Source organism: Streptomyces sp. NPDC059003 (assembly GCF_042740445.1).
In the GTDB taxonomy this organism is placed as follows: domain Bacteria; phylum Actinomycetota; class Actinomycetes; order Streptomycetales; family Streptomycetaceae; genus Streptomyces.
The window spans coordinates 1-53,846 of sequence record NZ_JBHYJH010000051.1; the positions used below are offsets into that span (position 1 = coordinate 1).

At 72.9% G+C, this 53,846-nt stretch carries 44 protein-coding genes; 18 read left to right on the top strand and 26 right to left on the bottom strand.

Features of this window, described 5'->3' with window-relative positions; translation table 11 throughout:
- The first annotated feature begins 254 nt into the window (after positions 1-254).
- Positions 255-1,634 carry a glycine--tRNA ligase gene (locus tag ACFWZ5_RS19470; protein ID WP_384798203.1) on the top strand — a complete coding sequence of 460 codons (1,380 nt, stop codon included), beginning with the start codon at positions 255-257 and terminating at the stop codon, positions 1,632-1,634.
- A gap of 71 nt (positions 1,635-1,705) precedes the next feature.
- Positions 1,706-1,918 (top strand): hypothetical protein, encoded by a 213-nt coding sequence (locus tag ACFWZ5_RS19475; protein ID WP_384798200.1) that lies wholly within the window; start codon positions 1,706-1,708, stop codon positions 1,916-1,918.
- A gap of 29 nt (positions 1,919-1,947) precedes the next feature.
- Here the strand turns inward: ACFWZ5_RS19475 and ACFWZ5_RS19480 are convergent, their stop codons facing one another.
- From ACFWZ5_RS19480 to ACFWZ5_RS19500, 5 genes are all read right to left on the bottom strand, one after another.
- Positions 1,948-3,507 carry a GMC family oxidoreductase gene (locus ACFWZ5_RS19480; RefSeq protein ID WP_384798197.1) on the bottom strand — a complete coding sequence of 520 codons (1,560 nt, stop codon included), beginning with the start codon at positions 3,505-3,507 and terminating at the stop codon, positions 1,948-1,950.
- Between the two features lie 124 nt (positions 3,508-3,631).
- Entirely contained in the window at positions 3,632-4,225 is a 594-nt protein-coding gene (locus ACFWZ5_RS19485; RefSeq protein WP_384798195.1) for a TetR family transcriptional regulator, read from the bottom strand.
- A gap of 112 nt (positions 4,226-4,337) precedes the next feature.
- Positions 4,338-5,354 (bottom strand): aldo/keto reductase, encoded by a 1,017-nt coding sequence (locus ACFWZ5_RS19490; RefSeq protein ID WP_384798192.1) that lies wholly within the window; start codon positions 5,352-5,354, stop codon positions 4,338-4,340.
- 125 nt (positions 5,355-5,479) lie between these two features.
- Complete coding sequence (locus ACFWZ5_RS19495; RefSeq protein ID WP_384798189.1) at positions 5,480-6,925, bottom strand: MFS transporter; 1,446 nt, start codon at positions 6,923-6,925, stop codon at positions 5,480-5,482.
- Between the two features lie 51 nt (positions 6,926-6,976).
- Positions 6,977-8,473: an MFS transporter gene (locus tag ACFWZ5_RS19500; protein ID WP_384798186.1), complete on the bottom strand. Its 1,497-nt coding sequence runs from the start codon at positions 8,471-8,473 to the stop codon at positions 6,977-6,979.
- 101 nt (positions 8,474-8,574) lie between these two features.
- Between ACFWZ5_RS19500 and ACFWZ5_RS19505 the strand changes: the two genes are divergently transcribed.
- Positions 8,575-9,690, top strand: a complete 1,116-nt coding sequence (locus tag ACFWZ5_RS19505) for a helix-turn-helix transcriptional regulator (protein WP_384798183.1) — start codon at positions 8,575-8,577, stop codon at positions 9,688-9,690.
- 50 nt (positions 9,691-9,740) lie between these two features.
- On the top strand, positions 9,741-10,895 hold the full coding sequence (gene dusB, locus ACFWZ5_RS19510; RefSeq protein WP_384798180.1) for a tRNA dihydrouridine synthase DusB: 1,155 nt from the start codon (positions 9,741-9,743) through the stop codon (positions 10,893-10,895).
- Positions 10,896-10,918: 23 nt separating this feature from the next.
- Here dusB and ACFWZ5_RS19515 read toward each other — a convergent pair whose 3' ends face one another.
- The 3 genes from ACFWZ5_RS19515 to ACFWZ5_RS19525 form a co-directional block, all read right to left on the bottom strand.
- Entirely contained in the window at positions 10,919-12,589 is a 1,671-nt protein-coding gene (locus ACFWZ5_RS19515) for a serine/threonine-protein kinase (RefSeq protein WP_384798177.1), read from the bottom strand.
- Positions 12,590-12,720: 131 nt separating this feature from the next.
- On the bottom strand, positions 12,721-14,685 hold the full coding sequence (locus ACFWZ5_RS19520) for a glycogen debranching N-terminal domain-containing protein (RefSeq protein ID WP_384798174.1): 1,965 nt from the start codon (positions 14,683-14,685) through the stop codon (positions 12,721-12,723).
- The gene (locus tag ACFWZ5_RS19525; RefSeq protein ID WP_384798171.1) at positions 14,678-16,195 is read right to left on the bottom strand and encodes a hypothetical protein; all 1,518 of its coding nucleotides are present in this window, start codon (positions 16,193-16,195) and stop codon (positions 14,678-14,680) included. Before ACFWZ5_RS19525 ends, ACFWZ5_RS19520 begins: the two co-directional genes overlap by 8 nt.
- A gap of 245 nt (positions 16,196-16,440) precedes the next feature.
- Between ACFWZ5_RS19525 and ACFWZ5_RS19530 the strand changes: the two genes are divergently transcribed.
- Together ACFWZ5_RS19530 and ppdK are read left to right on the top strand one after the other, a co-directional pair.
- On the top strand, positions 16,441-17,709 hold the full coding sequence (locus ACFWZ5_RS19530) for an ROK family protein (RefSeq protein ID WP_384798168.1): 1,269 nt from the start codon (positions 16,441-16,443) through the stop codon (positions 17,707-17,709).
- Between the two features lie 348 nt (positions 17,710-18,057).
- Positions 18,058-20,811 (top strand): pyruvate, phosphate dikinase, encoded by a 2,754-nt coding sequence (gene ppdK, locus ACFWZ5_RS19535; RefSeq protein WP_384798165.1) that lies wholly within the window; start codon positions 18,058-18,060, stop codon positions 20,809-20,811.
- Between the two features lie 135 nt (positions 20,812-20,946).
- Here ppdK and ACFWZ5_RS19540 read toward each other — a convergent pair whose 3' ends face one another.
- A complete protein-coding gene (locus tag ACFWZ5_RS19540; RefSeq protein WP_384798162.1) occupies positions 20,947-21,525 on the bottom strand; it encodes a hypothetical protein in 579 nt (192 codons plus the stop codon).
- Positions 21,526-22,042: 517 nt separating this feature from the next.
- Between ACFWZ5_RS19540 and ACFWZ5_RS19545 the strand changes: the two genes are divergently transcribed.
- The 4 genes from ACFWZ5_RS19545 to ACFWZ5_RS19560 all read left to right on the top strand — a co-directional run bounded on the left by ACFWZ5_RS19545 (position 22,043) and on the right by ACFWZ5_RS19560 (position 26,281).
- Positions 22,043-23,068, top strand: a complete 1,026-nt coding sequence (locus ACFWZ5_RS19545) for a hypothetical protein (RefSeq protein ID WP_384798159.1) — start codon at positions 22,043-22,045, stop codon at positions 23,066-23,068.
- Positions 23,069-23,234: 166 nt separating this feature from the next.
- A complete protein-coding gene (locus ACFWZ5_RS19550; protein WP_384806106.1) occupies positions 23,235-24,494 on the top strand; it encodes an ABC transporter substrate-binding protein in 1,260 nt (419 codons plus the stop codon).
- Positions 24,495-24,538: 44 nt separating this feature from the next.
- Complete coding sequence (locus ACFWZ5_RS19555; RefSeq protein ID WP_384806108.1) at positions 24,539-25,441, top strand: carbohydrate ABC transporter permease; 903 nt, start codon at positions 24,539-24,541, stop codon at positions 25,439-25,441.
- A 3-nt stretch (positions 25,442-25,444) separates the two neighbouring features.
- Positions 25,445-26,281, top strand: a complete 837-nt coding sequence (locus ACFWZ5_RS19560; protein WP_384806104.1) for a carbohydrate ABC transporter permease — start codon at positions 25,445-25,447, stop codon at positions 26,279-26,281.
- 30 nt (positions 26,282-26,311) lie between these two features.
- Here the strand turns inward: ACFWZ5_RS19560 and ACFWZ5_RS19565 are convergent, their stop codons facing one another.
- Both ACFWZ5_RS19565 and ACFWZ5_RS19570 read right to left on the bottom strand, forming a co-directional pair.
- Complete coding sequence (locus ACFWZ5_RS19565; RefSeq protein ID WP_384806102.1) at positions 26,312-27,865, bottom strand: alpha/beta hydrolase; 1,554 nt, start codon at positions 27,863-27,865, stop codon at positions 26,312-26,314.
- 319 nt (positions 27,866-28,184) lie between these two features.
- Positions 28,185-30,065, bottom strand: a complete 1,881-nt coding sequence (locus ACFWZ5_RS19570) for an APC family permease (protein WP_384804578.1) — start codon at positions 30,063-30,065, stop codon at positions 28,185-28,187.
- A gap of 223 nt (positions 30,066-30,288) precedes the next feature.
- On the opposite strand from ACFWZ5_RS19570, the gene ACFWZ5_RS19575 reads away from it, so the two are divergent.
- The gene (locus tag ACFWZ5_RS19575) at positions 30,289-30,906 is read left to right on the top strand and encodes a hypothetical protein (protein WP_384804580.1); all 618 of its coding nucleotides are present in this window, start codon (positions 30,289-30,291) and stop codon (positions 30,904-30,906) included.
- 36 nt (positions 30,907-30,942) lie between these two features.
- On the opposite strand, the gene ACFWZ5_RS19580 is transcribed toward ACFWZ5_RS19575, so the two are convergent.
- From ACFWZ5_RS19580 to ACFWZ5_RS19615, 8 genes are all read right to left on the bottom strand, one after another.
- Positions 30,943-31,887: an oxidoreductase gene (locus tag ACFWZ5_RS19580; protein WP_384804582.1), complete on the bottom strand. Its 945-nt coding sequence runs from the start codon at positions 31,885-31,887 to the stop codon at positions 30,943-30,945.
- 149 nt (positions 31,888-32,036) lie between these two features.
- The gene (locus ACFWZ5_RS19585) at positions 32,037-32,813 is read right to left on the bottom strand and encodes an SDR family NAD(P)-dependent oxidoreductase (protein ID WP_384804584.1); all 777 of its coding nucleotides are present in this window, start codon (positions 32,811-32,813) and stop codon (positions 32,037-32,039) included.
- A gap of 70 nt (positions 32,814-32,883) precedes the next feature.
- Entirely contained in the window at positions 32,884-33,231 is a 348-nt protein-coding gene (gene nirD / locus ACFWZ5_RS19590; RefSeq protein WP_384804586.1) for a nitrite reductase small subunit NirD, read from the bottom strand.
- Between the two features lie 6 nt (positions 33,232-33,237).
- On the bottom strand, positions 33,238-35,760 hold the full coding sequence (gene nirB / locus ACFWZ5_RS19595; RefSeq protein ID WP_384804588.1) for a nitrite reductase large subunit NirB: 2,523 nt from the start codon (positions 35,758-35,760) through the stop codon (positions 33,238-33,240).
- 1 nt (position 35,761) lies between these two features.
- The gene (locus tag ACFWZ5_RS19600) at positions 35,762-36,994 is read right to left on the bottom strand and encodes an NAD(P)/FAD-dependent oxidoreductase (protein ID WP_384804590.1); all 1,233 of its coding nucleotides are present in this window, start codon (positions 36,992-36,994) and stop codon (positions 35,762-35,764) included.
- Between the two features lie 445 nt (positions 36,995-37,439).
- Entirely contained in the window at positions 37,440-37,631 is a 192-nt protein-coding gene (locus tag ACFWZ5_RS19605; RefSeq protein ID WP_384801142.1) for a hypothetical protein, read from the bottom strand.
- 64 nt (positions 37,632-37,695) lie between these two features.
- Complete coding sequence (locus ACFWZ5_RS19610; RefSeq protein ID WP_384801145.1) at positions 37,696-38,025, bottom strand: hypothetical protein; 330 nt, start codon at positions 38,023-38,025, stop codon at positions 37,696-37,698.
- A gap of 319 nt (positions 38,026-38,344) precedes the next feature.
- Complete coding sequence (locus ACFWZ5_RS19615; protein WP_384801148.1) at positions 38,345-39,595, bottom strand: helix-turn-helix domain-containing protein; 1,251 nt, start codon at positions 39,593-39,595, stop codon at positions 38,345-38,347.
- Positions 39,596-40,222: 627 nt separating this feature from the next.
- Between ACFWZ5_RS19615 and ACFWZ5_RS19620 the strand changes: the two genes are divergently transcribed.
- On the top strand, positions 40,223-41,005 hold the full coding sequence (locus ACFWZ5_RS19620) for a sulfite exporter TauE/SafE family protein (protein WP_384801151.1): 783 nt from the start codon (positions 40,223-40,225) through the stop codon (positions 41,003-41,005).
- Positions 41,006-41,018: 13 nt separating this feature from the next.
- Here the strand turns inward: ACFWZ5_RS19620 and ACFWZ5_RS19625 are convergent, their stop codons facing one another.
- The 4 genes from ACFWZ5_RS19625 to soxR form a co-directional block, all read right to left on the bottom strand.
- Positions 41,019-41,675 (bottom strand): class F sortase, encoded by a 657-nt coding sequence (locus tag ACFWZ5_RS19625; RefSeq protein WP_384801153.1) that lies wholly within the window; start codon positions 41,673-41,675, stop codon positions 41,019-41,021.
- A 114-nt stretch (positions 41,676-41,789) separates the two neighbouring features.
- The gene (locus ACFWZ5_RS19630; protein ID WP_384801156.1) at positions 41,790-42,329 is read right to left on the bottom strand and encodes a hypothetical protein; all 540 of its coding nucleotides are present in this window, start codon (positions 42,327-42,329) and stop codon (positions 41,790-41,792) included.
- 292 nt (positions 42,330-42,621) lie between these two features.
- Entirely contained in the window at positions 42,622-43,425 is an 804-nt protein-coding gene (locus tag ACFWZ5_RS19635) for an aminotransferase class IV (RefSeq protein ID WP_384801159.1), read from the bottom strand.
- A gap of 50 nt (positions 43,426-43,475) precedes the next feature.
- Positions 43,476-43,934 (bottom strand): redox-sensitive transcriptional activator SoxR, encoded by a 459-nt coding sequence (gene soxR / locus ACFWZ5_RS19640; protein ID WP_384801162.1) that lies wholly within the window; start codon positions 43,932-43,934, stop codon positions 43,476-43,478.
- A gap of 64 nt (positions 43,935-43,998) precedes the next feature.
- On the opposite strand from soxR, the gene ACFWZ5_RS19645 reads away from it, so the two are divergent.
- Complete coding sequence (locus tag ACFWZ5_RS19645; protein ID WP_384801165.1) at positions 43,999-44,661, top strand: NADPH-dependent FMN reductase; 663 nt, start codon at positions 43,999-44,001, stop codon at positions 44,659-44,661.
- A gap of 87 nt (positions 44,662-44,748) precedes the next feature.
- Here ACFWZ5_RS19645 and ACFWZ5_RS19650 read toward each other — a convergent pair whose 3' ends face one another.
- Together ACFWZ5_RS19650 and ACFWZ5_RS19655 are read right to left on the bottom strand one after the other, a co-directional pair.
- A complete protein-coding gene (locus ACFWZ5_RS19650) occupies positions 44,749-46,071 on the bottom strand; it encodes an ATP-binding protein (protein WP_384801169.1) in 1,323 nt (440 codons plus the stop codon).
- Positions 46,068-46,778 (bottom strand): hypothetical protein, encoded by a 711-nt coding sequence (locus ACFWZ5_RS19655; protein ID WP_384801173.1) that lies wholly within the window; start codon positions 46,776-46,778, stop codon positions 46,068-46,070. The genes ACFWZ5_RS19650 and ACFWZ5_RS19655 overlap by 4 nt, the downstream gene beginning before the upstream one ends.
- 252 nt (positions 46,779-47,030) lie before the next feature.
- Between ACFWZ5_RS19655 and cutA the strand changes: the two genes are divergently transcribed.
- Both cutA and ACFWZ5_RS19665 read left to right on the top strand, forming a co-directional pair.
- Complete coding sequence (cutA, locus tag ACFWZ5_RS19660) at positions 47,031-47,375, top strand: divalent-cation tolerance protein CutA (RefSeq protein WP_384801176.1); 345 nt, start codon at positions 47,031-47,033, stop codon at positions 47,373-47,375.
- Positions 47,372-47,803: a gamma-glutamylcyclotransferase family protein gene (locus tag ACFWZ5_RS19665; RefSeq protein ID WP_384801179.1), complete on the top strand. Its 432-nt coding sequence runs from the start codon at positions 47,372-47,374 to the stop codon at positions 47,801-47,803. Before cutA ends, ACFWZ5_RS19665 begins: the two co-directional genes overlap by 4 nt.
- Here ACFWZ5_RS19665 and ACFWZ5_RS19670 read toward each other — a convergent pair.
- The gene (locus ACFWZ5_RS19670) at positions 47,800-49,944 is read right to left on the bottom strand and encodes a molybdopterin oxidoreductase family protein (RefSeq protein ID WP_384801180.1); all 2,145 of its coding nucleotides are present in this window, start codon (positions 49,942-49,944) and stop codon (positions 47,800-47,802) included. The two genes, ACFWZ5_RS19665 and ACFWZ5_RS19670, sit on opposite strands and share 4 nt — an antisense overlap.
- Positions 49,945-50,103: 159 nt before the next feature.
- Here ACFWZ5_RS19670 and ACFWZ5_RS19675 point away from each other — a divergent pair, with 159 nt between their 5' ends.
- From ACFWZ5_RS19675 to ACFWZ5_RS19685, 3 genes are all read left to right on the top strand, one after another.
- Positions 50,104-50,991 carry a sirohydrochlorin chelatase gene (locus tag ACFWZ5_RS19675; protein WP_384801183.1) on the top strand — a complete coding sequence of 296 codons (888 nt, stop codon included), beginning with the start codon at positions 50,104-50,106 and terminating at the stop codon, positions 50,989-50,991.
- 46 nt (positions 50,992-51,037) lie between these two features.
- Entirely contained in the window at positions 51,038-52,387 is a 1,350-nt protein-coding gene (locus tag ACFWZ5_RS19680) for a deoxyguanosinetriphosphate triphosphohydrolase (protein WP_384801186.1), read from the top strand.
- A 116-nt stretch (positions 52,388-52,503) separates the two neighbouring features.
- Complete coding sequence (locus ACFWZ5_RS19685) at positions 52,504-53,766, top strand: NAD(P)/FAD-dependent oxidoreductase (RefSeq protein ID WP_384801188.1); 1,263 nt, start codon at positions 52,504-52,506, stop codon at positions 53,764-53,766.
- Positions 53,767-53,846 lie beyond the last annotated feature (80 nt).

Consider the following 53,846-nt stretch of genomic DNA (forward strand, 5'->3'; position numbering starts at 1 on the left):
GCGTTTGAGGAGCGGGGTCTGGGGCGGAGCCCCAGGAAGGGCGGGTGGGTGGGGATAAATCAGCCCGCCCGGCGCTTGAGGGCGAGGCGCGCAGCGCCGATGGTGGGGCCGGGCGCCCACGCCAGGGAAGGGCGGGTGGGTGGGGAGATCGGGGACCGGAACCGGACGGTGGGGGAACCGATTTGATCCGGGGGGTACGGCCGCCGGTAACCTGAAGCATTCGCTTCGCCCGTCGTCGTAATGAAGAGAGCACCGTGGCCGCCGACAAGATCGACACCATCGTCAGCCTGAGCAAGCGCCGAGGCTTCGTCTTCCCGTGCAGTGAGATCTACGGCGGCCAGCGCGCCGCCTGGGACTACGGACCCCTGGGCGTGGAGCTGAAGGAGAACCTCAAGCGCCAGTGGTGGCGCTACATGGTCACCTCGCGCGAAGACGTCGTCGGTATCGACTCGTCCGTGATCCTGGCCACCGAGGTCTGGCAGGCATCCGGCCATGTCGCCACCTTCACGGACCCGCTGACCGAGTGCACCTCCTGCCACAAGCGCTACCGCGCCGACCACCTGGAAGAGGCGTACGAGGAGAAGAAGGGCCGCGCGCCCGAGAGCCTCGCGGACATCAACTGCCCCAACTGCGGCACCAAGGGTCAGTTCACCGAGCCCAAGCAGTTCTCGGGGCTCCTCTCCACGCACCTCGGCCCGACCCAGGACTCCGGCTCCGTCGCCTACCTGCGGCCCGAGACCGCCCAGGGCATCTTCACCAACTTCGCCCAGGTGCAGACCACTTCGCGCCGCAAGCCCCCGTTCGGCATCGCCCAGATGGGCAAGTCCTTCCGCAACGAGATCACGCCCGGCAACTTCATCTTCCGCACCCGCGAGTTCGAGCAGATGGAGATGGAGTTCTTCGTCAAGCCGGGCGAGGACGAGAAGTGGCAGGAGTACTGGATGGAGCAGCGCTGGAACTGGTACACCGGCCTGGGCCTGCGCGAGGAGAACATGCGGTGGTACGAGCACCCGAAGGAGAAGCTCTCCCACTACTCCAAGCGCACCGCCGACATCGAGTACCGCTTCCAGTTCGGCGGCAGTGAGTGGGGCGAGCTCGAGGGCGTCGCCAACCGCACCGACTACGACCTCTCCGCCCACGCCAAGGCCTCCGGCCAGGACCTGTCGTACTTCGACCAGGAGGCCGGCGAGCGTTGGACGCCGTACGTCATCGAGCCCGCCGCCGGTGTCGGCCGCACGATGCTCGCCTTCCTGCTCGACTCCTACGTCGAGGACGAGGCCCCGAACGCCAAGGGCAAGCTGGAGAAGCGTACGGTCATGCGCTTCGACCACCGCATCGCCCCGGTGAAGGTCGCCGTCCTGCCGCTGTCCCGCAACCCGGAGCTCTCCCCGAAGGCCAAGGGCCTCGCGGCGGCGCTCCGGCAGAACTGGAACATCGAGTTCGACGACGCGGGCGCCATCGGCCGCCGCTACCGCCGCCAGGACGAGATCGGCACGCCGTACTGCGTCACCGTCGACTTCGACACCCTCGACGACAACGCGGTCACCGTGCGTGAGCGCGACACCATGAAGCAGGAGCGCGTCTCCCTCGACCAGATCGAGGCCTACCTGGCCGCGCGTCTCGTCGGCTGCTGACGCCCTTCCGTTCGCATACAAGCCCCCGGTTCCAGGAACGGAACCGGGGGCTTCGGTGCACACTGAGGCCCATGCTTCCGATGGCCACGAGCAAGGTCAGCAGATGGGACGGACACGGGCGCGAGCACGTCGTCCACGTCCACCGGGCGGGCGTACAGCGGCAGTTGAGGTGCGCCACCTGCGGCTGGCGCCGCCGGGCGCAGTTCCTGCCGTGGCTGAAGGCGGCGGAACACCTGGCGCAGGCGCACCAGGCGACGATCGACCCGTCGGCCCCGAAGGGCTGAGTCGTCGGCCCCGAAGGGCTGAGCGGAGATCACATGGCCTCGCGGACCAGGTCCGCCGCCCGCTCCCCGATCACCAGCGCCGCCGCGTTCGTGTTCACCGACACGATCGTCGGCATCACCGACGCGTCGGCGACCCGCAGGCCCGCCACGCCCCGCACCCGCAGATCCGGGCCCACCACCGCCTCCGCCCCCGTCCCCATCGCGCAACTCCCCGCCATGTGGAAGTACGGACCCGCCGCCGCCCCGAGGAACGCCCGCAGCTCCGCCTCGTCCGTCACCCCGGCGCCGGGCAGCACCTCCCGCGCCCCCCACTTCGCGAACGGGCCCGCCGCCACCACGTCCCGCACCACCTCCATCCCGTGCAGCATCCGCCGCACGTCGTCCTCGTCGCCCAGATAGCCCGGGTCGATCAGCGGCGCCGACTCCGGGTCCGCGTCGGCGATCCGCACCGCGCCGCGACTGCGCGGGACCGTGGCCACGCCCACCGTGAAGGAGTTCGCGGGCACCGGTATCGTCGGCGGGTGGTACGGGACGTGGATGAACATCAACTGCATGTCGGGGCCCGGGAGCGACGGGTCGCTGCGCCAGTGGAGCGACGCCTCCGACAGGTTGGCGCGGCCCGCCGGAACGGGCTGCTCCACCTCGAAGACGAGGCCGCACAGGGGGTGGTCGTGCAGATTCCGGCCCACGCCCGGCAGGTCGACGCGTACGTCCACTCCGGCCGCGCGCAGCTCGTCCGCCGGGCCGATGCCGGAGAGCAGCAGGAGCCGGGGCGAGTCGATCGCGCCCGCGCTGACGATCACTTCGGCGCGGGCGTACGCCGTGACCGGGGTGCCCCGGTGCACGTACTCCACGCCCGTGCACCGGCCGCTGCTGCCGCTTCCGTCGCTGTCGAAGAGCAGCCGGTGCGCGCGGGACTCCGTCGCCACCGTCAGGTTCGGCCGTCCGGCGAGGACGGGGCGCAGATAGGCGTCGGCGGCGCTCTGCCGCGTACCGCCGGTGATCGTCAAGTCGGGCCAGCCCGCGCCCTCTTGGCGGGCGCCGTTGAAGTCGTCGGTCAGCGGGTGGCCGGCGGCGACGGCTGACTCCACGAAGGCGTGGGAGAGGGGGTTGGCGTCCTCGGGCGCGACCGGGGCGGGGCGCAACGGGCCCGCGTCACCCCGGAAGGCCGGGTCCTTGCCGGGCACCGACTCCATCCGGCGGAAGCGCGGCAGGAGGTCGTCGTACGCCCAGCCCGCGCACCCCGACTCCGCCCAGCCGTCGTAGTCCGCGCGGTGCCCGCGCAGGAACACCATCGCGTTGATCGCGCTCGACCCGCCGAGCGTCCGCCCGCGCGGACATGGCAGCGCGAGCCCGCCGACGCCGGCCTGCGGCACCGTCGTATAGCCGTGGTCGACCTCCGTGCCCCACAGCGTCGGCCACACGGACGGCGTCGCGAGATCCGCGTCCGTCTCCCGCGGCCCCGCTTCGAGCAGCAGCACGGTGCGGTCCGGGTCCTCGCTGAGCCGCGCCGCGATCACGCACCCGGCCGAACCGGCCCCCACGACCACATAGTCGAATTCCGCCAACTCCCGTACCGCAGCCGCCACTTGACGCCTCCCCAGCGTGTTCCTGCCCTGCCGGGATCAGGCAACCAGGTGGCGCGGGCGTTGCTCAGGGGAACGGAGATATGCGGGAAAAGTCAGGGCGCGCGGCCGGGGGCGCAAACCGCGGTCAGGGGCGCAAACCGCGCACGACCAGGTCGACCGCCGCCGTGAACGCCGTCTCGATGCCCGGGGCGGTCCACTCGCGGGCGTACGCCGGGTCGTGGAAGCGGTTCGTCGCGTCGAAGACGGCGCGGGCCGTCAGGGCGGGGTCCGGGTGCAGCGCCTGCAACTCGCCCGCCGCGACCCCCTCCTCGACCACGGTCCGCAGCTGGGCCACCAGATCGCCGATGTGCCCCTCCACCACCTCGCTGTTCTCCTCGAGGAGCACGCCGTAGGTCGCGAACAGCTCCGGGTCGTCCCCCGCCTTGCGGCGCTTGGCCGCGAAGAGGGCCGAGAGCCAGCGGACCAGGCGCTGGTCGGCCGGGGCCGACCGGTCCTCGACGATCCGGGCGAGCTCGGCGGTCGTGCGGTCCAGCCACCGCTTGGTGACTGCCTCCCGCAGCGCGGCCTTCGTGCGGAAGTGCCGGTACACGCTGGCGTGGCTGACGCCGAGCACGCGGGCCACGTCCACCACGGTGGCCTTTGCGGCACCGTGGCGGCGCAGCACGTCCTCGGTCGCGGCGAGGATGCGCTCGGCGGTGAGGGTCTCGGTCGTAGCCATGGTCAAGACCGTACCCGTCGCCGCTGACAGGGCCCCCACTGGCGGGCTCGCTGGCGGTCCGGCGCGGCCGCCCGGCGGGAGGTGCCCGCCGGGCAGTCGTACGCGGTCATGGTCAGCGCTCGCTGTCGAGGTGCGCCATCTGCGCGTCGGGGTAGCGGGCGCCCGCCGCCGCGCCCGCGGGCACGGCCTGCTCGATGGCGGCGAGGTCGGCGGCGTCGAGGGTGACGTCCAGGGCGCCGAGGGCCTCGGCGAGGCGGTCCCGGCGGCGGGCGCCGACCAGCGGCACGATGTCCGCGCCGAACTTCGGGCCCTGGGCGAGCACCCAGGCGATGGCGGTCTGCGCGACGCTCACGCCCTTCGCCTCGGCGATGGTGCGCAGGGCGTCGACGAGGTCGAGGTTGCGCTGCAGGTTGTCGCCCTGGAAGCGGGGGCTGATGCCGCGGAAGTCGTTCGCGGCGAGCTGCCGGTCGCGTGTGAAGTGCCCGGAGATCAGACCGCGCGACAGCACGCCGTACGCGGTGACGCCGATCCCCAGCTCCGCCGCGGTCGGCAGGATCTCCTCCTCGATGCCGCGGGAGATCAGCGAGTACTCGATCTGCAGGTCGGAGATCGGGGCGACGGCGGCAGCCCGCCGCAACGAATCCGCACCGACCTCCGAGAGGCCGATATGACGCACATGCCCCTTCTCGACGAGCTCGGCGATCGCACCGACGGTCTCCTCGATCGGCACGTTCTCGTCGACGCGGGCGATCCGGTAGACGTCGATGTGGTCGACGCCGAGGCGCTGCAGCGAGTACGCGGCGAAGTTCTTGACCGCGGCGGGCCGGCCGTCGTACCCGGCCCAGCCGCCGTCCGGGTCGCGCAGGGCGCCGAACTTCACGCTGGTGAGCGCCTGCTCGCGCTGCGCGGCGGGCGCGGTGCGCAGGGCTTCGCCGATGAGCAGCTCGTTGTGGCCCATCGCGTAGAAGTCACCGGTGTCGAGCAGGGTGACGCCCGCGTCGAGCGCGGCGTGGATGGTGGCGATCGACTCGCCCCGGTCGGCCTCCCCGTACAGCGCGGACATACCCATGCAGCCGAGGCCGAGGGCAGAGGAGACGGGACCGGTCTTACCGAGGTTCAGGGTGCGCATGGGGGCTCCTGGGGGTGTGCTGGGAAGGGGGCACCGCCACGAGGCTGCGACGACGCCGTGCATCCACCATGCACCCCGCGCTGACAGATTTCAAGTTTTGTTATCTGTAACTTGTAACCCGTGCGTCATCCAGCTTTGGTCACCTGCGGTTCGTCCCCCTGCGGCAGCCGTTCCGCCGTCCGCCGCGCCGTCTCCCGCGCCCACCGTCCGCTCGTCAGCACCCCCACCCCCAGCACCGCCGCCCCGCAGCCCGTGATGATCCACCAGGTCGGGCGGCTCGCGGTGGTGAAGTCGGCGGCGTAGGTCGTCGTGACGCCGGAGGACAGGACCGCGCCGATGACCGCTACGCCCAGGGTCTGGCCGATCTGGCGGCTGGTGGAGGCTACGGCTGCGGCTACGCCCGCCTGGGTGCGGGGCATGCCGGCGACGGCGGTGTTGGTGATGGGGGCGTTCACGAAGCCGAAGCCGAGGCCGAAGAGGACGTAGGCGAGGAGGCGGGTGGTGTTGGAGTTCTCCGCTTCGACGGTGGTGAAGAGGGCGCCGGATGTTGTCATCGCGACGCCTGCGATCAGGAGGGGGACGCGGGGGCCGCGGCTGCCCACCAGGCGGCCCGACAACGGAGCGCACACCAGCGTCATCGCCGCCATGGGCAGCATCCACAGGCCCGCGTGCAGCGCGTCCAGGCCGCGTACGTCCTGGAGGTACAGCGTGGACAGGAAGAGGAAGCCGCCGAGCGCCGCGAACGCGCTGATCGCGATCACCGTCGCGCCGCTGAACGGGGCCGAGGCGAAGAAGCGCAGGTCGATCAGGGGTTCGGCGCGGCGGGGCTCGTAGCGGAGGAGGGCTACGAGAGCCGTCGCCGACGCCGTCGCGAACGACACGATCAGCGGCGACGTCCAGCCCTCCTTGGGTGCCTCGATGATCGCGTACGTCAGCGCGCCGAGCGCCACGATCACCAGGAGCTGGCCGATCGGGTCGGGGCGGCGCGGCTTCGGGGCGCGCGACTCGGGGACGTAGCGGGTGGTGAGGAGGAGCGCTGCCAGGCCCACCGGCAGGTTGACCCAGAAGATCGCCCGCCAGCTGAGCGCGTCCACGAGCAGGCCGCCGACCAGCGGGCCCGCCGCCATGGAGATGCCGACGACGCCGCCCCAGACGCCGATCGCGCGGGCCCGCTCGCGAGGCTCGGTGAAGGTGTTCGTGATGATCGACATGGCGACGGGGTTGAGCATGGAGCCGCCCACCGCCTGGATCATGCGGAAGGCGACCAGGGATTCCAGGTTCGGGGCCAGGGAGCAGAGGACCGAGCCGAGCGTGAAGACGGTCAGGCCCGCCTGGAAGACCTTGCGGCGGCCCACGCGGTCCGCCGTCGAGCCCGCGAGCATCAGGAGCGACGCGAGCACGAGGGTGTACGCGTCGATCGTCCACTGCATGCCGGAGATGCTGGTGTCGAACTCCCTGGCCATGGTGGGCAGGGCCACGTTCAGGACGGTGTTGTCGAGGCTCACGATGAGCAGGCTCATGCAGCAGATCGCGAGCACCAGCAGCCGGTGGCGGTGGCTCAGTTCGGGCATACGGTCGACGGTATCCCTCGGCTCCGTACGTCGCTCACACGCTGTTCCGCGTCACAGTTCGCGCGGCAGGCGCAGGCTCAGGGCCGCGAGGCCGAGGAGGCCGGCCAACTGCACGGCGAGGACCATGGCGAACGCGTCCCGCATGGCGAACCCCGAGTCGAGCGTCAGGAACAGCGAGCCGAGCGTGGCCACGCCGACGGCGAGGGACGACTGCTGGGCGGTCTGCGCGAGCCCGCTGCCCGCCCCGGCGCGCTCGACCGGCACCGACGACAGCAGGACCCGGAAGTACAGCGGCAGCTGGATGCCCTGCCCGAAGCCGCACAGGAGCAGGCCCGGCGCGAGCGCGAGCGGCGACAGGGAGGACCACGGCACCCACAGGGCGACGGCGGCGAGCAGGACGAGGCCCGCGCCGTGCACCAGGGCGCACAGGGTCAGCGCACGGCTGCCGAGGCGGTTCGTCACGCGGGGCAGCAGCAGCGAGCCCGTGAACTGCGCGACGCCCATGGGGATCAGCGTCAGGCCCGCCTTCAGGGCGCTGTAGCCAAGCCCTTCCTGGAGCAGCACGGCGCTGACGAACATGAAGCCGCTGAAGCCGACGAAGATCGGTACGCCGATGAGCAGGCCCCTGGTGACGCCGGGCACGCGCAGCAGGGACAGCGGGAGGAGCGGGCTGCCGCCGGTCTCCTCGGCGCGGCGCTCCACCACGGCGAACGCCCACAGCAGCAGCGGCGCGGCGACCAGCGTGAGCACCGACCACAGCGGCCAGCCCGCCGCCCGGCCCTCGGTCAGCGGAAGCAGCAGCGCGATCAGGGCGGCGGCCAGCAGGACGGTGCCGAGCGGGTCACCGCGCTTGGCCTGCTCGGCACGGCTGTCCGGCACCGAGCGGACCGCGAACACCAGGGCGAGCGCGACGACCGGCACATTGATCAGGAACACCGCGCGCCACCCGGTCCCGGCCACGTCCGCCGAGACCAGGACGCCGCCGAGCACCTGCCCGAGCACCATCGCGAGCCCGCTCGCGGCGCCGTACTTCGCGATGGCCCCGGCGCGCCGCTCGCCCTCGGTCGTCGCGTGGATGGTGGCGAGCACCTGCGGCAGCATCAGCGCGGACGCGGCGCCCTGCGCGGCCCGGAAGGCCACCAGCCACCACGCGCCGGGCGCGACCCCGCAGGCCAGCGAGGTGATGCCGAACCAGGCGACGCCCCACAGGAACAGGCGCCGCCGCCCGTAGGCGTCGCCGAGCCGCCCGCCGAGGACGAGCAGCACCGCGTACGCGACCGCGTAGCCCGCGGCGACCATCTCCAGGGCGGCGGGGGAGGCGTGCAGGTCGTGGGCGATGTCGGGCAGGGCGACGTTGACGACGAAGAAGTCGGTGCTCGGCAGGGAGGTGCCGAGCAGGAGCGTGAAGAGGCCGAGGGCGGTCAGGGCGGGGGCGGTCGGGGCAGGGGTGGTCGGGACGGAGGCGGTCGGGACGGGGGCTTTCGAGGTGCCGGGCACAGGCGTGTCCGCCGCCGCGGCCTCGGTGGTGTTGTCGGTCGTGGGAGTCACGGATACGACGATGATCAGGCGCCGAGACGGGTACCAGAGTGTCTTTATCCTGGTAGTAGGCGCACCTGGCAACAGGGTGCCGGGTGCGGAAGCCTGGGAGGGTGACCATCACCGCAGAGCAGACGACGGCCGCCACGACGGCGTACGCAGCCACGGGGCCCCCAGTCACCGGGCACGCCACGGACGACGCCACCCGCAGGCGGGAGCTCGCCGCGTTCCTGCGCAGCCGCCGCGAGCGGATCACGCCCGAGCAGGCGGGCCTGCCGCGCGGCGCCCGGCGCCGCACGCCGGGGCTCAGGCGCGAGGAGGTCGCGCAGCTGTCCGCGGTGGGCGTCACCTGGTACACGTGGCTGGAGCAGGGCCGGGCCATCAGGGTCTCCGCGCAGGTCCTCGACGCCATCGCCCGCGCGCTGCTCATGGACCAGACGGAGCGCGGTCACCTCTTCACGCTCGCGGGCGTCGTCGACCCGCGCCCCGAGACCGAGTGCCCCCTCGTGTCCGGCACGGCCCTGCGCCTGATGCACCGCATCGCGCCCTACCCGGCGACCCTGCAGAACGCCCGGTACGACGTCCTCGCCCACAACCGCCCCTTCGCGCAGGTCTTCGGCGAGCTCACCGAACTGCCGCCGCGCGAACGCAACTGCCTGTGGCTGCTCACCACCAGCAGGCGCTGGCGCGAGACCTTCCTCGACCGGGACGAGATGCTGCGCGACCTGATCGCGAAGTTCCGCGCGGGGATGGCCGAGCACGTGGCGGAGCCCGCCTGGAAGGAGCGGCTCGACGGGCTGCTCCAGGAGTCGGCGGAGTTCCGCGAGCTGTGGGAGCGGCACGAGCTCGCCACGATGTCGCCCCACGTCAAGCGCTATCAGCACCCCGACGTGGGGCTGCTCAGCCTGGAGCACCGCAACATGTGGCTCGCGCCGGAGTCGCAGGCGTACCGGCTCGTCGCGTACGTGCCCGCCGACGACGCGACGGAGACCCGCCTGGAGCGGCTCGCGGAGCTGCCGGACGGTTCGGGCACGGGCCCGTACGGTTTGGGCGCGGGTCCGGAGGGTTTGGGCGTCGGCCCGGAGGGTTTGGGCGCGGGCCCGGAGGGTTTGGGCGTCGGCCCCGACAGTTTGGGCACGGGCCCAGCCGGTTTGGGCGGGGGCCCGGACAGTTTGGGCACGGGCCCATACGGTTCGGGCGCAGGCCCATACGGTTCGGGTGCGGGCTGAGGGACAATAGAGGCTTGCCCCCGTCCCGTACGTTCCCGGAGAGCCGCCCGATGTCCCAGCCGCAGGCCGCCTCGCCGTCGACGCTGTCGATCGGCCCCCACGCCGTGCAGCCGCCCGTCGTGCTCGCCCCCATGGCGGGGATCACGAACGCGCCGTTCCGCACGCTGTGCCGGGAGTTCTCCGGCGGCAAGGGGCTCTTCGTCAGCGAGATGATCACGACGCGGGCCCTGGTCGAGCGCAACGAGAAGACCATGCAGCTGATCCACTTCGACGCGAGCGAGAAGCCCCGCTCGATCCAGCTGTACGGCGTCGACCCCGCGACCGTCGGCAAGGCCGTCCGCATGATCGCGGAGGAGGACCTCGCCGACCACATCGACCTGAACTTCGGCTGCCCCGTCCCCAAGGTGACCCGCAAGGGCGGCGGCTCCGCGCTGCCGTACAAGCGGAACCTGCTGCGGGCGATCCTCCGCGAGGCCGTGAGCGGCGCCGGTGACCTGCCCGTCACGATGAAGATGCGCAAGGGCATCGACGACGACCACATCACGTACCTGGACGCGGGCCGCATCGCCGTGGAGGAGGGCGTCACCGCGATCGCCCTGCACGGGCGCACGGCCGCGCAGCACTACGGCGGCACGGCGGACTGGTCCGCCATCGCCCGCCTGAAGGAGCACGTCCCGGAGATCCCCGTCCTCGGCAACGGCGACATCTGGTCGGCGGACGACGCGCTGCGGATGATGCGTGAGACCGGCTGCGACGGCGTGGTCGTGGGGCGCGGGTGCCTCGGGCGGCCGTGGCTCTTCGGCGACCTGGTGGCCGCCTTCGAGGGGCGCCCGGACGACGTGGCGCGGCCAGCCCTGCGCGCGGTCGCGGACGTCATGATCCGCCACGCCACGCTCCTCGGCGAGTGGATCGGCGACGAGTCGCGCGGCGTCATCGACTTCCGCAAGCACGTGGCCTGGTACCTGAAGGGCTTCTCCGTCGGCTCCGAGATGCGCAAGCGGCTCGCGATCACCTCGTCGCTCGCCGAGCTCCGGGCCGGCCTCGACGAGCTGGACCTGGACCAGGGCTGGCCCGACGGGGCCGACGGCCCGCGCGGGCGCACGTCCGGCAACAACCGCGTCGTCCTGCCGGACGGCTGGCTGAAGGACCCGTACGACTGCGCGGGCGTCTCGGCCGACGCGGAGCTGGACACGTCGGGCGGCTGATCCCCAGGGAGGGCCCCGGATGGCTACGTCCGCCGGTCCTTCCGCCAGATCGTCATGTCCGCCGTCACGAAGCCGATCTCCGGCATTGCCGTCGACTTCACCTGGATCACCAGGAGCGCGATGTCCCCGGACGGGTGCTTGACGCAGATCTCGCTGCCCGCGGCCGCGGCGGCCAGGGGGAGGCGGTGGCTCTTGGCGCCGGTGAGGGCGAGGCGGCACGCGTCGAGGTCGGCCCCCGGCTTGCCGTAGAGCATGGTGATCGCGCTGGTGTCGCTCTCCAGTTCGCAGCCGGTCTGCCGGCAGCCGAAGCGGATGTCCCCCTTGCCGTTCTTGCGGGACACCGGCTCCTTGAAGCTCAGCGACTGCTTCGCGTCGATCCACTGCTGGGGGTACGGGATGCCGCGCGGCTTCTTCGGCGCGGTCTCCTCCGGTGCCCGGCCGGTCCCGTCACGGTCACCGGCCTTGGCACGGTCCCCGGTCCCCGACGCCGCTTCGGGCCCGGACGACGTGCCCCCGGAAGCCGTGGACGACCCGTTCCGGTCTCCGTCCCGACCGCCGTTCCGGTCTCCGTCCCGGCCGGACGCCGACGACGCGCTCGCGTCCCGGTCGCCGGAGTCGTCGTCCCGCGCCTGCACGACCGTCCACGCCAGGCCCGCGAGCACCAGCGCCCCCGCAGCCGCGACGGCCGCCGCGATCAGCTTCGTACGCCGTCGGCGCACCGGCGCCCCCGCGGGCACCGTCGCCCGCTGCAGGGCGACCAACGGCGTGGTGCCCAGCGGGGTGGGGTCCGGCACCGGGGCCGGGACCGCCACCTCCGGGCCGATGACGTCCCGCCAGACGGTCGGCCCCGCACCCGCGTCGGCGTCCCCGCCGAGGCGCTGCCGGCACCACGTGACGATCTCCGCCAGGGTGGCCCGGTCCTCGGGGGCCGCGGCCAGGCAGCGGGCGATCAGCGGACGGAGCTGCTCGGGCAGCTCGGACAGGTCGGGCTCCTCGTGCACGATCCGGTACAGGACGCTGACCGAAGGCCCGTCCCCGTACAGCGCCTTGCCGAGCGCCGCGAACGCCGCCGTCTGGCCGAGCGCGAAGACGTCCGTCGCCGCGGTGACCGCACCCCCGGACGCCTGCTCCGGCGCCATGAACTGGGGCGTGCCGACGGCGATGCCCGTGGCGGTGTACGAGGTGACGCCGGCGGCCAGCGAGATGCCGAAGTCGATGACGCGCGGCCCGTCGGCGGCGAGGAGCACGTTCGACGGCTTCAGGTCCCGGTGCACGATGCCCGCGCCGTGGATCGCCGCGAGGGCCTCGGCCACGCCCGCCACCAGCCACAGCACCGCGGGCACCGGCATCGGCCCGCGCCGGGCGACGGCCTCCGCCAGGGAGGGGCCCGGCACGTACAGCGTGGCGAGCCAGGGCGGTATGCCGTCCGTGTCGGCATCGACCAGCTCGGCGGTGTAGGCGCCCCGGACCCGCCGGGCCGCCTCCACCTCCCGGTGGAACCGTCGCCGGAAGGCCGGGTCGTCGGCCAGCTCGGGCCGTACCACCTTGATCGCCACCGGCCGGCCGCCCTGTGTGTGCGACAGGTAGACCCGGCCCATGCCCCCCGCGCCGAGCCGGGCGGCGAGACGGTACCCGGCCACCACGGGCGGGTCGTCCGCCTGGAGCGGCTGGAACACCCCAGTCGCGTGGTTCATCGTCCCGCCCCCCTGATCAGCTGCTCCCTTGGTCAACCGAGAGTTGACCAACGGCACAGCAGCCTAAGCGGGCCTCCGCCGGTGCGGTCCGGCGGGGGACATATCGCGCACCTGACAGACCAAGGGAGTGCTCAGCCCCCGCCCACCGCCGTGAGCAGCGCGAGCGGCGCCGCCGCCGAGCGGGACTCGCGCACGCACGCGTGCGGGTAGGGGACCGGGGCCGGATAGGCCTCCCGCTCGTACCCGGCCAGGACCTCCGGCAGGCGGCCGCCCCCGGTGGCCGCCGCGGCGATGAGCCCGTGGGCGACCGCGCGGGCCTCGTCGTGGAGGCCGTAGCGGGCGAGGCCGAGCGCGATGAGGGCGTTGTCGTGCGGCCACACCGAGCCGCGGTGGTACGACAGCGGGTGGTACGCGCCCTGGCCCGCGGCGAGCGTCCGCACGCCCCAGCCGGAGAAGAAGTCGGGTTCGAGGAGCCGACGGCCCACCGCCTCCCCGTACTCCTTGTCGAGCAGCCCCGACCACAGCAGGTGCCCGGCGTCCGACGCGAGCGCGTCGACCTGGTGGCCCTCGCCGTCGAGGGCGAGCGCGGGGAAGCCGCGCCCGGCCATCCAGAAGTCCCGCTGGAAGCGGTCGCGCAGATCGGCGGCGGCCTGCGTGAGCAGGTCGGCGTACACGGCGTCGTCCCACACCGCGCGGGCCAGCCACGCGGTGCGCCGCAGCGCGTCGTACGCGTACCCCTGGGCGCCCGCCGCCATCACCGGGCCCGTGGCGCGGCTGCCGTCGGCGCCGCAGATCGCGCCGGGGGAGTCCTTCCAGTTCTGGTTGGCGAGGCCGCCCTCGTCGGCGCGGTAGACGAGATAGCCGCGCGAGGTGAGGCCGCCGTGGTCGAGCATCCAGCCGACGGCGGCGCGCGCGTGCGCCTGGAGGCGGCGGGCGAGCGCGGTGTCGCCGGTCTGTTCGGTGTACGCGCCGAGCAGGACGAGGAACAGCGGGGTGGCGTCGACGGAGCCGTAGTAGCGGCCGAACGGCACCTGGTCGAAGTGGGCGAGCTCGCCGTGCCGCACCTCGTGGACGATCTTGCCGGGCTGGGCGACGCGGCCCTCGGTGGTCTCGGTGGCCTGGGTCGCGGCGAGGGCGGGCAGCGTCGCGGCGGCCAGGCGCGGCAGATAGGGCAGGGCGAACAGGGACGTCAGGAGCGCGTCGCGGCCGAGCAGCGTGAGGAACCACGGCACGCCCGCGCCGGGCACGCTCAGCTCCTCGCCGTCGGGGCCGTGCGCGGGCACCTGGAGCGCGGCGAGGTCGGCGAGGCCGCGCGTACACGCGGCGGCGAGTCCCGGCCAGGCGGCGGGCAGCGGCACGGCGTCCATGAACTCCCGCTGGGCGGCGGTGAGTTGGGTTAACGCCGCTCCGGGCGACGGCGGTGGCGCGGGCGGCGGTGGCGCGCCGTGCGGGGCCGCCGCGACGGTCAGGGCGAGCTCCGCGGAGCCGTGCGCGTCCAGGTCGAGGGCCCAGACCAGGCGTCGCGCGCCGGTTCCGGTCTCCTCGACGGCGTCCGGCGCGGGCGCGGACGTCACGGTGGTGCGGGCCAGCCAGTCGCCGCGGCGGTAGGCGAACTCGACGCCGCCGCCCTCCCCTTCGGGGTCCAGGGCGCGGCGGGACCTGACGGCACCCGGCTTCGCGTACGTACGGTGGTCCGCGCGCAGCTCGAACTGGTCGGTGAAGTCGGCGTCCGCGGTCAGCGCGAGCCGCAGCGTCGTGGGCACCGGGCGGTTGCTGGTGATGCGCAGCGCCTCCACCAACGTGCCGTCGGTGACGGCCTGTTCGCGGAAGAGCGTGTACGCGGGCGGCTCCTGCCGGCCGCCCCGCGGCACGAGGACGCAGCGCGCCACGTCGGCGTCGGCGCCGTCGGAGGGCGTGAGGACCTCGGGCACGGCGCCGTCCACCGTCAGCTGCCAGCGGCTCAGGTGCCGTGCGTCGCGCACGAAGAGCCCGTCCGGCGCGGTGCCGCCGGGCACGCCACGGATGTCGCCGCCCGCGCCGACGGCCGCGAAGGTCGTGCCGCGCACGAGCAGGTGGTGCTGCTGCCGATCAGTCATTCCGAGCCCCTTCGTCCTTGCCAGGCCCCGCTGGTGTCGCCGTTGTGTGCGTCGAGTGCGTGGAGTGCGTGGTGTTCGTCGTGTGCGTCGTGTCTGCCGTGTGCGCTGTCCCTGCCGCGCCCGCCGCGTCTGCCGGGCCCGTCGCGTCCACCGCGTCCACCGGGTCCGCCGCGTCCACCGCGTCCACCGCGTCCACGTACAGATCCAGGGCCAGCGCCGCGCTCCAGCTGAAGCCGCGCGCCCCGCGGCCCTCGCCCGTGTACGGGTCCACGTACTCGGCGAAGCCGGAGGAGCCGGCCACGTCGAGCAGCTCCCCGCGCAGCGCGTCCGCGCCCGCCCGCTCCCCGTGCAGCCTGAGACCGCGCTCCAGCAGCCAGTTGACGTTGAACCAGGCAGGGCCGCGCCAGTAGCGCTGCGCGTCGAAGGCGGGGCTGAGCAGGTCGTGGCTCGGTACGAGGCGGGCGGCGCCGCCGAGTTCGAAGTGCGGCCCGCGCAGGGTGCGCACCAGGGCGGCGGCGATCTCCCGCGGCAGCCCCGGCAGGATCAGCGGGATCAGGCCGGTGGCCCCGCGCTCGGCCACCGGCGCGCCGCCGGCCGGGCCCGCCCTCAGGTCCCGGCACCGGAAGAGGCCCGCGTCCGCGTCCCACAGCCGCTCGACGAGGGTCCGCGTGAGCCGCTCGGCGCGCTCGTGCCGGGCCGTCGCGGGCACGCCGAGCTCGCCGGTGATCCGGGCGAGGGCGTGCTCGGACGCGATCAGGAGGGCGTTGAAGGACGGGTCCTCGACGGCGAAGTCGGCGCGGCCCGCGCGGAGGCCGTCGAGCCCGCCGTACCCCCGATCGCGGTAGTCCGCGGCGAGGCGTACGTACCGCCCGTAGTCCAGATCCGTCGGCCGGTCGCTCGGGGAGCCGTGGTCGAGGTCGGCGCGGCGGAACGTCCGCGCCTGGGCGGGCGGGATTCGGCTCAACGGGCCGTCCCAGCAAGGGCTGTTGTCCATGCCCTGCTCCCACGGGTGGACGACGGCGGCGAGGCCCGCGCCGCCCAGGTCGCGGCGGTGCAGGAGGAAGCGGTGCCAGGCGGCGAGGCGCGGGTGGACGCGCGCGAGGAACGCGCGGGACCGGGACAGGCCGGGGTCGGCGAGGTGCACAAGCCAGGCGGCGAGCGCGTGCACCGGCGGCTGCACGATGCCGGAGGTCTCGGCCCCGGCGGGCGCGCCCGCCCGGCGGCCCGCGGTGGTGGAGCGCCAGAAGTCGGGGCTGGGGAAGTAGGCGTCGAGCGGCACGGAGGGGTTGAAGACGATGTGCGGGACGCGCCCGTCGGCCCACTGGGCCGAGAGCAGCGTCTCCAGCTCCAGCTGCGCGCGCAGCGGCGAGAGATGGCGCAGCCCGATCGCGATGAACGCGGAGTCCCACGACCACTGGTGGGGGTACAGGCCCCGCGACGGGACGGTGGAGGAGCCGGTCCAGTTGGCGTCGAGGACCCGGGCGGCGCGCTCGCGCAGCACGGTGTGCACGCGGCACGGGGTGCCACGTCGGGGCGCTCCCCGTGGCGCGGTGGCCCTGGTGGGGGCCGTGGTCGTGGTGCGGTCCACGCGCTGCTCTCCCCTCAGCCCGTCAACACCTGCCGACGGCCTGTCAGTTCGGTACGGTCCACCCTAGAGTTACGTCTGCTTAACACGCAAAACCCAATATGTAACGTCGAGTTGACGCGCACAAGGGGCCGAATGAGCAAGCGAGCGGGTAAGTAAGGAGCATGGCCATGAGGAACGGGACGCCGGTGCGGGCGGGCGCGGCGCAGGCGAGCGCGGGCGAGCTCCTTCACCTGGTGCGCAGCGGCCGCGCCACCACGCGCGGCGCCCTCAAGGAGGTCACGGGCCTGTCCCGGGCCACCGTCGGCCAGCGCCTCGACCGGCTCTTCCGCGCGGGCTGGCTGCGCGAGGGCGCGGGCGCCCCGGTGGAGTCCCCGCTCGGCGGCCGCCCCGCCGCCCGCCTGGAGTTCGACGACGCGCACGCCGTCGTCCTCGCCGCCGACCTGGAGACCCGGCACGCCCGCACGGCCCTGCTCACCCTCGCCGGTGACGTGCTCGCCGAGCACACGGGGGAGCTGCGCGTCGACGAGGGCCCCGAGGCCGTCCTGGACGAGGTCGGCGTCCGGTTCGCCGCGCTGCTGCGCGAGAGCGGCCGGGCGCCGGGGTCCGTGTGCGGCATCGGGCTCGCCGTGCCGGGCCCGGTCGACACGGCGACGGGCCGGGTCGTGCAGCCGCCGATCATGCCGGGCTGGGACGGCTACGACATAAGAGGCAGGCTGCGCCGCGCCTTCACCGCGCACGCGCACGCGGCAGGACCCGCGCACGCGACAGGCCCCGCGCGCCCGCCCGCGCCGCCGGTCCTCGTCGACAACGACGCGAACCTGATGGCGTACGCGGAGCAGCGCGCCGCCTACCCCGACTGCTCGGCGTTCGCCCTGGTCAAGGTGGGCACCGGCATCGGTGCGGGCGTCGTCGTGGACGGCGCGGTCTACCGGGGCATCGACGGCGGCGCGGGCGACATCGGGCACATACGGCTGCCCGCCGCGCCGGGGACCTCCGGCGCGCTGTGCAAGTGCGGCTCGTACGGCTGTCTGGCCGCCGTGGCCAGCGGGCGCGCCCTGGCGGGGCGGCTCACGGCGGCGGGCGTTCCGGCCGCGTCCGGCTCGGACGTGCGTGAACTGCTCGCGGCGGGGCACCCGGAGGCGGTGCGGCTCGCGCGCGAGGCCGGTCGACAGGTCGGCGAGGTGCTCGCGACGGTCGTGACGCTCCTCAACCCGGGAGTCCTCATGATCGCCGGAGATCTGGCCGGAACCCCCTTCCTGACGGGCGTGCGCGAGCTGCTCTACCAGCGGGCGCTGCCGCGCTCCACGGCCCATCTGGAGATCGTCACGTCACGGCTCGGCGAGCGGGCAGGCCTGATCGGCGCGGGAGCCCTCGTGGTGGAGCACCTGTACGCGCCGGAGCGGGTCGAGGAGCGGCTCGCGGCACTCGGTGTCTAGCGTGATTCTCGCCACCCTTGATAGGTCTTGCGCTCAGATGAGCGCGAAATGCGTGGCTGCACTTCTCCAAGTGGTGGCACTCAGTGCCAATGCTCGATCATTTACGAACTGAACTCACAACTGGCGTGCATGCCGCTCATCTGAGCGAAACCCGGGCTCTACGGGGGTTGCGTCTTCAAGACTTGAACGAGGAATCCGGCCCCTCGCTACCGATGAGTCACTTTCGATCTAGTGGCGGACGGGTGGTTACAACCGTGTGACCCACAAGTGGACGTACCCAGACGCCTTCGATCTGGGTATGTTCCTCGCCGTCAGGGCAGCCACCGCGTCCTCGAGGAGTCGAGACCCGTGTCGGAAAACAAAGACCCCCACGCAGCTCAGGGAACACAGGGAACTCAGGGAACTCAGGACATGAAGTTCATCTATGACTTCACCGAGGGCAACAAGGACCTCAAGGACCTCCTCGGCGGCAAGGGCGCGAACCTCGCCGAGATGACCAACCTGGGCCTTCCCGTGCCCCCTGGCTTCACCATCACCACCGAGGCCTGCAAGGTCTACCTCGACAGCGGCGAGGAGCCGGCGGCACTGCGTGACGAGGTGAGTGCGCACCTCGACGCCCTGGAGCGGAAGATGGGCAAGAAGCTCGGCCAGGCCGACGACCCGCTGCTCGTCTCCGTCCGCTCGGGCGCCAAGTTCTCCATGCCCGGCATGATGGACACCGTCCTGAACATCGGGCTCTCCGACAAGTCCGTGCAGGGCCTGGCCAAGCAGGCGGGCGACGACCGCTTCGCGTGGGACTCCTACCGCCGCCTGATCCAGATGTTCGGCAAGACCGTGCTCGGCGTCGACGGCGAGCTCTTCGAGGACGCCCTGGAGGCCGCCAAGACGGCCAAGAAGGTCACGGTCGACACGGACCTGGAGGCGGGCGACCTCAAGAAGCTCGTCACCAAGTTCAAGAAGATCGTCAAGGCCGAGGCCGGGCGGGACTTCCCGCAGGACCCGCGCGAGCAGATGGACCTCGCCATCAAGGCGGTCTTCGACTCGTGGAACGGCGACCGGGCGAAGCTCTACCGCCGCCAGGAGCGCATCCCGCACGACCTGGGCACCGCCGTCAACGTCTGCTCGATGGTCTTCGGCAACCTCGGCCCGGACTCCGGCACCGGCGTCGCCTTCACCCGCGACCCCGCGTCGGGACACCAGGGCGTGTACGGCGACTACCTGCAGAACGCGCAGGGCGAGGACGTCGTCGCGGGCATCCGCAACACGGTCCCGCTCGCGGAGCTCGAGCAGATCGACAAGAAGTCGTACGACCAGCTCATGCAGATCATGGAGACCCTCGAGACGCACTACAAGGACCTGTGCGACATCGAGTTCACCATCGAGCGCGGCCAGCTGTGGATGCTGCAGACCCGCGTCGGCAAGCGCACGGCGGGCGCGGCCTTCCGCATCGCCACGCAGCTCGTCGACCAGGGCCTGATCAGCGAGGCCGAGGCCCTCCAGCGCGTGACGGGCGCCCAGCTAGCGCAGCTGATGTTCCCGCGCTTCGACGACGAGGCGAAGGTCGAGCAGCTGGGCCGCGGCATCGCGGCGTCCCCGGGCGCCGCCGTCGGCAAGGCCGTCTTCGACTCGTACACCGCGATCAAGTGGTCCCGCTCCGGCGAGAAGGTCATCCTGATCCGCCGCGAGACCAACCCCGACGACCTCGACGGCATGATCGCCGCCGAGGGCATCCTGACCAGCCGCGGCGGCAAGACCTCCCACGCGGCCGTCGTCGCGCGCGGCATGGGCAAGACCTGCGTCTGCGGCGCCGAGGACCTGGAGGTCGACACCAAGCGCCGCCGCCTGACCGTGAACGGCACCGTCGTCGAGGAGGGCGACGTCGTCTCCATCGACGGCTCGACGGGCAAGGTCTACCTGGGCGAGGTGCCGGTCGTGCCGTCGCCGGTCGTCGAGTACTTCGAGGGCCGCATGCACGCGGGCGCCGACGACGCCGACGAGCTGGTGGCCGCCGTGCACCGGATGATGGCGTACGCGGACCGCGTACGGCGGCTGCGGGTGCGCGCCAACGCCGACAACGCGGAGGACGCCCTGCGCGCCCGCCGCTTCGGCGCCCAGGGCATCGGCCTGTGCCGCACCGAGCACATGTTCCTCGGCGAGCGCCGCGAGATGGTGGAGCGCTTGATCCTCGCCGACACGGACGAGGAGCGCGAGGACGCCCTCGCGGAGCTCCTGCCGCTCCAGAAGCGCGACTTCGTGGAGCTCTTCGAGGCGATGGACGGCCTGCCGGTCACCGTCCGCCTCCTCGACCCGCCGCTGCACGAGTTCCTGCCCGACATCACCGAGCTCTCGGTCCGCGTCGCGCTCGCCGAGTCCCGCAAGGACGCCAACGAGAACGACCTGCGGCTGCTCCAGGCCGTGCACCGCCTGCACGAGCAGAACCCGATGCTGGGCCTGCGCGGCGTCCGCCTCGGCCTGGTCATCCCCGGCCTGTTCACCATGCAGGTCCGCGCCATTGCCGAGGCCGCGGCCGAGCGCAAGAACGCCAAGGGCGACCCGCGCGCCGAGATCATGATCCCGCTCGTCGGCACCGTCCAGGAGCTGGAGATCGTCCGCGAGGAGGCCGACCAGGTCATCGCCGAGGTCGAGGCCGCCACCGGCACCGCCCTGAAGCTCGCCATCGGCACGATGATCGAGCTGCCGCGCGCCGCCGTGACCGCCGGTCAGATCGCGGAGGCCGCCGAGTTCTTCTCCTTCGGCACGAACGACCTCACGCAGACGGTGTGGGGCTTCAGCCGCGACGACGTGGAGGCGTCCTTCTTCACCGCGTACCTGGAGAAGGGCATCTTCGGGGTCTCCCCGTTCGAGACCATCGACAAGGACGGCGTCGGCTCCCTCGTCCGCAGCGCCGTCCAGGCGGGCAAGGCCACGCGCCCCGACATCAAGCTCGGCGTCTGCGGCGAGCACGGCGGCGACCCGGAGTCCGTCCACTTCTTCCACGAGGTGGGCCTGGACTACGTCTCCTGCTCGCCGTTCCGCATCCCGGTGGCCCGCCTGGAGGCCGGCCGCGCCGCGTCCACGGCGACGGGCAGCGACCACCGGTAGGACCCCGGGGCCGCCGCCGTGTCCCCGACCCTCAACCGATGCGGCGGCGGCTCCGGTCCACGATGAAGGGGCGGCACCTTGTGCGGAGGTGCCGCCCCTTCGCCCGTGCCCCGGGGGCCGCGTCGGGGGAGGCCGTCAGACCTGGGCCCGGTGGATCTTCCAGTCGGCGACGTCGGAGCTGCGGTTGAAGTACGCGTTGGTGCACAGGTCGTACTTCGCGCCCGTGGCGTCGCTGGTGCCGTTGGTCTCCAGGAAGCCGCCGTTGTCGCCGTAGGCGTTCCAGAGGTGGACGAGGTCGCCGAGGCGGATGTTCTGGTCCGCCGGTGCGGAGGTCCGGCCGAAGACGCGCCAGCGCCCGGTGCCCGCCGCGCGGTCGCGGTTCTGGGAGGTGGACACGTCGTACTTGGCGCCGTTGTCCCGCTGCGCCTGGGTGGCGTGGCCGTTGGTGTCCAGGTAGCCGCCGTCGCCGCCGTAGAGGTTGCGCAGGTAGACCAGGTCGCCGCTCAGCACGGGCTGGCCGGACGCCTTGCCGGAGGCGGAGAGGATCTCCCAGGTGCCGGTGCCCTTGCCGCGGGTGGGGGTGTCGGCGGTGGAGACCTGGTACTTGGCGCCTGCGGCGCTGCTGTGGCCGTTGGTGTCCAGGTAGCCGCCCTGCCAGCCGTTGTAGCCGTTCTGCAGGTGGATCTGATCGCCGTACTTGAGCTCGTTCGCCATGGGTCTCCCTCTCGGTCGACGGTGCGGTGGACGACGCTGTGCGCGCTTCTCGCCGGGGGCGGCCGCTGAGCCGGAACCCGGCCTTGCCGTGTTACCTCGCGGGGACGGGCTACGCGGGGCGAAGGGGCTGCCTTCGTCGGCGTTGGGCGTCACGGCGGAGTCGTGCCGTCATGGAGAGTAACCAGGGACCGACGACCAGGGACTCCCGTATGCCGAAGAATGTCCGGGAAGTAACTCCTGACCGAATAGACCACCTTGCGGCCCGTGTGCGACGCGGGCGGGCGGGGCCGACGCGTCACCGCGGCCGCACGATCGGCCGTACCACCCTTCGCGGTGTACACATGCGTGGTCCCGGAGGGCGCTCAACTGGTCTGTTCGGACCTGTGGTCCGTATCGCTCATGGCGGGATATCAGGAGCGATTGCCGCCAATCGGTGCATTGGTGTTCTGGGTGCGGGCGTCCGTGACTAGCGTGTGCGCGCATTCGCACCCCGCGAACTCTGCGAAGGAGAGCGCACATGGTCGACATTCCCACCACGTCCGGCATGGCATGGGACGCCCTCGTGTCCCTCGGCGGGCAGATCGTCGGCAACCCCTCGGTCGCCCCCAACGCCGACGGCCGCCTCCAGGTCTTCGCCCGCGGCAAGAACGAGCAGGCCCTCTGGTCCATCTGGCAGCAGCGCGACGGCAGTTGGAGCAGCTGGGCCAACCTGGGCGGCTCGCTCGGCGGCGAGCCGAGCGCCATCCGCGGTGTCGACGGCCGGATCTCCGTGTTCTACAAGGGCTCCGACGGGCACCTGCACCACGTGCGCCAGAACGCCATCAACGACGTGTTCGGCGCGGACTCCGTCCCCGTACGCAACATCGGCGGCGACCCCGTCCCCGGCATCAACGCCGACGGCCGCCTCGACGTCTTCTTCCGCGGCACGGACAGCCAGCTCTGGCACGTGTACCAACTCGGCGTCGAGTACGAGAACTTCGCCGCCCCCGTCAGCCTCGCCGGCGGAGTGCAGGGCAACCCGGACGTGGCCCGCGCGGGCGACGGCAAGCTGGAGGTCTTCCACCACTCCACCAACGGCAACCTCTACGACAACCAGCAGAAGGCCCCGGACGCCAGCGACTCGTGGAGCGGCCACTTCGAGATCGTACGGAGCATCGGCGGCGGTGTGGCCGCGGGGCTCGACGCCGACCAGCGCGTCCAGGTCTTCTTCCGCGGCACGGACACCCAGCTCTGGCACATCCAGCAGAAGGCGGGCTACGACTCCTGGTACGCGGCCGCCAGCCTGGCCGGCGGCGTCCAGGGCACCCCGGCGCTGATCCGCGCGTCGGACGGCCGCCTCGTGGTCTTCCACCACTCGACCAACGGCCATATGTACGCGGCCGAGCAGACGAAGATCAACGGCACCGAGTGGTCGGGGCACTTCGAGGTCGTCCAGAACGTCGGCGGCGACCCGGTCCTCGGCCGTAACTGCGACGGCCGCATCGGGCTGTTCTTCCGCGGTACGGACGAGGCCCTCTGGCATCGTCCGCAGAAGTTCGCCTGACGTCGTCCTGGGGGCTCCGCCCCCAGACCCCCTTCTTTCCGGCCCTGAGGGCGGGCGGAGAAGGGGGTCGCCACACGGCCGCAATCCCCCTGTCGTAATCACCGCGCATGGTTGATCGTTGGGATCAGCACCCACCCTTCGAACCAGCAGCGCAGGGGGACACGCCATGACCATCAGCCGCAGAACCCTGCTCGCCACCGGCGCGGCGGCGGGCCTGCTCACCGCGTGCGGCTCCAACACCGGCCGCGACGACGGCGGCTCCGGAGGCAAGGGCCCGAAGCTGTCGCAGTGGTACCACCAGTACGGCGAGACCGGCACCGAGCAGGCCGTCAAGCGGTACGCCGCCGCGTACGACAAGGCGGACGTCAGCGTCCAGTGGCGCCCCGGCAACTACGACGAGCAGACGGCCGCCGCCCTCCTGACGGCGTCGGGCCCGGACGTCTTCGAGGTCAACGGGCCGACCCTCGACCAGATCAGGGGCGGCCAAGTGCTCGACCTCACCGATCTGTTCGACGGCGTGAAGGACGACTTCAACCCGGTCGTGCTCGCGCCCAAGACGTACGACGGCCGGATCTGGGCGGTCCCGCAGGTCGTCGACATGCAGCTGCTCTACTACCGCAAGAGCCTCCTCGACGACGCGGGCGTCACCCCGCCGAAGACCCTCGACGAGCTCGTCGACGCCGCGAAGGAGGCGACGACGAAGAAGGTCAAGGGCCTGTTCGTCGGCAACGACGGCGGGGCGGGGGCGCTCGGCGGAACACCCCTGTACGCGGCGGGACTCGAGCTCGTCACGGCCGACGGCAAGGTCGGCTTCGACGACCCGGCGGCGGCCCGCGCCCTGGCCGGTCTGCGCCAGCTGTACGCGGACAAGTCGCTGCTGCTGGGGGCGCCGTCGGACTGGGCGGACCCCTCGGCGTTCGTCCAGGGGCTCACGGCCATGCAGTGGTCGGGCCTGTGGGCGCTGCCGGCCGTGCGGAAGGCGCTCGGCGACGACTTCGGCGTGGTGCCGTTCCCCGCGGCCGGCGCGGGCGGCAAGCCCGCCGTGCCGGTCGGCGCGTTCGGCGCGGCCGTGAGCGCCCGCACGCGGCACAAGGACGCGGCCAAGGACTTCGTGCGGTGGCTGTGGGTCGAAAAGACCGACTACCAGCGGGACTTCGCCCTGTCGTACGGCTTCCACATCCCGGCGCGGCTCTCCCTCGCGAAGAAGGCCGACGTCCTCACCAAGGGCGCGGCGGCCGACGCCGTGCGCTACTCGACGGAGCACGGCTACGCCGAGCCGCTGCTGTGGACCACGGCGAGCCGCACCGCGTACCAGGACGCGCTCAGCCGTGTCATCAAGTCCGGCGCGAACCCGGAGAGCGAGCTCAAGTCCGTCGTGCGGAAGGTGTCGGCGGAGCTGACCCGCGTCCGGAAGAAGTCCTCGTGAGCGCACGCGACCCGGGGGCCCGGCGGCCGCCGCTCGCGCGGCGGATCGCCGGGGCGCAGAACCGCAACCTGTGGTTCTGGGCCTTCGTCGGCCCGTTCGCGCTCGGCCTGGTCGTCTTCACGTACGTACCGCTCGGCTGGAGCGTCTACCTGAGCTTCTTCGACGCCCACAACACGGTGTCGCCCACGGAGTTCGTCGGCCTCGACAACTACACGTCGATGCTGCGGAACGACGCCTTCACCGACAGCCTGTGGACGTTCGCGGTGTTCTCGGCCTTCATCGTGCCGACGACGTTCCTGCTGTCCCTCGCGCTCGCCCTGATGGTCAACCGGACGCGTCGCGCGCAGGCGTTCCTCCGGTCGGTCTTCTTCCTGCCCGCGGCGTGCAGTTACGTCGTGGCGGCCCTCATCTGGAAGATGTCGCTCTTCAACGGCGTCCGGTTCGGGCTCGCGAACACCGTGCTCGGCTGGTTCGGCGCCGACCAGACGGCGTGGCTCTCGACGACGGATCCGCCCTGGTACTGGCTGGTGATCGTCACCGTACGGCTGTGGCTCCAGGCGGGGTTCTACATGGTCCTGTTCCTGGCGGGGCTCCAGCGGATCTCCCCCACGCTGTACGAGGCCGCGGCCGTCGACGGCGCCAGGCCCGGCTGGCAGGTCCTGCGCCACATCACGCTGCCGCAGCTGCGCGCGACGTCCGTGGCGGTCCTGCTGCTCCTCGTCATCAACGCCTTCCAGGCCTTCGACGAGTTCTACAACCTGCTCTCGGACTCCCGCGGCTACCCGCCCTACGCCCGGCCGCCGCTCGTCTACCTCTACTACACGGCGCTCGGCCAGGGCCAGAACCTCGGCCTCGGCAGCGCGGGCGCGGTGATCCTCGCCCTGATCATCGCGGTGGTCACCATCGGCCAGGCGCGCTGGTTCGGGCTCGGCAGGAAGGAGAACTGAGCCGTGTACGACGCCTGGCTCCGCGTGGGCCGCGCGCTGCGCGTGGCCCTGCTCATCGCCCTCGCGCTGCTCTTCCTGATCCCCTTCTACCTGCTCGTGCGCAACGGCCTCGCCACCGAGCAGGACATCACCTCGCCCGACTGGACGTTCTTCCCGTCCAGCTTGCGCTGGTCCAACGTCACCGAGCTGTTCGACGACCCGACGGTGCCCATGGCCCGCGCCCTCGCCAACTCGGCGCTCATCGCGGTCCTCACCACCCTCGGCACCCTGCTGCTCGCCTCGCTCGCGGGCTACGGCCTGGCCCGGATCCCCTACCGGTACGCGGACCACGTCTTCTACGCGATCCTCGGCACGATGATGGTGCCGGCCGCCGTCACCTTCGTACCGAGCTTCGTGCTCGTGTCGTCGCTCGGCTGGGTCTCCACGCTGCGCGGCCTGATCGTGCCGACGCTGTTCTCGGCGTTCGCGTGCTTCGTCTTCCGGCAGTACTTCCTCGGGTTCCCGCGGGAGCTGGAGGACGCGGCGCGGGTCGACGGGCTCGGCTACTGGCGTACGTACTGGCGCGTCGTCGTGCCGAACACGCGGCCCGTCTTCGCGGCCGTCGGCACGATCGTCTTCATCGGCGCCTGGAACTCCTTCCTGTGGCCGCTGGTGATCGGCCAGGACCGGGACGCGTGGACCGTCCAGGTGGCCCTGGCCTCCTTCACCACCTCTCAAGTGATCCGGCTGCACGAGCTGTTCATCGCGGCGGCCGTGTCGATCGTGCCGCTGCTCGTGGTGTTCCTGTTCTTCCAGCGGTGGATCGTCGCCGGGGTCGAGCGGTCCGGCATCGACGACTGAGGCCCGGCCGCCGATGCCCGGAAGGACTGCTCAGAACGCCCGGGGTGTCGACTCGGAGCGCTGCCCGGCGCCGGGCGTCGCGTGGCACGTGACGTCCCGCGCCGGGAGCTCGCCGGTCGCCAGGTAGGCCATGGAGATGTTCTTCGCGCACGCGGTGGTGTTCTCGGCGAACAGGACGCCGTGGCCCTCGCCCTCGTCGACCGTCACCATGCGCGAGCCCTTCAGGGCGCGGTGCATGGCCTGCCCGGTGACCAGCGGGGTCTGCGGGTCCCACTCGTTCTGCAGGAGCAGCAGCGGGACGTCGTTGTCCACCCGCGTGACGGGCTCGGCGCCCTTGGGCCAGTACGCGCAGGGCGAGATCCCGGCGGTGAAGTCCCCGTACAGCGGGTAGCGGGCCTTGTCGGCGGCCAGGTCGCGGCGGTACGTCTCCGGGTCGCGCGGCCAGTCGTCGCTGTCCCCGCACACCACGGAGAAGTGGCTCGCCATCTCGTTGTCGCCGGGGGTCTGTGCCCGCGGCGCGGCCGAGGCGCCCCGGCCCGCGTCGGCGGCCTTCTTCAGCTCGACCATGAGTTCGGCGCCGCCGCGGACGGTGAAGAAGTTCTCGCGCATCGCGTCCCGCACCAGGGCCCCGTCGAGCTTCTGCCTGCCGAACACGATGGGCTCGCGGTCGGCGCGCTTCACCAGGTTCCAGAAGGTGCGGGTGACCTTGGCCTCGGAGTTGCCCAGGTGGTACTTCGCGTCCCGCTCGCCGGTCCACTTCGCCCACCGCTTGAACGCGGGGCCGGCCTCCGACGCCCAGACGCGGTACATGCCGCGCCACATCAGCCCCGGGTCGACGGCGCTGTCGAGGATGAACCGGTCGACGCGCCGCGGGAACAGCTGCGTGTAGACGGCGCCGAGGGCCGTGCCGTAGGAGACGCCGAAGTACGAGAGCTTCTTCTCGCCGAGCACCGCCCGCAGGACGTCCATGTCCCGGGCGGTGTTGCGGGTCGTGATGTACGGCAGCAGGTCGCCGGCCTTGTCCTGGCACTTGGCGGCGAAGCGCTTGGCCCACTTCACGTTCGAGGCGAACTCCGTGGCGGAGCGGTTCGGGCGCGGGTAGGTCAGGTCGTTGCCCCGGAGACCGCAGCCGACCGGCGTGCTCCTGCCGACCCCGCGCGGGTCGAACCCGACCATGTCGTACTGCTCGCGCACCTTCTTCGGCAGCCCGCGGGCGAAGTCGAGGGGCAGGTCGAGCCCCGGTCCTCCGGGGCCGCCCGGGTTGCTGGTGAGGATGCCGCGCCGCTTGCCCGGCACGCTCGTCTTCACCCGGGACACCGCGACCTTTATGCGCTTGCCACCGGGCTTGCCGTAGTCGAGCGGCACCTTGAGGGTCGCGCACTGGAATCTGGCGGGCCGGTCGGGGTCGCAGCGCTTCCAGGTGAGGTGCTGCTGGGTGTACGGGGCGAGTTGCCGCGCGGTGGTGTCGGCGGCGGGCGCGGGGGCCGCCGATGCCGGGCCTGCGGTGAGGCCGGGGACGAGTGTCGCTGTCACGCCGATGGCTAGCAGCGGCACGATGCGGCGGTGCCGTGCGGGACGGTCCACGTGGAGGATCCTTCCGGTCGGTTCGGGCATACCGACGTGAGGGACGCGCTGCGGCTCGGGTCTGCCTCCATCGACGCGCCAATTCCGCGTAAATTCCTGCAAAAGGGGAAAGGGGGTGGGGCGTTCCGGGCGGGGGGGCCTCGCGGGGGCGCCCCAGGCCCGCCCCTTCCCGAACTAGGGGCCAGCCCCTAGCACCCCGAAAAGCAATCGGCCTCCGGCCTCGTCCTCAAACGCCGGACGGGCTGATTTTCTCGCCGGTGCGGCAAGGTTTTAGCCCGTCCGGCGTTTGAGGACGAGGCGCGGAGCGCCGATGGTCCGGTCAGCGCCTAGAGGCGAGGCGGAAGCGGAGGCGGCAGATCACCGCGTCCGTGTCCCGCCGGACCGCGTGGGCGAGGACCGCGCCCCGCTGGTTCTGGAGGAGCCGCTGCCAGAGGTGGGCCGGTTCGACCTCGGGGATGAGGACGGTGACCCGCGTGCCGGGGTGGTACTGGTAGACCTTCCGGACGTACTCGGAGACGGGGCGCCCGACCGTCCGGGCGGGGGACTGCAGCTCGATCAGCTCGACGCCGGGGTTCCACAGTTCCCAGTCGCGCCGCAGGTCAGCCGTGGCCTGCCGGTCATCGGGGTCCTGGTGGGTGACGGTGACGGCCCGCACCTCGTCGCCGAGGGACACCGCCGCGTTCAGGGCCTCGCAGGTCAGCCGGGACAGGCCGGATACGGGCACGATCACGAGGGAGTGGTCGCGGTGCGGCGGCTCGGGCACGCGGCCGAGCCCCAGGTCCTCGCCGATGCGCCGGTAGGCCCGGTGGACGATCTCGAAGGCGCACACGATCGCGGGCAGCGCGAGCACGATCAGCCAGGCGCCCTCGGTGAACTTCGTCGCCGTCACCACGACGGCCGAGACCCCGGTGAGCACCGCGCCGAACCCGTTGAGCAGGGCCTTCGCGGGCTTGCCCGCCTTGCGCCAGTGGATGACCATGCCGGTCTGGCACAGCGTGAAGCCGACGAAGACGCCGATCGCGAACAGCGGCACCAGCGTGTTGGTGTCGCCGCCGGAGAAGACGAGCAGGGCGGCGCCCGCGACGGCGAGCGCGAGGACGCCGTGCCGGTGGACCTGCCGGTCGGCCTTGAGGGCGAAGACGTGCGGCAGGTAGTTGTCGCGGGCCAGCAGGCTCATCAGGACCGGGAGGCCGCCGAACGACGTGTTCGCGGACAGGGCGAGCAGGATCATCGTCGCGAACTGCACGACGTAGAAGGCCCAGTTGTGGCCGAGCGAGGCGTCGGTGAGCTGCGCGAGGACGGTGACGCCCTCGACCGGCTGGAGGCCGAAGCGCGAGATCAGGACGGACAGGCCGATCAGCATGACGCCGAGGAGCGCGCCGAGCGCGACCTCCGCGTGCTGGGCCCGCTTGACGCGCGGCGTGCGGAAGGACGGCACGGCGTTGGCGATGGCCTCGACGCCGGTCAGGGCCGAGCAGCCCGAGGCGAAGGCCTTCAGCAGGAGCAGCGCGCCCACCGAGGTGGCGTTGTCGGCGACGACGGACGCGTGTCCCTGGGCGGCCTCGGTGCTGACGGGCGCGTCACGGAACAGGCCGACGGCCACCATCGTGAGGATCGCGCCGACGAACACCGCGGTCGGCACGATGAAGACCCGCGCCGAGTCGACGATGCCGCGCAGGTTGACGGCCGTGATGACGACGAGCACGCCCAGGCAGATCAGCAGCCGGTCCCCGTACAGCTCGGGGAAGGCGGAGGTGAGCGCGGCGACGCCCGCGGTCACGGCGACGGCGACGTTCAGGACGTAGTCCAGGACCAGGGACGCGGCGGCGACCAGGCCCGAGCGGCGGCCCAGGTGCGTCTTGGCCGCGGCGTAGCTGCCGCCGCCGTTCGGGAAGGCGGCGATGACCTGGCGGTACGAGGCGACGAGCACGGCGAGCAGGGCCGCGATCGCGAGGGTCACCGGGAGCGTGAAGCCGAGCCCGTAGCCACCGGCGGCGGCGAGCACGAGGACGATGGCCTCGGGGCCGTAGGCGACGGACGCCATGGCGTCGAGGGACAGGGCGGCGAGGCCCTGGAGGGCGGTGAGGCGATGACGCTCACCCGGGTCCGCGGCGTCGGCAGCGGTGCCGGTGCCGAGGACGGCGGTATCGGGGGGTTCCTCGACGGCCGTGGCGCTGGGGCCCTCGGAGACGGTCGTCATTGTGTGCCTCTTTCGTACAAGTTCGCCATGGTGGCCGGTGAGCTCAGGTTCGGCTCGCACCGGGCGGATTCCGCTCTTCTTGGCGGCTCCTTGGCGGGGGTGAGGTTCTTCTTGACGACTTGTTAAGAGGGGTCGTCAGCGTCGCGTCAAGGTGTGCCCTGAATGTGTATACGGCACGTCAACGCCCCGGACGCGGTCGCGGGCCGGTTCTACGGTGCGGCACATGGGACATGGGCACTGGGGACACGGCCGGACGAAGGGGAACGCGACGGTACGGGGAGCGACGCACCGCGTCAGGGCCCGGAGCCGGGCGCACGCAGGTGAGTCGCTGCTCGCGCCCGACGCGGTGGTGACCGACCGGCGCTGGGCCGCCGACCTGCGCGCCGCCGTCTTCTGCTCGCTCGCGCTCTTCGTCCTGATCATGCTGGTCGACCTCGCGGCGGGCAGCCTGAGCGGCCCGCGCACCGGCCTCTGGTCGGGCCTCGCGGTGCTCCTCTACGCGATCCTGCACCCGGTGCGCGTCACCGCGGGCCCCGGCTGGCTCGCCGTCCGCGGGCCGCTGCGCCGCCGGCACGTGTGCACCGGCCTGCTGACCAGCGTGCGCGTCAGCGAGTCCGTGGCGGCGCGGCTCGTCCTGTGCGACTCGCTCGGCCACCGCGTCGAGTTCGACCCCAAGGTCCTGGCGGAGAACCCGCTCCTGCTGCACCGCCTGGACGTGGGCGCCCGCCAGTCGAAGGCGTCGGGCCTGCTCAGGACCGGCGCGGCGGAACTCGACCGGCTCACGGCCCGGGTGGACGGCAAGGGCGCGAAGGCGGTCTTCGAGGCGTCGGGCCTGCGCTAGCCACGCGCCGCCCCATGGACAGGCCTATGGGCGGGCCTAGCCCTTGAGGGCCTCGTACCGCACGCCGGTGAGCTCCCGCGACGCCTCCCACAGGAGCGTGCCCGCCGCGTCGTTCACGGTCCACTTCGCGCGCGGCGACGGCGCCGGTGCGCCGCGCCAGGCGAGGAAGCGCGGCCCCGTGAAGGAGTCGGGCCGCACGCCGGGCGCCGTGGCCGCGTACAGCGTGGGCAGCGCGCCGGCCTCGGCGGACTGGCCGACGAATCGGTTGCCGACCGCCATGAACGCCTCGGTGACCTTGCGGCCCGCCATCTTCGGCCCGGCGGTCTGGAGGTTCGTCGCGGCGTAGCCGGGGTGCGCGGCCGCCGCGACGACGTCGGAACCCGCGGCGTCGAGGCGCCGCGCCAGCTCGTGCGTGAAGAGCAGGTTGGCGGTCTTGGAGCGGGCGTAGGCGATCCAACGGCGGTAGCGGCGCTCGCCGTTGAGGTCGAGCAGGTCGAGGTTGGCGAGCATGTGGCCCATGCTGGCGACGGTGACGACCCGGGCGCCGGGCGTGCGCAGGAGCCGGGGGAGCAGCAGCCCGGTGAGCGCGAAGTGCCCGAGGTGGTTCACGCCGAACTGCGTCTCGAAGCCGTCCGCCGTGCGCCGGTACGGCAGCGCCATGACGCCCGCGTTGTTGATCAGCAGATCGAGCGCCCCGCCGCCGTCGTGCTCCGCGAAGGCCCGTACGGACGCCAGGTCCCCGAGGTCGAGCCGCCGGAACTCGACGTCGGCGGACGGCACTTCGGCCACGAGCCGCTCCGCGGCCCGCCGCCCCCGGTCCTCACTACGGCAGGCGAGCACCACACGGGCCCCGGACCGCGCCAGTTCACGGGCGGTGACGTACCCGATCCCGCTGTTGGCCCCGGTGACCACGGCCCGCCGCCCCCTCTGGGAGGGAATGTCGCGCGCGGTCCAGCCATGCGTACGCTGCGAACTGGTCATGCCGGTCAGAGTACGGATGTACGCCGAAAAGCGGCAGACACACGAACGATTCTCGCCTGCACGCTGAAGACCGGCAGAGGCGCAAACAAAAGCCCGTCCGGCGATTGAGGACGAGGCCGAAGGCCGATCAACGGCACGCAGGACCAGGCTCAGCTGGATGCGCCACCGTCAACGACAAGATCCGCCCCCACCACGGACGCCGCGTCGTCAGACGCGAGATACAGCACGGCGGCAGCGATCTCCGCCGAGTCCACCACACGCCCGAGCGGAGACTCGTTCAGCATGCGCGCAGCGCGATCCGCCTCGGTCTCACCGGGCCGCAGCGACATCGTGGTCGAGGACGCCCCCGGCGACACCGCGTTGATCCGCACCCCGTCCCTGATGTGATCGAGAGCCGCGGCGCGCGTCAGCGCGGAAACGGCGGCCTTGGAGGCCACGTACCCCGCGATGCCCGGCCGCCGCTTGTGGGCGCCCAGGTTGGAGGCGATGTTGACGATCGCGCCGCCGCCGGACTGCGTCCGCATCTGGCGCACCTGGGCCTGGAGGGCGAACAGGACGCCGGAGACGTTCACGTCGAGCAGGGTGCGCCAGTCGGCCTCGGAGAGCTCGGCGACGGGGGCGCCGCCGCGGAAGACGCCCGCGTTGTTGACGGCCACGTCGAGGGAGCCGAAGCGGTCGACCGCCGCACGCACCAGTGCGTCGACCTCGGCGGCGCTCGCCACGTCGGCGGGGTGCGCGAACGCCGTCCCGCCGGTCTGCTCGATGAGGGCCACGGTCTCCTTGAGCGGGCCTTCCGTGCGCCCGGCGACGACCACGTTCGCGCCCTCCGAGGCGAGCGCGAGGGCGATGGCGCGGCCGAGTCCGGAGCCCGCGCCGGTGACGAGGGCGGTGCGGCCGGTGAAGCGGGTGCGGGCTGCGGCGGGCATGCGGGCTCTCCTTGGCAACGGCGTACGCGGATGTCCCGGCCCTCCGGATTATGGACCGGTCAATCCAATACTAGGGGTGAACCCGCACCTCGTACACCCCCACCCGCACCTCCTCGTCGTCGAGGCACGCCCCCGTCTCCAGGTCGAAGCGCTGCTTGAGCAGCGGCGACGCCACGAACACCCGGCCGTCCGCGGACCCGAGAAGGCCCCGCGCGAGCACGGCGGCGCCGGAGAAGGGATCGCGGTTGTCGATCGCGTACGTACGGCCCGCGCGGTCGCGGAAGACCGCCGCCTGCCGCCCGTCCGGAAGCAGCACCGCGGCGCCGCGGCCCGGCGTGAGCAGCGCCGGATCGCACACGGGCACCCAGTCGCGCCCGACGCGGAGCTGGAGCTGACGTCCGGTGAGGGTGACGGTCATCGTGCTTCAGGCCCCTTTCAGGCGCAGGGTGAGGAGCGGCAGGTCAGGCTTGACCTGCTCGCGCTCCGGGACGAACGCCACCAGCGGGTCGGGGGCCTCCGGGGCGTTCACGAACGACACGAAGCGGGCGAGGCGTTCGGGGTCGTCGAGGGTCGCGGCCCACTCGTCGCGGTAGTGCGTGACGTGCTCCGCCATCAGCGCCTCCAGGTCCGCGCACAGGCCGAGCGAGTCGTTCACCACCACGTCGCGCACGTGGTCCACGCCGCCGTCGAGCCGCTCGATCCACGCCGACGTGCGCTCAAGGCGGTCTGCGGTGCGGATGTAGAACATCAGGAACCGGTCGATGATCCGCACGAGTCCGGCGTCGTCCAGGTCCTGGGCGAGCAGGTCGCCGTGACGGGGACTCGCGCCGCCGTTCCCGCCGACGTACAGGTTCCAGCCGCCCGACGTGGCGATCACGCCGAAGTCCTTGGAACGGGCCTCCGCGCACTCGCGGGCACAGCCCGACACGGCCGACTTCAGCTTGTGCGGCGCGCGCAGCCCCCGGTAGCGCAGCTCCAGGTCGATGGCCATGCGCACCGAGTCCTGCACGCCGTAGCGGCACCAGGTCCAGCCCACGCAGGACTTCACCGTGCGCAGCGCCTTGCCGTAGGCGTGCCCGGACTCGAAGCCCGCGTCCACCAAGCGGGCCCAGATCGGCGGAAGTTGCTCGACCCGCGCCCCGAAGAGGTCGATGCGCTGGCCGCCGGTGATCTTCGTGTAGAGCCCGAAGTCCCGCGCGACCTCGCCGATCACGATGAGCTTGTCCGGGGTGATCTCGCCGCCGGGGATGCGCGGCACCACCGAATAGGAGCCGTTCTTCTGGAGGTTGGCGAGGAAGTGGTCGTTGGTGTCCTGGAGGGCCGCCTGCTCGCCGTCGAGGACGTAGCCGTCGGCGCCGATCGCGGGCGCGAGCGAGGCGATGATGGAGCCGACCGCGGGCTTGCACGTCTCGCAGCCCTCGCCGCCGCGCGCGCCCTCGCGGCCGTAGCGGTCGAGCAGCTCCTGGTACGAGGTGACGCGCAGGGTGCGGACGATCTCGTACAGCTCCTGCCGGGTCTGCGCGAAGCAGCCGCACAGGCCGCCGGGCCCGGTCTGCGGGAGCAGCTGCCCGATGAGCTTGACGCAACTGCCGCATCCCGTACCGGCCTTGGTGCACTTCTTCACCTCGGGCAGGTCGGCGCAGGCCTGAACGGCCGCCTTGGTGACGTTGTGGCAGTTGCACACCACCGCGTCGCCGGGCAGCGCCTCCGGGCCGAGCGCCTTGGCCGCGCCCGCGCCCGCGGGCAGGACCAGCTGCTCGGCGGGCACCGGCGGCACCGAGCCCGTCAGGGCGCGCAGCGTGCCGTACGCCTCCGCGTCGCCCACCAGGATGCCGCCGAGCAGCGCGCCGTCCGCGCCGATGACCAGCTTCTTGTACGTGCCGGAGCGCGAGTCGGCGTAGGAGACGTCCAGACAGCCGTCGGCCGTGCCGTGCGCGTCGCCGAACGACGCCACGTCGACGCCGAGGAGCTTGAGCTTGGTGGAGGTGTCGGCCCCGGTGAAGGCGGCCGCGCCGCCCGCGATCGTGGCGGCGGCCGTCTGCGCCATCTCGTAGCCCGGCGCCACGAGCCCGTACACCCGGCCGTCCGCGGCGAGCGCGCACTCGCCGATCGCGAACACCGCCGGATCGCTCGTCACGCACCGCTCGTCCACCACGACGCCGCCGCGCTCGCCCACGGTCAGACCGCAGTCCCGGGCCAGCTGGTCGCGGGGCCGCACGCCCGCCGAGAACACCACGAGGTCGACGTCGAGCCGGGAGCCGTCCGAGAGCAGCATCCCGGCGACGGCGCCCTCGTCGTCGGCGACGATCTCCTGGGTGCCGGTGCCCGTGTGCACGGTCAGGCCCAGGTCCGTGAGCGTGCGCAGGAGGGCCGCGCCGCCGCCGTCGTCGACCTGCACCGGCATCAGGCGCGGCGCGAACTCCACGACGTGCGTGTCGAGGCCGAGCCCGCGCAGCGCGCCCGCCGCCTCCAGGCCGAGGAGCCCGCCGCCGACCACCGCGCCCGTCGTGGCGTGCTTGGTGGCGTACTCCTCGATGGCGAGGACGTCCTCGATCGTGCGGTAGACGAAGCAGCCCGCGGCGTTGCTGCCCGGCACCGGCGGCACGAACGGGTACGAGCCGGTGGCGAGCACCAGCGTGTCGTACGCGACCGGGAGCCCGGAGCGTGCGGTGACCGTCCGGGCGGCGCGGTCGATGTGCTCGGCGGGGTCGCCGACGTGCAGCTCGATGCCGTGCGCGGCGAGGAACGCCCGGTCCGTCAAGGAGAGTTCGTCCGGCGTCCGGCCCGAGAAGTACGAGGTGAGCTGGACGCGGTCGTAGGCGGGCCGGGGCTCCTCGCACAGCACGACGACGCGGTGCGTGGCCGTCACGCCCCGGTCGGCGAGGGCTTCCAGGAAGCGCTGGCCGACCATGCCGTGGCCGACGAGGACGAGGGTGGGCTGCGGCATCTCAGTGGCCTCCGTCGTGGGTGAGCAGGTGCAGTGGCGGGACGCCGTCGGCGGGCAGGGGTTCGTCGGACTCCCAGGCGCGGGCCAGCGCGCCGACCGCGGCCAGCTCGCCGAGCAGGACGCCGCCGACGAGCCGGTCACCTCGGACGACGACCTTCCGGTACGTGCCGCGGGTCGCGTCCGCGAGGCGGAGCACGTCGTCGTCCGGACGCGCCTCCGGGTCGCCGAACGCCGCGAGGTCCAGCGGGCGTTCGGCGTGCGGGAGCGTCAGGCGGGTCAGGGAGCGGGTGCCGGTGTAGGGACGGGCGCCGCCCGGGGACCGGAGGGCGGCGGCGAGGGCGTCCGCCTGGTCGAGCGCGGGGGCCGCCAGGCAGGCGGTGACACCGGCGTGTTCGGCGCAGTCGCCGATGGCGCGGATGTGGGGGTCGCTGGTGCGCAGGTCGTCGTCGACGACGATCCCGCGCCGCACGTCGAGCCCCGCGGCGCGGGCGAGCCCCGTGCGGGGGCGCACGCCGCAGGCCAGCACCGTCAGATCCGTCCCGAGGACGTACCCGTCCGCCAGTTCCACGGAGACGACCGCGCCGTCGACTCGGCGTACGCCCCGGACCCGGCACTCCGTGTGCACCTCGACGCCCAGGTCCGTCAGATGGCGCCGCACCAGCTCCGACGCCGCCGGGTCCAGCTGGCGCTCCATCAGGCGGTCGCCCTGCTGGGCGAGGACCACCTGCGCGCCCCGGTCGGCGAGCGCGCGGGCGGCGCACACGCCGAGGAGGCCGCCGCCGATGACGACGGCCCGTACGCCGGGCCGTCGCACGGCCCTCGACAGGGCCAGGCAGTCGTCCATCGTCCGGAACGCGTGCACCCCGCGCGGCAGTTCCGTGGCACCCGGCGCGAACAGTCCGCGCAGCGGCGGAAGCACCGGGTTCGCGCCGGTGGCGAGCACCAGCGTCCCGTACGGCACCGCCGAGCCGTCCTCGCACTGCACGACGCGGTCGGCGCGGTCGATGCGGACCGCGCGCGTGCGGTGGTACGCCCCCGGGGGCGGCGGTAGCTCGATCACCTCCGGGGCGTAGCGGGCCGCGAGGACGTCGGTGAGCAGGACGCGGTTGTACGGGGGGTGGGGTTCCTCGCCTATCAGGGTGGCGGCGCGCCCCAGCCGGGCGGCGAGGCGGGAGCCGGCGATTCCGGCTCCCAGCACGACTACTCGCGGGGGCGCGGGCCTGGTGGGGGTCATGTCCCGCAGCCTGCGGGGCCGGTGTTTCCCCGAGGGTGCCCCCCGATTACCCCCGGGGAACGCTCCCCTCAGCCCCCCGTCCCCCCGACTGTGAGCCCGCCCTCTCCCACCCGCCCGCCCGTTTCCAGTTGTCCGCGGGGTGACCGCCCCTGGTGGGGTCCACCCGCCGTCGGCGCCTGCGGCTCCCCACCGCTACCGCGGCGGGTCATCTCCCACCCGCCCGCCCGTTTCCAGCTTCCTGCGGGGTGGACGCTCCTCGTGGGTGGTTACCCGCCGTCGGCGTCTGCGGATTTCCGCCGCTACCGCGGCGGGTTATCTCCCACCCGCCCGCCCGTTTCCACTCGGACGCGAGGTGGACGCTTCCAGTGAGGGCTGTCCGCCGTTGGCGGGTGCGGGTCCACTGGTCAGTGGAGGAGGAGCGGATGGGGCGACAGCCCTTCCCTGTTCACGGTGTGGGCGGTGCCTGGAATGCCGGGTCGGTGAGGGAAGCGGTGAAGGGCTGGAACACGCTCAATCCGTATGCCGTGTGCTTGGTGAGGCCTGCGTGCTTCAGGCACCACACTTGGGCGTTGTCGGAGTGCTCGCTGCCGGGGGACTGGGCCCTGCACTTCAGGCAGGTGCCGACATACGTTGCCATCGCTCCGGCATCGGCTTTGAGGGTCCACTGCGCGAAGCGGTAACGGGCGCGTGGGGCACCGTGGTCACTGCTCACCCGAACGCCTCTGCCAGATGTCGTCGGAGTCGTATCCGAGAGCAGTCAAGCGGTCTCCCCGGCTCTTGGCGATCACCTGCACTTGGCGCAGGGACTCGGTCAGGCAGGTGGCTACGTAGCGGAGTTGGCCGGGCGTGGCCTCGTCGTCGGCCAACGTGGCATTGGCGTGCCCCAGGAGGTCATCTGCCATGCCGAGTTGGATGCGCTCCATCTGATCCGCGACGCGGGCGACCTGCCCGTCGTCGCCGCTGATGAGGAAACAGGGTTTGCCTTCGGCGTTCATCCACGGCAGCAGTCGGCCGATGAACGGTTCACTCATGACGCCGCCACCTCCACCCCGTGGATGCACCGAGGCCCGATGTCCACGCCATGGAGAGCAAGCCACAGCGCGAAGCGTCGTGATCGCTGACGCCACGCTTCTTGACGCCGCTCGTGTGCCTGGTGCCCATAGGGAGGGCGTGGAAGCCGCAACAGCGGCTCGAAGAGTCGGGCGATACAGTTCGGCACGTCGACCTGCTTTCTCAGGTGGGCCACGCCCCCGGACCGGTCGCACGGTCGCGGGGGTCTCCGGTTGTCGTGGGACGACTGACCGTAGGGCCGCTGAGATGAGACAGGGGGCACACTTTGTGCCCCGTCGCTCAGGCCGCCAGCACGCCGATCTTCACAGCGAGGTCACTGGCTCTGCGCCGCTGCGCCGGACTCTTCGATGCCGTCTCTTCCAGGACGATCCGCCGCGCGTATCCGTTGTAGCGGATGGTTTCCGGCGCGGCTTCGTAGGCCTTGTCGAGGGTGGCAAGAGCCGCCTCTGTCTGCCCGTCGAGCTGATATCCGCGCGCCTCCTCGATGCGGTGCCGGGCGCGACGGGGGCGTGAGGGAATGGTCATGGTGTCCGCAGCAGCGGCCTGACGGACGCTTTCCGCACCCGCGTGAAGTTCCACGGCGATGGTTACCGCATGAGCTCCCATGACGGCTCGCGAGAAGGACGTCACCGGGTGGTAATAGTCGGCGGGAAGCCGTGCGGCCATGGCATGGGCTGTATCCCAGTAGCGCCACGCGGTGCCTGTATCTCCCCGCCGAGCCGCCGTATAGCCAGCCTCGAACTGTAGCGCTCCTGAGATGGCCAGCAGGTCGTCGCCCGCGTCCGGAAGGAATTCCTCAAGGTAGTGGATGGTTTCCAGGTTCACCGCGTCCGCAGCGTCGAAGTGTGAGGGTCCGTTGTCACGATGCGCTTGCGCAGCCAGCCAGGCGGAAACGCCGATAGTGTGCGGGTCCTCGGACTCCTGGGCAGCAATCATTCCGCGCTCTACCACGCGCCAGAGCAACGATGAGTCAGGCTGGTAAGCGATGAAGAACTGACTGAGACTGTATGTCTCGGCCAGGATGCTTTGGGCCGCACGTCGCTCACTGGCCGAATCAGCTTGCAGCACGGCGAGTTGTGCGTCCCGAATGAGGTCAGGCAGGAGAGCCCCAATAGCATCCCGATGGTTCGGAGCGGAATGCCGAGCGCTCCAGGCGCGGATGAGCCTTTCCCGGAGGTGGGCAAAAGACGGTGCCTCGTGCTGTGTCGTCAGTGGAAACGCATTGATGGCGGTACGGACTTGGGGCAGGCGTGCGTGCCCCGGGCCGGCGAACAGACTGATCGACTGGGACTGATCGCCGGTGAGTTCGGAAAGCTCCCGGACTCGTAGAGCCTCCGCAATGCGCAGCACCATGGGGAGCTTGGGCATGTGAAGGCGGCCGCCCTCTACTTGTTTGACCCAGCTGGTGGACTTGCCGATGAGTCCGGCCAGCACGATGCGACTCATGCCGCGGCGAGTACGGAGGATCTGCATGCGCTGGCCGAAGGCCACGGGTTCGGCAAACGGGTTGGGGGATGCATCGGAAGACACGGCCTTGCCCCTCTCTGCACAGCTCGTCACCGCCAGAGTACGAGGACGGGGCGGTGCGCGTTGATCCTTGGCGGAAGTCCCACACGCGGGTCCTGATGTTCGCCGTCGGCGTCCGCGGGTCTCCGCCGCTACCGCGGCGGGTTATCTCCCACCCGCCCGCCCGTTTCCACTCGGACGCGAGGTGGACGCCCCCGGTGGGGGCTGCACGCCGTCGGCGGGTGCGGGATTGCGTTCACCCGGGCCAGATCGGACGCGCTCGCGCGGTCGCCGATGGCGCGCAGCCCCCACCGGAGACGCCCACCCTGCGTCCGAGTGGAAATGGGCGGGCGGGTGGGAAAGAAACGCCGCGGTAGCGGCGCTCGACCCGCAGGTGCCGATGGCGGGTGGCCACCCACCAGGGGCGCCCACCCCGCGTCCGAGTGGAAACGGGTGGGCGGGTGGGAAAGGAGCGCCGCGGTAGCGGTCCCCGAGCCGCAGGCGCCGGCGGCGGGTGACCACCCACCGGGGGCGTCCACCTCGCGGAGGGCTGGAAACGGGCGGGCGGGTGGGAGAGGGAAGGGGGAGCGAAGCTCAGAGGGGGCTCAAGTTCGTGGACGGTTCACGTATCGGGTCCCTAGTGTCGCGATCATGCCAGATATAGCGATGACCACGGTGGTCGTACTGTGTCTCGCCGCGTTCGCGGCGGGGTGGATCGACGCCGTGGTGGGCGGGGGCGGACTCCTGCTGCTGCCCGCCCTCTTGATCGGCCTGCCGGGGTCCACCCCGGCGGCGACCGCACTCGGCACCAACAAGGCCACGGCCATCGTCGGCACGACGGGCGCCGCGGTGACGTACGTACGCAAGGCCCCCATCGACGTGGGCACGGCCGTCCGGATCGGCCTCGCGGCGCTCGCCGGATCCATGGGCGGCGCCTTCTTCGCGGCGGGGATGAGCACGGAAGTGCTCAAGCCGGTCATCATGGCGGTACTCGTGTGCGTCGGGGCGTTCGTGATCTTCAAGCCCGACTTCGGGACGGCCCCGGCCACGGGGCCGCTCCCCCCGCGCCGCATCCTCGCCGCCATCGGCATCGCGGGCGTCGGCATCGGCTTCTACGACGGCCTCATCGGCCCCGGCACCGGCACGTTCCTGGTGCTCACGCTGACCGCCGTGCTCCGGCTCGACCTGGTCCAGGCCTCCGCCAACGCGAAGATCGTCAACTGCTGCACCAACGTGGGCGCCCTCGCGATGTTCGCCTGGCAGGGCGCCGTCCTGTGGCAGCTCGCCGCGGTCCTCGCCGTCTTCAACCTCGCGGGCGGCACGCTCGGCGCCCGCACCGCCCTGAAGAAGGGCAGCGGCTTCGTCCGGATCGTGCTCCTGACGACCGTGGTCGGACTCGTGGCGAAGATGGCGTACGAGCAGTGGGTCGCGTAAGGCGCGAAGGGAGTCAGTGGCGGCTGCCCGTCAGGTGCGCGAAGACCACCACGTTCCCCTGGTAGCCCGTCTTCTTCGAGTACGCGCCGCCGCACGTGATCACCCGCAGTTCGGGCCGCGGCGCGGCGCCGTACACCTTCTCGTCGGGGAAGTCCTTCGCGTCGTACACCTCCACCGCGTCGACCGTGAACAGCGCCACCCCGCCGTCGCGCCGCTCCACCTCGACCGACTGGCCCTTGCGCAGCGCGCCCAGGCGGTAGAAGACGGCCGGGCCCTCGGCGTTGTCGACGTGCCCGGCGACGACGGCGGTGCCGCGTTCGCCGGGCGTGGTGCCCGCCTCGTACCAGCCGGCGAGGTTCTTGTGCCGCGGCGGCGGCACGTCGAGGCTGCCCTGGGAGGTCAGGCCGAGCCCCATCAGCGGGGCGTCCACGCCGATGGCCGGGACGCGGATCCGGTCGGGCGGCGAAGGGGGCAGGGGCGCGGCCGCGGGCAGCACGGCACCGGGGGACGAGGTCGCCGCCTGCGCCGCGGACGGCTGCGGCGGCGGATGCGGTGTCGTACCGCTGTGCAGCAGCCACGCGCCGGAGCACAGGGCGAGCGCGGTGACGGCCGCTATGAAGGCGGTGCGGACCTGCCGGCCGCCGCGCCCCGCGCGCGAGCTGTGGACCATGGCTTCCCCTTGAGGTCGGAGGGGTCGTGACCCCTCCCGCTCCCGCGGCCGCGAGGGACGGGCGGCCGGGGAGGGGAGGGGACGGCGGTACCTGCGGACAGCGGAGGGTGTCCGTCAGATCCTGTCGCCTCTCGCCCGGCGATGCAGGAGCCAGGTACCGCCCGCGGCGGCGACGGCGAGAGCAGCCACGCCCGCCGCGGTCTGCACGGGGTCGGGGCCGAGCGCACCGCCGACCCCCGTCTTCACATGCCCCCTCGGATGGACGGGCCCCGACTCGCGGGCGGACGCCGTCGACGTGAGCGTCACCGACAGGTCGCCCGCGACCGGCCGCCCGCCCGTGTCGGACCCGGAGCAGCGCGCCACGATCTCGTACGTCCCGGGCTGCGCCGACGGCGGCACCTCGAACCGCCCGACCGCCGCGTCCGGGCGCGCCCCCGGCGTCAGCGTGAACGTGCCCGCGCCCACCGCGCTCGCGTCCCCCGTCGCACTGCCGCCCGCGCCGCACGCCGTCGTGGTCACCGTGACGGCGGTGCCCGGCGTGACGGGGTTCGGCGACACGTCGAGACCGCCCGCGGCGGACGCGGGGACGGCGAGCAGCCACGCCGCGGTGACGGCGAGCGCGACGGAGGTCGTCAGCTGGCGGGCAGTGCGCATGGTGCTTGCTCCTACGGGTGGCCTGACGCACGCCCGGTCGAGGGGCGCACTGTCGAGGTAACGGGCACTCCGCCGCGCACGCCTGCTGATGGCCCATCAGAAACGCCGCGCCGCCCCGGCTCCTGACGCGTCGACGGCAGCGTTCCAGCAGGTCATCGACGTATCGACGCGGAGAATCCGAAGGGGCGGCGCGGCGCCTGTGAATGGGTGACCCGGCCTCAGATGACCGGGCCTCAGATGACTCGGTCTCAGGTGACCTGGCCCCAGTGGCCCGGTCTCAGGTGACCTGGTCTCAGATCTCGTCCCAGGGCACGTCCTCGTAGAGCCCGGTGACCGTCCCCGTCAGCTTCTCGTCGACGGGCAGGTCCAGGTCGTCGACGCGCCGGACGGGCGAGACGCCCCACGAGTTCACGACGAGGGCGGCCCGGTACGCGGCCAGGTCCCGCAGCCGTACCGGACCCAGGCGCGTGGGCAGCCCGGCCCCCGGGAGCAGCGGCTGGAGGAGCTGCATCGTGATGCCCGCCAGATGCGGGCCGTCCGGCCAGACGAGCTCGTGCCCGTCGAAGAACGCCACGTTCGTGACCGCGCCCTCGCTGATCGCGCCGTCGGGGCCGGTGAGCAGCGCCTCGTCGTAGCCCGCGCGCCGCGCCTCGCGCTGGTGGTAGGACTGCCCGAAGCCGCCCAGGTGCTTGATGTGCGCGACCGGGCGCACATACGGCACCGACATCAGCGCCTGCGCCCGCTCGGCCGTCGTCGCGGGCAGTTCGATGGGCGGCCGCACGGTCACCATCGGGGACGGCTCGCCGTCCGGCGCGTGGACGTACACCCGTACCGACGCGTCCGCACTGCCGCCGGCGAGCGCGTGCCGGACGAGCGCGCGGACCCGGTCGCCGTCGAGACCGGTGTCGAACAGTTCCCGGGTCGCCGCGTCCAGGCGGGCCAGATGCAGCCCGAGCCCGCGCACGCGGCCGCCCCTGACCTGCATCGCGGTGAAGTGCCCGAAGCCGTCGAGCGCACGGCTCGTCAGGCCTTCGGTGGTGGCGGGGGCGCCGTCGATCTCGAGCCGGCGCAGGCCGGTGGTGAGGGATGTCGTCATGGCTCCACCGTACGGATGTGATCAAGGGTCGTACGGGGGCCGGGCGGACGTCAGTCCTCGAGCAGGCGGCGCGGGCCCGGGCCGTGGGAGGCCAGCTCGTCGTACGGGTTCGACAGGGCGCACCGGTCGAGCGAGAGGCAGCCGCAGCCGATGCAGTCCGTGAGGCTGTCGCGCAGCCGCTCCAGGGTGCGGATGCGGCGGTCCAGGTCCTCGCGCCAGCACTCGGAGATCCTGGCCCAGTCCGCACGCGTCGGCGTGCGGTCCTCGGGGAGCAGGAGCAGCACGTCGCGGATCGTGGCCAGCGGGATGCCGAGCCGCTGCGAGGTGCGGATGAAGGCCACGCGGCGCAGCGTGTCCCGGCTGTAGCGGCGCTGGTTGCCGCTGGTGCGACGGCTGGTGATGAGCCCCTCGCGCTCGTAGAAACGCAGTGCGGAGGGGGCCACTCCGCTGCGCTCGGCGAGCTCGCCGACGGTGGCTTCCTTGGCGTGCGGTGCGAGATGCGTCGTCATGGCCGACAGATTAGCCGCGGGATCCGCTTGACCTGAACCAAGGTTGAGCTATCAGTCTGGGCGCATGAACACCACCACGGATGTCTCCGTCGCCGCTGTTTCCGCCGTCTCCGCCCCGGCCCTCGCCGACGCCCTGACGTCGACGGCCGCCACGCCCGTCAAGGTCGCCGTCATCATCGGCAGCAACCGCGAGGGCCGCTTCGGCCCGGTCATCGCCGAGTGGGTGCTGCGCCGGGTGCGCGAGCACGAGGGCTTCGAGGTCGACGTGATCGACCTGGCCGAAGTCGACCTGCCCACGTCCCTGTCGTACCGCCCGTCCCCCGAAGTCATCGCCGAACTCGCCAAGGTCTCCCCGAAGCTGGAGGAGGCCGACGCCTTCATCGTCCTCACCCCCGAGTACAACCACTCCTACCCCGCGTCCCTGAAGAACGTCATCGACTGGCACGGCCCCGAGTGGCAGGCCAAGCCCGTCGCCTTCGTCTCCTACGGCGGCCTCTCCGGCGGCCTGCGCTCCGTCGAGCACCTGCGCCCGGTCCTCGCCGAACTGCACGCCGTCACCATCCGCGAGACCGTCTCCTTCCACAACGCGGGCGCCCTCTTCGACGACGACGGCAACCACCGCGACCCGAAGCGCGCCGACGCGGCCGTGCAGACGATGCTCGCGCAGCTGGAGTGGTGGGCCTGGGCGCTGCGCGGCGCCAAGGAGGTGCGGGCGTACGGGAAGTGACCCGCGCGGACGTACGGGAAGCGGCCCGCGGGCGGCGGCGTACGGGAAGCGACCGCCCCGGCCGGGTCGCCCGGGGCGAGGGCGTGGTCAGGCCTCCGGGAGCCGTACGGTGGCCACCGCCCCGCCGTCCGCCGCGTTGCTCAGCTCCACCCGCGCCCCGATGACCGCGGCCTGCCCGAGCGCGATGGTCAGGCCGAGCCCCGTGCCCTGCCCGCGCTCGCGCGCACCGGTCTCGAACCGCCGCGGGCCGTCCCGCAGGACCGCGTCGGGGAAGCCGGGCCCGTGGTCGCGCACGGTCACCACGGCCCCGTCCACGGACAGTTCGACGGGGCCGCCGCCGTGCTTGCGGGCGTTGCCGACGAGGTTCGCCAGGATGCGTTCGAGCCGGCGCGCGTCGGTGCGTACGAGACGTTCGGCGCCGCTCGTGAACCGCGGCCCCTGCCCCGGGCACTGCCCCGTGAGCACCGCCCGCTGCACCATCCCCTCGACGAGCGCGCCCAGCGGGTGCACGTCCAGGTCGGGCCGTTCGACGTCGGCGTCGAGCCGCGCGACCTCCAGGAGGTCCTCGGTGAGCGTCCCGAGCGCGCGCACCCGGTCGCGCACCAGCTCCGTCGGGCGGCTCGGCGGCAGCAGTTCGGCCGCGGTGCGCAGGCCGGTCAGCGGCGTCCGCAGCTCGTGCGCGACGTCCGCGGTGAACCGCTGCTCGGCCTCCAGGCGCTGCTGGAGCGTCGCGGCCATCGTGTCGACGGCGGTCGCCAGGTCGGCGACCTCGTTCCTGCCGTGCTCGAAGCCCGGCGGCAGCGGATGGCCGATGCGGGCGTCGAGGTCGCCCTGGCTGATGCGGCGCGCCGTGGTGGCCGCGGCGCGCAGGTCCCGGCTGAGGCGGCTGGCGAGCGCGGCGCCGCCGAGCGCGGCGAGCGCGACGACGACGGCGCCCGACACGATCAGCTGCTGGTCGAACTCGGCCATCTCGTCGGCCTGCTCGCGCAGGGAGAGCCGCACCGAGAGGACGTGGTCGCCGACCGGCCGCGCCGCCCACACCGCCGGGTCGCCCGCGTCCATGTCGAGGTAGGTGGTCCGCTGCCCGTCGAGCGCGGCGGCCCGCAGCGGCCCCGGCAGGTCGCGGGCGTCGATGGCGGCGTCGGCGTTGTCCTGCCCGTCGAGGCCGACCTGCCCGGTCAGCTCGTACAGCTGTCGTACGCGGACGAGCTGCGCGGTCGCGCCGGCCCGCGCGCTCCCGCTCACCTGGTCGAGCCGCGCGTGATGGATGAGCAGGCCGATGGTGACGGCGACGACCGCGCACCCGGCGGCGAGCAGCGCGGCGATCTTCCAGCGCAGGCCCAGGGTCCGCCAGCGGACGCCGAGGGCGCCGAACGCGGAGCGGACGCGGCGGAACGGGGCCGGTGTCATGGGCGGGCCCCGGAATCGGACGCGTCCGAAGAGCCGGACGGGGTGCCGCTCGGCTCGGGCGCGGGGCCCCCGGTGTGCTTCGGGTAGGTCTTGTTGTCGCTGACCGTGGACATGCGCGTGCCGTCCCAGTGGTAGCGCACGGCCTGCTCGCCGCCGTCCGGGCACGGGCTGCGCACCAGCAGGTCGGTGCCGATCACGTCGACGGAGATCCGTCTGCCCGCGGTGACGAGGACGGGGTAGACCTTGTCGTGGCGCGCCACGTAGACGACGAGGGCGCTGCGCCCGCTCTCCAGGTCGATCCCGACGACCAGCTCGGGCTTGCCGTCGCCGGACAGGTCGGTGAGCATCGGCGGCCGGATGCCCGGACGCCCCGGCCGTTCGATCATCGGCCGGTCGGCGAACGACCGCAGGCGCGGGTCGGCGCGCAGCAGCTCCCGCACGTCGGCCTTGGCGAGCCCGCCCGTGCCGAGCTCGATGCCCTTGAGGGGCTCGGGCGGCGGCTGGCGCGTGGCCGTCTCGGCGCCCGGATCCGAGGGGGACGCCCCGGACCAGGCCCGCCACAGCGGCTCCGGGCTCGGCTGCACCGACACCGGGGGCGCCGGTTCGCCGGGGCCGAGCCCGTCGGTGGAGGCACCGCAGGCGCAGAGCACGACGACGGCCAGGACGGCCGACGGCACGCCCAGGAGGAGGCGGAGGCGCAGATTCATGGCGGGACCGGTGGGTCAGGGGGCTCGGCGGCGACCGGCCCGCCGACGCGTCGGCGACGCATCGGGGATTCGGAGGGACCGGCCACCGCTCACGACGGTAGGAAGGACGCATCACGGAAACCGGGAGGTTGTGTAACAGCCACCCCTAAAGCCATGGAAACCGGCAGGTCGGGACCTTCGTCCAGGCCGGTAGCCTCCCCGTCAGCCCTCGCGGCGGCCAGCACCCGGGCTACGTACGAGAGGAACGCCCCTGTGACCGGAGAGACCACTCACACCTCCCCGACCGTTCTGACGGTCCTGACCACCACCGACACCGCCGACAAGGCCGACACCCTGGCGCGCGGCGCGATCGAGGCCCGCCTCGCGGCCTGCGCGCAGATCAACGGCCCCGTCACCTCCGTCTACCGCTGGGACGGCGCCGTCGAGACGGCCCGCGAGTGGCAGCTGCTCCTGAAGACCACGGACCAGCGGTACGAGGCCCTGGAGTCCTGGCTGCGCCAGGCCCACGACTACGAGACGCCGGAGATCATCGCCACCCCCGTGACCCGGGGGAGCGCGGCCTACCTGGACTGGGTGGTCCAGGAGACCTCCGCGTGACCGACCGGCTGCCGTTCTTCGTGTACGGGACGCTGCGCCCCGGCGAGCGCAACCACGCCTTCCTGCACGGGCGCGTCACGGGGTCCACCCCCGCCCGCCTCCCGGACGCGCTGCTGTACGACGGCCCCGGCTACCCCTACGTGGTGGAGGCCGCCGGCGAGGGCCCCGTCCACGGCGACCTGGTGACCGCGCACCCCGAGGCGTACGAACCGCTGCTCGCGGACCTCGACCACCTGGAGGAGTACGTCCCGGGCGACCCCCGCAGTCTGTACGTGCGGGTGGCCCGCGAGGTGACCCGCGCGGACGGGGCGACGGTCCGGGCATGGGTGTACGTGGCGTCGCCGCACTTGGCGGCACGGCTGCGGGCGACGGCGGCGCCCCTGCGTACCGGCACGTGGACGAGGGAGGACAGGGGCGCGGCCCCCTAGCCGGGTCGGCCGACGGTCTCCAACCGCACCGCGCACACCTTGAACTCCGGCATGCGTGACACGGGGTCGAGCGCGGGGTGGGTCAGGGTGTTGGCCCGCCCCTGTCCGGGCCAGTGGAACGGCATGAACACGGTGTCGGGCCGTATGCCCGAGGTGACCCGCGCGGGCACGACGACCCGCCCCCGCCGTGACACCACGGCCACCTGCTCGCCGTCGGCCACCCGCAGCCGCGCCGCGAGCCGGGGGTGCAGCTCCACGAACGGTCCGGGCGCCGCCGCGTTCAGCTCGGCCACGCGCCGCGTCTGCGCCCCCGACTGGTACTGCGCGAGCACGCGGCCCGTGGTCAGCACCACCGGGTACTCGCCGTCCGGCTCCTCGGCCGCGTCCCGGTGCGCCACGGGCACGAACCGGGCCCGCCCGTCGTCGGTCGCGAACCGGTCGAGGAACATCCGCGGCGTCCCGGGGTGACGCGCACCCTCCTCGCCTTGCGAACCACCGCCCGCACCGGCCTCCGGGCACGGCCAGAACACCCCGTCCCCGTCGCCCTCGGCAAGCCGCCCGTACGTGATCCCCGAGTAGTCCGCGAGCCCGCCCGCGCTGGCCCGCCGCAGCTCCGCGAAGACCTCCTCCGCGTCCGTGGGGAACCCCTTCCCGTGCCCGAGCCGCCCGGCGAGCCCGTGCAGCACCTCCAGATCGCTGCGCACCCCGGCCGGAGGCGACACCGCCCGGCGCCGCAGAAGCACCCGCCCCTCCAGGTTCGTGACCGTCCCCGTCTCCTCCGCCCACTGCGTCACCGGCAGGACGACATCGGCGAGTTCGGCGGTCTCGGAGAGCACCACGTCCGCCACCGCCAGGAAGTCGAGCGACCCGATCCGCTCCTCCACGTGAGCCGCGCGCGGCGCCGACACCACCGGGTTCGACCCCATGAGCAGCAGCGCCTTCACGTCGCCGCCGAGCGCGTCGAGCAGTTCGTACGCGGACCGCCCGGGCCCCGGCAGCATGTCCGGGTCGACGCCCCACACCTCCGCCACATGCGCCCGCGCCGCCGGGTCGGTGAGCTTGCGGTAGCCCGGCAACTGGTCGGCCTTCTGGCCGTGTTCACGCCCGCCCTGCCCATTGCCCTGGCCCGTCAGACAGCCGTACCCGGACAGCGGCTGTCCGGGTCGTCCCGTCGCCAGGCACAGGTTGATCCACGCGCCCACCGTGTCCGTGCCCTTGGCCTGCTGCTCGGGCCCGCGCGCGGTGAGCACCATGGCGTGCCCGGCGTCCGCGAACCGCCGTGCCACGTCCCGCAGTTGCGGCACCGGCACGCCGGTGACCCGTTCCACGTACTCGGGCCAGTGCGCCATGGCCGCCGCCCGCGCTTCCGCCCAGCCGCTGGTGCGCTCTTGGATGTACGCCTCGTCCGTGCGGCCCTCGGCCACCACCAGGTGGAGCAGGCCGAGGGCGAGGGCCAGGTCCGTGCCGGGGCGGGGCGCCAGGTGGACGTCGGCCTGCTCGGCGGTGCGGGTGCGGCGCGGGTCGACGACGATCAGGGTGCCGCCGTTCGCCTTGAGCTCCGTGAGATGACGCAGCGCGGGCGGCATGGTCTCCGCGAGGTTGGAACCGACCAGGATCAGACACCCGGTGCGGGATACGTCGGCGAGCGGGAACGGCAGCCCCCGGTCGACCCCGAACGCCCGCTGCCCGGCGGCCGCCGCGGACGACATGCAGAACCGCCCGTTGTAGTCGATCTGCGAGGTGCCGAGCACGACGCGCGCGAACTTCCCGAGCGCGTACGCCTTCTCGTTGGTGAGCCCGCCGCCGCCGAACACGCCGCAGGCGTCCGCGCCGTGCGCCGCCCGCGTGCGGGCGAGCCCGTCGGCCACGCGGTCCAGGGCCTCCTCCCAGGTGGCCGGTACGAGCCTGCCCGTGGCGTGGGATCGGACGAGGGGCTCGGTCAGCCGCACCTGGGAGGAGAGCACCGCGGGTGCCGTACGGCCCTTGCCGCACAGCGCGCCCCCGTTGACGGGAAACGCGGGCCGCTCCACAACCTCCACCCCGCCGTCACCCCGCGCAAGCCCCATGCCGCACTGGAGCGCACAGTACGGACAGTGCGTGGGCGTGACAGCACCTGGCGCGGTGGCGGATACCTGTTGCATGCCCCCACGGTCCGCCGCCCGTGTTTCCCGCCGGGACCGGCCCCGTTACACCCACGGCACACCCGGCTCCGCCCCGCCGCACCCCACCCGTGAGGCCCGCGCAACCAGCCGTCACCGCGGGGCAACGGCCCCGCAACACGCCCGGGTCATCCTCGGTCCATGAAGCCGTCGCCGCCGCACCTGGACACCACGGGTCAGCTCCTGCGCCGCATCACCACCGAGCTCGGCACCCGCCTGGCCCGCGTCACGCCCCACGGCACGCGCCGGCCGGACGCCCCCGCCCTCGTCCTCGTCGCCCACGGCAGCCGCGACCCCCGCACCCTCACCACGGTCACCGCGCTCCGCGACGCCGTCCGCGCCCTGCGCCCCGGCCTCGACGTACGGCTCGGCCACATCGAGCTGAACGAGCCACTCCTGACGCACACCCTCGACGGCCTGGGCGCCGCGCACCCGCAGGCCGCCGACGGCGCCGTCCTCGTCCCCCTCCTCCTCGGCCGCGGCCACCACGTCAAGCACGACATCCCCACCGCCGCCGCCACCGCCCGCGCCGCCCACCCGCGCCTGACCACCCGCGTCGCCGCCCCGCTCGGCCCGCACCCGCTGCTCGCCGAGGCCCTGCACGCCCGGCTCGTCGAGGCGGGCTGGCCCACCGGCGCGCCGCCGCGGGGCCTCGGCGTCGTCCTGGCCGCCGCCGGCTCCCGCGACCCGGACTACGCCGCCGACACCCAGCACGCCGCGGCCCTGCTCGCCCGCCGCGTCGGCGCCCCCGTGACACCCGCGTACGCCGCGCCGACCGCGCGGACGCCGACCACGGTGCCCGAGGCCCTGCGCGCCCTCGCCGGCCGGGGTGTCCGCCGGGCCGCCGTCGCCGCGTACTTCACCGCGCCCGGCCGGTTCGCCACCCAGGCCGCCGACGCCGCGCCGTGGCTCGCCGCGGCCCCGCTCGGCGCGCACCCGGCCCTCGCCGCGCTCGTCCTGCACCGCTACGACCAGGCACGCCGTGCCGCGCCCGCCCTGACGGCGGCACGCCGCCTGACGTCCGCCTGACGGGCCCCCGGCGCGCGCTGTCAGCGGCGGCGTCTACTGTCGGTGCATGGAAGGCACAGCACCGCACCCGTATGCCGACGACGCCGATCACGCCGACCACCCGGAGCGCTACGACGAGGCCGCCACCGAGCGCTGGGCGGCCGAGCCGGACAAACGCCCGGGGCGCACCGCCTTCCAGCGCGACCGGGCGCGCGTCCTGCACTCCGCGGCCCTGCGCCGCCTCGCGGGCAAGACCCAGGTCGTCACGCCCGGCACGAAGAGCCAGGCCTGGGACGCCAGCGCCCGCACCCGGCTCACGCACTCCCTGGAGTGCGCCCAGGTCGGCCGCGAGCTGGGCGCCGCGCTCGGCTGCGACCCGGACCTGGTGGAGACCGCCTGCCTGTCCCACGACCTCGGCCACCCGCCCTTCGGGCACAACGGCGAACAGGCGCTGAACGAAATCGCCCAGGACTGCGGCGGATTCGAGGGCAACGCCCAGTCCCTGCGCCTGCTCACCCGCATCGAGCCCAAGCGCTTCGTGCGCAGCCCCGCCACCGGCGAGCTCGTCAGCGTCGGCCTCAACCTGACCCGCGCCGCCCTGGACGCCGCCACCAAGTACCCCTGGCCGCGCGGCGCCCACCCCACCGACCCGGACTCGGTGAAGTTCGGTGTCTACGAGGACGACCGGCCGGTCTTCGACTGGATCCGCAAGGAGGCCCCCGGCCTGCGCACCTGCTTCGAGGCGCAGATCATGGACTGGTCCGACGACGTGGCGTACTCGGTGCACGACGTCGAGGACGGCCTGCACGCGGGCCACATCGATCCGAACCTGCTGCACGCGGAGCCCGAGCGCCAGGACGTGTACGCGGTCGCGATCGGCCGCTACGTCCCCGCGGACACCGCCCCCGAGGAGCTCTCCGAGGCCCTCGACCGCCTCCTTGAGCAGGACTGGTGGCCGCACGGGTACGACGGATCGGCCGTCGCCCAGGCCCGGTTGAAGGACGCCACGAGCCAGCTCATCGGCCGCTTCTGCCTGGCGGCCGAGAGCGCGACCCGCGCGCGGTACGGCACGGGCCCGCTCACGCGCTACGCGGCGGAGCTGGTCGTCCCGCGCGCGGCGCGCCTGGAGTGCGCGGTCCTGAAGGCCGTCGCCGACCGCTATGTGATGCAGCGCCCCGCGCAGACCCGGCTCCGCGCCGACCAGCGCGTCTGCGTCGCCGAGCTCGCCGACGCGCTCACCGCCCGCGCGCCCGAAGGGCTCGACCCGCAGTTCCGCGCGCTGTACGACGCGGCGCCCGACGACCGCGCCGCCCAGCGCGTGGTCATCGACCAGATCGCGTCGCTCACGGACGCCGCGGCCCGCTCCCTGCACGCGCGTCTCACGGCGCGACACCGGAAAACGCACAGGGACGGGTGACCATGGGGTAAGCACGGTATGTGACGGAAAGTGGCCGGAATGGGGGAGACCCCCTTCCGCCATCACGCTCCGTGCGGGACTCTCCCAGTGGCTCACAGCTTTCGAGGAGGCATCAAGTGGTCGACGCGGATCAGACGTTCGTCATCGTCGGAGGAGGTCTGGCGGGCGCGAAAGCGGCCGAGACACTCCGCTCCGAGGGCTTCACCGGCCGGGTGATCCTCATCGGGGACGAGCGCGACCACCCGTATGAACGCCCGCCCCTGTCCAAGGGCTACCTCCTCGGCAAGGAGGACCGCGACAGCGTCTTCGTCCACGAACCCGCGTGGTACGCACAGGCGGACGTCGAGCTGCACCTGGGCCAGACCGTCGTCGCCATAGACCGCGCCGCGCACACCGTCCGGCTCGGCGACGGCACGGTCATCCGCTACGACAGGCTGCTGCTCGCCACGGGCGCCGAGCCGCGCCGCCTGGACGTGCCGGGGACCGGCCTCGCGGGCGTGCACCACCTGCGCAGGCTCGCCCACGCCGAGCGCCTGCGCCACGTCCTCACCGCGCTCGGCCGGGACAACGGCCACCTGGTGATCGCGGGCGCGGGCTGGATCGGCCTCGAAGTCGCCGCCGCGGCCCGGGAGTACGGCGCGGAGGTCACCGTCGTCGAGCCCGAGCCGACGCCGCTGCACGCCGTCATCGGCCCCGAGGTCGGCCAGATGTTCGCCGACCTGCACGCCGAGCACGGCGTCCGGTTCCACTTCGGGGCCCGCCTGACCGAGATCGTCGGCCAGGACGGCATGGTCCTCGCGGCCCGCACGGACGACGGCGAGGAGCACCCGGCGCACGACGTGCTCGCCGCGATCGGCGCCGCCCCGCGCACGGCGCTCGCCGAGTCCGCGGGGCTCGCCCTCGTCGACCGCGAGCACGGCGGCGGCATCGCCGTGGACGCCACCCTGCGCACGTCCGACCCCGACATCTTCGCCGCCGGTGACGTGGCCGCCGTGCACCACCGCCTCTTCGACACCCGCCTGCGCGTGGAGCACTGGGCGAACGCCCTGAACGGCGGCCCGGCCGCCGCCCGCGCCATGCTCGGCAAGGACGTCACGTACGACCGCGTGCCCTACTTCTTCTCCGACCAGTACGACGTGGGCCTGGAGTACTCGGGCTGGGCGCCGCCCGGCACGTACGACCAGGTGGTGATCCGTGGGGACGCGGGGAAGCGGGAGTTCATCGCGTTCTGGCTGAGCGAGGGGCAGGTGCTCGCCGGGATGAACGTGAATGTGTGGGACGTCACGGAGACCATCCAAAAACTCATCCGCACCGGCACCCACCCCGACCCCGAGGCCCTGGCCGACCCGTCCCGCCCCCTGACGGCCCTGCTCGACTGACGGCCCTCGCGGGTGGCGCCCCAGACCCGCCCCTTCCCGAACTGGGGGCTCCGCCCCCAGACCCCCGCTCCTCAAACGCC

Bases quoted from the DNA above. Each gene is read 5' to 3' on its own strand.
- ACFWZ5_RS19540 (WP_384798162.1), bottom strand. From the start codon at position 21,525: ATGGCGAACGAGCTCAAGTACGGCGATCAGATCCACCTGCAGAACGGC.
- ACFWZ5_RS19520 (WP_384798174.1), bottom strand. From the start codon at position 14,685: ATGACTGATCGGCAGCAGCACCACCTGCTCGTGCGCGGCACGACCTTC.
- ACFWZ5_RS19545 (WP_384798159.1), top strand. From the start codon at position 22,043: ATGGTCGACATTCCCACCACGTCCGGCATGGCATGGGACGCCCTCGTG.
- soxR (WP_384801162.1), bottom strand. From the start codon at position 43,934: ATGACGACGCATCTCGCACCGCACGCCAAGGAAGCCACCGTCGGCGAG.
- ACFWZ5_RS19635 (WP_384801159.1), bottom strand. From the start codon at position 43,425: ATGACGACATCCCTCACCACCGGCCTGCGCCGGCTCGAGATCGACGGC.
- ACFWZ5_RS19650 (WP_384801169.1), bottom strand. From the start codon at position 46,071: ATGACACCGGCCCCGTTCCGCCGCGTCCGCTCCGCGTTCGGCGCCCTC.
- ACFWZ5_RS19675 (WP_384801183.1), top strand. From the start codon at position 50,104: ATGAAGCCGTCGCCGCCGCACCTGGACACCACGGGTCAGCTCCTGCGC.
- ACFWZ5_RS19645 (WP_384801165.1), top strand. From the start codon at position 43,999: ATGAACACCACCACGGATGTCTCCGTCGCCGCTGTTTCCGCCGTCTCC.
- ACFWZ5_RS19550 (WP_384806106.1), top strand. From the start codon at position 23,235: ATGACCATCAGCCGCAGAACCCTGCTCGCCACCGGCGCGGCGGCGGGC.
- ACFWZ5_RS19530 (WP_384798168.1), top strand. From the start codon at position 16,441: ATGAGGAACGGGACGCCGGTGCGGGCGGGCGCGGCGCAGGCGAGCGCG.
- ACFWZ5_RS19670 (WP_384801180.1), bottom strand. From the start codon at position 49,944: ATGCAACAGGTATCCGCCACCGCGCCAGGTGCTGTCACGCCCACGCAC.
- ACFWZ5_RS19605 (WP_384801142.1), bottom strand. From the start codon at position 37,631: ATGGCAACGTATGTCGGCACCTGCCTGAAGTGCAGGGCCCAGTCCCCC.
- ACFWZ5_RS19575 (WP_384804580.1), top strand. From the start codon at position 30,289: ATGGGACATGGGCACTGGGGACACGGCCGGACGAAGGGGAACGCGACG.
- ACFWZ5_RS19625 (WP_384801153.1), bottom strand. From the start codon at position 41,675: ATGGTCCACAGCTCGCGCGCGGGGCGCGGCGGCCGGCAGGTCCGCACC.
- ACFWZ5_RS19655 (WP_384801173.1), bottom strand. From the start codon at position 46,778: ATGAATCTGCGCCTCCGCCTCCTCCTGGGCGTGCCGTCGGCCGTCCTG.
- ACFWZ5_RS19490 (WP_384798192.1), bottom strand. From the start codon at position 5,354: ATGCGCACCCTGAACCTCGGTAAGACCGGTCCCGTCTCCTCTGCCCTC.
- ACFWZ5_RS19570 (WP_384804578.1), bottom strand. From the start codon at position 30,065: ATGACGACCGTCTCCGAGGGCCCCAGCGCCACGGCCGTCGAGGAACCC.
- ACFWZ5_RS19610 (WP_384801145.1), bottom strand. From the start codon at position 38,025: ATGAGTGAACCGTTCATCGGCCGACTGCTGCCGTGGATGAACGCCGAA.
- ACFWZ5_RS19495 (WP_384798189.1), bottom strand. From the start codon at position 6,925: ATGCCCGAACTGAGCCACCGCCACCGGCTGCTGGTGCTCGCGATCTGC.
- nirD (WP_384804586.1), bottom strand. From the start codon at position 33,231: ATGACCGTCACCCTCACCGGACGTCAGCTCCAGCTCCGCGTCGGGCGC.
- ACFWZ5_RS19475 (WP_384798200.1), top strand. From the start codon at position 1,706: ATGCTTCCGATGGCCACGAGCAAGGTCAGCAGATGGGACGGACACGGG.
- ACFWZ5_RS19680 (WP_384801186.1), top strand. From the start codon at position 51,038: ATGGAAGGCACAGCACCGCACCCGTATGCCGACGACGCCGATCACGCC.
- ACFWZ5_RS19630 (WP_384801156.1), bottom strand. From the start codon at position 42,329: ATGCGCACTGCCCGCCAGCTGACGACCTCCGTCGCGCTCGCCGTCACC.
- ACFWZ5_RS19585 (WP_384804584.1), bottom strand. From the start codon at position 32,813: ATGCCCGCCGCAGCCCGCACCCGCTTCACCGGCCGCACCGCCCTCGTC.
- dusB (WP_384798180.1), top strand. From the start codon at position 9,741: ATGTCCCAGCCGCAGGCCGCCTCGCCGTCGACGCTGTCGATCGGCCCC.
- ACFWZ5_RS19600 (WP_384804590.1), bottom strand. From the start codon at position 36,994: ATGACCCCCACCAGGCCCGCGCCCCCGCGAGTAGTCGTGCTGGGAGCC.
- ACFWZ5_RS19515 (WP_384798177.1), bottom strand. From the start codon at position 12,589: ATGAACCACGCGACTGGGGTGTTCCAGCCGCTCCAGGCGGACGACCCG.
- ACFWZ5_RS19620 (WP_384801151.1), top strand. From the start codon at position 40,223: ATGCCAGATATAGCGATGACCACGGTGGTCGTACTGTGTCTCGCCGCG.
- ACFWZ5_RS19485 (WP_384798195.1), bottom strand. From the start codon at position 4,225: ATGGCTACGACCGAGACCCTCACCGCCGAGCGCATCCTCGCCGCGACC.
- ACFWZ5_RS19580 (WP_384804582.1), bottom strand. From the start codon at position 31,887: ATGACCAGTTCGCAGCGTACGCATGGCTGGACCGCGCGCGACATTCCC.
- nirB (WP_384804588.1), bottom strand. From the start codon at position 35,760: ATGCCGCAGCCCACCCTCGTCCTCGTCGGCCACGGCATGGTCGGCCAG.